At 72.1% G+C, this 57,022-nt stretch carries 47 protein-coding genes (2 of these 47 only partly in view); 19 read left to right on the forward strand and 28 right to left on the reverse strand.

Annotated elements, in window-relative coordinates:
* Together ACIRFH_RS11730 and ACIRFH_RS11735 are read right to left on the reverse strand one after the other, a co-directional pair.
* On the reverse strand, positions 1 to 857 hold the start of the coding sequence (locus ACIRFH_RS11730) for an MFS transporter (RefSeq protein ID WP_403519337.1). It extends 1,540 nt beyond the left edge of the window; 857 of the gene's 2,397 nt are visible here — the first part of the coding sequence; it begins with the start codon at positions 855 to 857; its stop codon lies beyond the left edge, outside the window.
* 149 nt (positions 858 to 1,006) lie between these two features.
* Entirely contained in the window at positions 1,007 to 1,450 is a 444-nt protein-coding gene (locus ACIRFH_RS11735) for an SRPBCC family protein (RefSeq protein WP_403519339.1), read from the reverse strand.
* 158 nt (positions 1,451 to 1,608) lie between these two features.
* On the opposite strand from ACIRFH_RS11735, the gene ACIRFH_RS11740 reads away from it, so the two are divergent.
* Positions 1,609 to 2,649, forward strand: a complete 1,041-nt coding sequence (locus ACIRFH_RS11740; protein WP_403519341.1) for an Rv2578c family radical SAM protein — start codon at positions 1,609 to 1,611, stop codon at positions 2,647 to 2,649.
* Here the strand turns inward: ACIRFH_RS11740 and ACIRFH_RS11745 are convergent.
* Complete coding sequence (locus ACIRFH_RS11745) at positions 2,642 to 3,247, reverse strand: dihydrofolate reductase family protein (RefSeq protein WP_403519343.1); 606 nt, start codon at positions 3,245 to 3,247, stop codon at positions 2,642 to 2,644. The two genes, ACIRFH_RS11740 and ACIRFH_RS11745, sit on opposite strands and share 8 nt — an antisense overlap.
* Positions 3,248 to 3,316: 69 nt before the next feature.
* On the opposite strand from ACIRFH_RS11745, the gene ACIRFH_RS11750 reads away from it, so the two are divergent.
* Positions 3,317 to 3,895, forward strand: a complete 579-nt coding sequence (locus ACIRFH_RS11750; RefSeq protein WP_403519345.1) for a TetR/AcrR family transcriptional regulator — start codon at positions 3,317 to 3,319, stop codon at positions 3,893 to 3,895.
* A 28-nt stretch (positions 3,896 to 3,923) separates the two neighbouring features.
* Here the strand turns inward: ACIRFH_RS11750 and ACIRFH_RS11755 are convergent, their stop codons facing one another.
* Together ACIRFH_RS11755 and ACIRFH_RS11760 are read right to left on the reverse strand one after the other, a co-directional pair.
* Positions 3,924 to 5,102, reverse strand: a complete 1,179-nt coding sequence (locus ACIRFH_RS11755) for a Cmx/CmrA family chloramphenicol efflux MFS transporter (protein WP_403519347.1) — start codon at positions 5,100 to 5,102, stop codon at positions 3,924 to 3,926.
* 267 nt (positions 5,103 to 5,369) lie between these two features.
* Positions 5,370 to 5,780 carry a VOC family protein gene (locus tag ACIRFH_RS11760; RefSeq protein ID WP_403519507.1) on the reverse strand — a complete coding sequence of 137 codons (411 nt, stop codon included), beginning with the start codon at positions 5,778 to 5,780 and terminating at the stop codon, positions 5,370 to 5,372.
* Between ACIRFH_RS11760 and ACIRFH_RS11765 the strand changes: the two genes are divergently transcribed.
* The 3 genes from ACIRFH_RS11765 (at position 5,765) to ACIRFH_RS11775 (ending at position 8,343) form a co-directional block, all read left to right on the forward strand.
* Positions 5,765 to 7,342, forward strand: coding sequence for an alpha/beta hydrolase (locus ACIRFH_RS11765; RefSeq protein ID WP_403519349.1), 1,578 nt, complete (start codon positions 5,765 to 5,767; stop codon positions 7,340 to 7,342). The genes ACIRFH_RS11760 and ACIRFH_RS11765 overlap by 16 nt on opposite strands.
* Before the next feature lie 78 nt (positions 7,343 to 7,420).
* Positions 7,421 to 7,819 carry a RidA family protein gene (locus ACIRFH_RS11770; RefSeq protein ID WP_403519351.1) on the forward strand — a complete coding sequence of 133 codons (399 nt, stop codon included), beginning with the start codon at positions 7,421 to 7,423 and terminating at the stop codon, positions 7,817 to 7,819.
* On the forward strand, positions 7,816 to 8,343 hold the full coding sequence (locus ACIRFH_RS11775) for a GNAT family N-acetyltransferase (RefSeq protein ID WP_403519353.1): 528 nt from the start codon (positions 7,816 to 7,818) through the stop codon (positions 8,341 to 8,343). Before ACIRFH_RS11770 ends, ACIRFH_RS11775 begins: the two co-directional genes overlap by 4 nt.
* A 21-nt stretch (positions 8,344 to 8,364) precedes the next feature.
* Here the strand turns inward: ACIRFH_RS11775 and ACIRFH_RS11780 are convergent, their stop codons facing one another.
* The gene (locus ACIRFH_RS11780; RefSeq protein WP_403519354.1) at positions 8,365 to 8,958 is read right to left on the reverse strand and encodes an adenylosuccinate lyase; all 594 of its coding nucleotides are present in this window, start codon (positions 8,956 to 8,958) and stop codon (positions 8,365 to 8,367) included.
* Between the two features lie 384 nt (positions 8,959 to 9,342).
* On the opposite strand from ACIRFH_RS11780, the gene ACIRFH_RS11785 reads away from it, so the two are divergent.
* The 9 genes from ACIRFH_RS11785 to pssA all read left to right on the forward strand — a co-directional run bounded on the left by ACIRFH_RS11785 (position 9,343) and on the right by pssA (position 20,207).
* Positions 9,343 to 11,148: a 3-hydroxyacyl-CoA dehydrogenase family protein gene (locus ACIRFH_RS11785; RefSeq protein ID WP_403519356.1), complete on the forward strand. Its 1,806-nt coding sequence runs from the start codon at positions 9,343 to 9,345 to the stop codon at positions 11,146 to 11,148.
* A gap of 139 nt (positions 11,149 to 11,287) precedes the next feature.
* On the forward strand, positions 11,288 to 12,100 hold the full coding sequence (locus ACIRFH_RS11790; protein WP_403519509.1) for a TetR family transcriptional regulator: 813 nt from the start codon (positions 11,288 to 11,290) through the stop codon (positions 12,098 to 12,100).
* Positions 12,101 to 12,443: 343 nt separating this feature from the next.
* On the forward strand, positions 12,444 to 13,787 hold the full coding sequence (gene ccrA, locus ACIRFH_RS11795) for a crotonyl-CoA carboxylase/reductase (protein ID WP_403519358.1): 1,344 nt from the start codon (positions 12,444 to 12,446) through the stop codon (positions 13,785 to 13,787).
* A gap of 10 nt (positions 13,788 to 13,797) precedes the next feature.
* Positions 13,798 to 15,846, forward strand: a complete 2,049-nt coding sequence (locus ACIRFH_RS11800; RefSeq protein WP_403519360.1) for a protein meaA — start codon at positions 13,798 to 13,800, stop codon at positions 15,844 to 15,846.
* Positions 15,843 to 16,805, forward strand: a complete 963-nt coding sequence (locus ACIRFH_RS11805) for an HpcH/HpaI aldolase/citrate lyase family protein (protein ID WP_403519362.1) — start codon at positions 15,843 to 15,845, stop codon at positions 16,803 to 16,805. Before ACIRFH_RS11800 ends, ACIRFH_RS11805 begins: the two co-directional genes overlap by 4 nt.
* A 15-nt stretch (positions 16,806 to 16,820) precedes the next feature.
* Positions 16,821 to 17,333, forward strand: a complete 513-nt coding sequence (locus ACIRFH_RS11810) for a MaoC family dehydratase (protein WP_403519364.1) — start codon at positions 16,821 to 16,823, stop codon at positions 17,331 to 17,333.
* Positions 17,334 to 18,539 (forward strand): acyl-CoA dehydrogenase family protein, encoded by a 1,206-nt coding sequence (locus tag ACIRFH_RS11815; protein WP_403519366.1) that lies wholly within the window; start codon positions 17,334 to 17,336, stop codon positions 18,537 to 18,539.
* Between the two features lie 170 nt (positions 18,540 to 18,709).
* A complete protein-coding gene (locus ACIRFH_RS11820; protein ID WP_403519511.1) occupies positions 18,710 to 19,366 on the forward strand; it encodes a phosphatidylserine decarboxylase in 657 nt (218 codons plus the stop codon).
* A 22-nt stretch (positions 19,367 to 19,388) separates the two neighbouring features.
* Positions 19,389 to 20,207 (forward strand): CDP-diacylglycerol--serine O-phosphatidyltransferase, encoded by an 819-nt coding sequence (pssA, locus tag ACIRFH_RS11825; protein ID WP_403519512.1) that lies wholly within the window; start codon positions 19,389 to 19,391, stop codon positions 20,205 to 20,207.
* Between the two features lie 269 nt (positions 20,208 to 20,476).
* On the opposite strand, the gene ACIRFH_RS11830 is transcribed toward pssA, so the two are convergent.
* Positions 20,477 to 21,628, reverse strand: coding sequence for a glycerate kinase (locus ACIRFH_RS11830; protein ID WP_403519368.1), 1,152 nt, complete (start codon positions 21,626 to 21,628; stop codon positions 20,477 to 20,479).
* A 136-nt stretch (positions 21,629 to 21,764) separates the two neighbouring features.
* Between ACIRFH_RS11830 and ACIRFH_RS11835 the strand changes: the two genes are divergently transcribed.
* A complete protein-coding gene (locus ACIRFH_RS11835) occupies positions 21,765 to 22,259 on the forward strand; it encodes an NUDIX domain-containing protein (RefSeq protein ID WP_403519370.1) in 495 nt (164 codons plus the stop codon).
* A 236-nt stretch (positions 22,260 to 22,495) separates the two neighbouring features.
* Here ACIRFH_RS11835 and ACIRFH_RS11840 read toward each other — a convergent pair whose 3' ends face one another.
* From ACIRFH_RS11840 to ACIRFH_RS11850, 3 genes are read right to left on the reverse strand one after another with little or no spacing between them, the layout of a single operon-like run.
* Positions 22,496 to 22,987: a methylated-DNA--[protein]-cysteine S-methyltransferase gene (locus tag ACIRFH_RS11840; RefSeq protein WP_403519372.1), complete on the reverse strand. Its 492-nt coding sequence runs from the start codon at positions 22,985 to 22,987 to the stop codon at positions 22,496 to 22,498.
* A 19-nt stretch (positions 22,988 to 23,006) separates the two neighbouring features.
* Positions 23,007 to 24,491, reverse strand: coding sequence for an AlkA N-terminal domain-containing protein (locus ACIRFH_RS11845; RefSeq protein WP_403519373.1), 1,485 nt, complete (start codon positions 24,489 to 24,491; stop codon positions 23,007 to 23,009).
* A 55-nt stretch (positions 24,492 to 24,546) separates the two neighbouring features.
* The gene (locus tag ACIRFH_RS11850; RefSeq protein ID WP_403519375.1) at positions 24,547 to 26,460 is read right to left on the reverse strand and encodes a heavy metal translocating P-type ATPase; all 1,914 of its coding nucleotides are present in this window, start codon (positions 26,458 to 26,460) and stop codon (positions 24,547 to 24,549) included.
* 83 nt (positions 26,461 to 26,543) lie between these two features.
* On the opposite strand from ACIRFH_RS11850, the gene ACIRFH_RS11855 reads away from it, so the two are divergent.
* Entirely contained in the window at positions 26,544 to 26,906 is a 363-nt protein-coding gene (locus tag ACIRFH_RS11855; RefSeq protein ID WP_385458730.1) for an ArsR/SmtB family transcription factor, read from the forward strand.
* On the opposite strand, the gene ACIRFH_RS11860 is transcribed toward ACIRFH_RS11855, so the two are convergent.
* Entirely contained in the window at positions 26,887 to 27,768 is an 882-nt protein-coding gene (locus ACIRFH_RS11860; RefSeq protein ID WP_403519377.1) for a DUF72 domain-containing protein, read from the reverse strand. The genes ACIRFH_RS11855 and ACIRFH_RS11860 overlap by 20 nt on opposite strands.
* A 52-nt stretch (positions 27,769 to 27,820) precedes the next feature.
* Entirely contained in the window at positions 27,821 to 31,735 is a 3,915-nt protein-coding gene (locus ACIRFH_RS11865; protein WP_403519379.1) for a glycoside hydrolase family 2 TIM barrel-domain containing protein, read from the reverse strand.
* A 395-nt stretch (positions 31,736 to 32,130) separates the two neighbouring features.
* On the opposite strand from ACIRFH_RS11865, the gene ACIRFH_RS11870 reads away from it, so the two are divergent.
* Positions 32,131 to 33,858, forward strand: coding sequence for a serine/threonine-protein kinase (locus ACIRFH_RS11870; protein ID WP_403519381.1), 1,728 nt, complete (start codon positions 32,131 to 32,133; stop codon positions 33,856 to 33,858).
* On the forward strand, positions 33,840 to 34,949 hold the full coding sequence (locus ACIRFH_RS11875; RefSeq protein ID WP_403519383.1) for a serine/threonine-protein kinase: 1,110 nt from the start codon (positions 33,840 to 33,842) through the stop codon (positions 34,947 to 34,949). The genes ACIRFH_RS11870 and ACIRFH_RS11875 overlap by 19 nt, the downstream gene beginning before the upstream one ends.
* Positions 34,950 to 34,969: 20 nt before the next feature.
* Here the strand turns inward: ACIRFH_RS11875 and ACIRFH_RS11880 are convergent, their stop codons facing one another.
* The 15 genes from ACIRFH_RS11880 to ACIRFH_RS11950 form a co-directional block, all read right to left on the reverse strand.
* Complete coding sequence (locus tag ACIRFH_RS11880; protein WP_403519385.1) at positions 34,970 to 35,482, reverse strand: O-acetyl-ADP-ribose deacetylase; 513 nt, start codon at positions 35,480 to 35,482, stop codon at positions 34,970 to 34,972.
* A complete protein-coding gene (locus ACIRFH_RS11885) occupies positions 35,479 to 36,888 on the reverse strand; it encodes a phytoene desaturase family protein (protein ID WP_403519387.1) in 1,410 nt (469 codons plus the stop codon). The genes ACIRFH_RS11880 and ACIRFH_RS11885 overlap by 4 nt, the downstream gene beginning before the upstream one ends.
* A 116-nt stretch (positions 36,889 to 37,004) precedes the next feature.
* Complete coding sequence (locus tag ACIRFH_RS11890; protein ID WP_403519389.1) at positions 37,005 to 37,853, reverse strand: inositol monophosphatase family protein; 849 nt, start codon at positions 37,851 to 37,853, stop codon at positions 37,005 to 37,007.
* 85 nt (positions 37,854 to 37,938) lie between these two features.
* The gene (locus tag ACIRFH_RS11895; protein WP_403519391.1) at positions 37,939 to 39,804 is read right to left on the reverse strand and encodes a gamma-glutamyltransferase family protein; all 1,866 of its coding nucleotides are present in this window, start codon (positions 39,802 to 39,804) and stop codon (positions 37,939 to 37,941) included.
* A 273-nt stretch (positions 39,805 to 40,077) separates the two neighbouring features.
* Positions 40,078 to 40,581, reverse strand: a complete 504-nt coding sequence (locus ACIRFH_RS11900; protein WP_403519393.1) for an NUDIX hydrolase — start codon at positions 40,579 to 40,581, stop codon at positions 40,078 to 40,080.
* 780 nt (positions 40,582 to 41,361) lie between these two features.
* Positions 41,362 to 42,429, reverse strand: a complete 1,068-nt coding sequence (locus tag ACIRFH_RS11905) for a helix-turn-helix domain-containing protein (protein ID WP_403519395.1) — start codon at positions 42,427 to 42,429, stop codon at positions 41,362 to 41,364.
* Positions 42,430 to 43,504: 1,075 nt separating this feature from the next.
* Entirely contained in the window at positions 43,505 to 44,083 is a 579-nt protein-coding gene (locus tag ACIRFH_RS11910; RefSeq protein WP_403519397.1) for a Dps family protein, read from the reverse strand.
* A 57-nt stretch (positions 44,084 to 44,140) separates the two neighbouring features.
* The gene (locus ACIRFH_RS11915; RefSeq protein WP_403519399.1) at positions 44,141 to 45,301 is read right to left on the reverse strand and encodes an MFS transporter; all 1,161 of its coding nucleotides are present in this window, start codon (positions 45,299 to 45,301) and stop codon (positions 44,141 to 44,143) included.
* An 83-nt stretch (positions 45,302 to 45,384) separates the two neighbouring features.
* Entirely contained in the window at positions 45,385 to 46,230 is an 846-nt protein-coding gene (locus ACIRFH_RS11920; protein WP_403519400.1) for a fumarylacetoacetate hydrolase family protein, read from the reverse strand.
* 22 nt (positions 46,231 to 46,252) lie between these two features.
* Complete coding sequence (locus ACIRFH_RS11925; protein ID WP_403519402.1) at positions 46,253 to 49,180, reverse strand: FAD-binding and (Fe-S)-binding domain-containing protein; 2,928 nt, start codon at positions 49,178 to 49,180, stop codon at positions 46,253 to 46,255.
* A gap of 163 nt (positions 49,181 to 49,343) precedes the next feature.
* Entirely contained in the window at positions 49,344 to 50,198 is an 855-nt protein-coding gene (locus tag ACIRFH_RS11930; protein ID WP_403519404.1) for an alpha/beta fold hydrolase, read from the reverse strand.
* Between the two features lie 130 nt (positions 50,199 to 50,328).
* Positions 50,329 to 51,054: an alpha/beta fold hydrolase gene (locus ACIRFH_RS11935; protein ID WP_403519406.1), complete on the reverse strand. Its 726-nt coding sequence runs from the start codon at positions 51,052 to 51,054 to the stop codon at positions 50,329 to 50,331.
* 157 nt (positions 51,055 to 51,211) lie between these two features.
* A complete protein-coding gene (locus ACIRFH_RS11940; protein WP_403519408.1) occupies positions 51,212 to 52,087 on the reverse strand; it encodes an alpha/beta fold hydrolase in 876 nt (291 codons plus the stop codon).
* A 424-nt stretch (positions 52,088 to 52,511) separates the two neighbouring features.
* Positions 52,512 to 52,997: a DUF1269 domain-containing protein gene (locus ACIRFH_RS11945; protein WP_403519410.1), complete on the reverse strand. Its 486-nt coding sequence runs from the start codon at positions 52,995 to 52,997 to the stop codon at positions 52,512 to 52,514.
* Between the two features lie 122 nt (positions 52,998 to 53,119).
* Positions 53,120 to 55,414: an ATP-binding protein gene (locus ACIRFH_RS11950; RefSeq protein WP_403519412.1), complete on the reverse strand. Its 2,295-nt coding sequence runs from the start codon at positions 55,412 to 55,414 to the stop codon at positions 53,120 to 53,122.
* A gap of 315 nt (positions 55,415 to 55,729) precedes the next feature.
* Here ACIRFH_RS11950 and ACIRFH_RS11955 point away from each other — a divergent pair, with 315 nt between their 5' ends.
* Complete coding sequence (locus tag ACIRFH_RS11955; RefSeq protein WP_403519414.1) at positions 55,730 to 55,999, forward strand: DUF2630 family protein; 270 nt, start codon at positions 55,730 to 55,732, stop codon at positions 55,997 to 55,999.
* Here ACIRFH_RS11955 and ACIRFH_RS11960 read toward each other — a convergent pair.
* Positions 55,987 to 57,022, reverse strand: the final stretch of a protein-coding gene (locus tag ACIRFH_RS11960) for an ATP-binding protein (RefSeq protein WP_403519416.1). The gene runs 1,295 nt beyond the window's last position; 1,036 of the gene's 2,331 nt are visible here — the last part of the coding sequence; the start codon falls outside the window, past its right edge; the stop codon is at positions 55,987 to 55,989. The two genes, ACIRFH_RS11955 and ACIRFH_RS11960, sit on opposite strands and share 13 nt — an antisense overlap.

The raw sequence follows: 57,022 nt of genomic DNA on the forward strand, positions 1-57,022 counted from the left end.
AGCGGGATCAGCGGTTCGGGTGCGAAGCGCTCGGCGACCAGGAAGAGGACGGTCGTCGCGACCGCGCCGGCGGCCAGGCCGAGGATGACCGTCGAGTCCCACGCGTACTCGGTGCCGCCCCAGCTGGTGAGCAGCACCAGGCAGGTGGAGGCGGCGGCGAGCAGCAGGGCGCCGAGGAAGTCCAGGCGGGGCTTGACGCGGGGCCTGGGCAGTTTCAGGACGACGGCGACGACGGCCATGGTGACGAGGCCGAAGGGCACGTTGATGTAGAAGCACCAGCGCCAGGAGAGGTGGTCGGTGAAGTAACCGCCCAGCAGGGGGCCGGCGACCGAGGCGAGTCCGAAGGCGGCGCCGATCAGTCCCATGAACCGGCCGCGTTCCCTGGGCGGCACGATGTCGGCGATGATCGCCTGCACGCCGATCATCAGGCCGCCGGCGCCGACGCCCTGCACGGCGCGGAAGGCGATCAGCTGGTCCATGGTCTGCGCGCGCCCGGCGAGGGCCGAGCCGATGACGAAGACCAGGATGGCGAACTGGAAGACGCCCTTGCGGCCGAAGAGGTCGCCGAGCTTGCCGTAGATCGGCAGTCCGACGGTGGAGGTGAGCAGGTAGGCGGTGATCGCCCAGGACATCTTGTCCAGGCCGTGCAGCTCGCCGACGATCTTCGGCAGCGCCGTGGCGACGATCATCTGCTCCAGCGCGGCGAGCAGCAGCGCCAGCATCAGTCCGACGAAGACCAGCCGCACCCGGCGCGGGCTGAGCGCGGCGTCCCGCTCCGGTCCGGGAGCGGGCGCCTCGGACGCCGTCGGGGGCGGTGCGGCGACCGGCTCGTCCTGCACCAGAGTGATCCCGCCCATGTCCCGCTCCCCTCGTCGCACCTGCTCACTTTTGCCACCGGAGGCGACAACTACGAGCAAGTGCGGCAAGTTACGGCGTACGGCGCGATCGGTCGAGGATCACTCGAACCGGTGAGACCGCCAACACCCCTGCCTGGCAGGCGTGTTGGCTACTTCTCCACCTCGGCGGCGAGCTTGGCGAGCATCGCGTCGTAGATCCGGCCGAGCCCCTTGGGCGCGAAGGTCTTCTCGAAGAAGCCGCCGATGCCGCCGGCGCCCTTCCAGGTGCTGGTGACCACGACCCGGGACCTGCCCTCACCGGCCGGGGTGACCCGCCAGGTGGTGACCATGGAGGAGTTGCGATCCTTCTCGACGAGCTCGCCGTCGCTCGGTTCGCTGACCTCCAGCAGGCAGTCGCGGATGCGCTTGCTGGTGGCCTGGAGCTTCCAGTGGACGAGGGTGCCCTCGCCGTCACCGCCCTCGCGGACCTCGTACTCGCTGAAGTGCTCGGGGAGCAGCTTCTCGCGCGTGCCGCTGTAGTCGGCGAGGGTGTCGAACACCGTCTCCGCGTCCGCGGCGACGATCCGCTCCGTCGTGGCCTCGACCTGCGCCATCGGGTTCCTCCAGGGCTGGTTCTCGGGATCGGGGCAAGCCAACCACCCCACCGCCCGGCCACCAAATCGGGGGGCGCGAACCGGCCCCGCGCGACTTCACCCGCACGATCAAGGGAACACGTGTTCTATTCTGTGCGGAGTGCTACCGAGGAGGCGTCATGCGCTGGGAGAACCTCACGGACTCCGACCACGCCCCGGCCGCGGACCCCGCGCTGTTCGGCGCGGACGCGGTGGTCACCCGCACCGTCGACACCCCCGAGTTCCGCGGCATCACCTTCCACGAGGTGCGGGCCCGCTCGATCCTCAACCGGGTGCCGGGCGCCTCGCGGATGCCGTTCGAATGGACGGTGAACCCGTACCGGGGGTGCTCGCACGCGTGTGTGTACTGCTTCGCGCGCAAGTCGCACAGCTACCTGGACCTCGACACGGGCCTCGGTTTCGACTCGCAGATCGTCGTCAAGGTGAACGCCCCCGAACTGCTGCGCCGCCAGCTGGCCTCCCGGCGCTGGCAGGGCGAGCACGTGGCCATGGGCACCAACGTCGACTGCTACCAGCGCGCCGAGGGCCGCTACCGCCTCATGCCGGGCATCATCACGGCCCTGGCCGAGCGCGCGAACCCCTTCTCGATCCTCACCAAGGGCACGCTGGTCCTGCGCGACCTGGACCTGCTGACCCGGGCGGCGCGGGTGACGGACGTGGGCATCTCCGTCTCGGTCGGCTTCACCGACCCCGAACTGTGGCGCACGGTGGAGCCGGGCGCGCCCGCGCCGGAACGCCGGCTGGACGTCGTACGGACACTGGGCGAGCACGGCATCGGCTGCGGGGTGCTGATGGCGCCGGTCGTCCCCTTCCTCGGCGACGAGCCGGCACAGCTCCGCGCCACGGTCCGCGCCATCGCCGCGGCCGGCGCCACATCGGTGACGCCCCTGGTCCTGCATCTGCGCCCAGGGGCCCGGGAATGGTTCATGGCCTGGCTCGGACAGCACCATCCGCACCTGGTACGCCGCTACCGACGCCTGTACGCGGAGGGCGCCTACGCCCCGAAGTGGTATCAGCGCCGGATCACCGGCCAGGTGCACGCCCTGGCCCAGGAGTACGGCATCGGGCCGACGCTCCCGGGAACTCCGCGGCGGATCGAGCGGGCGGAGCCGGCGGACACGCCCTCCACGACGGAGCCGGTGCAGCTTTCGCTCATGTGAGGGGCCGGCTGCGGGTGAGACGGGTGAGCGTGAGCCCGCTGGGGAAGGCGGTGCGCTCGGCGACGTCGAAGACCGTGGGATCGAAGGCACCGTCGACCACCGGGATCCCGGTACCGGCGACGACCGGATAGGTCTTGATCAGCAGTTCGTCGATCTCGGGCAGCAGCGTGCCCGCGAGCCGACCGCCCCCGCAGAGCCAGACGTCCAGGTCGGTGCCCACCTCGCGCTTGAGCTCGCGGACGAGGGCCAGCGGGTCGTCCGGCACGACGGTGACGGCAGGGTCGATGTCCGGCTCGAGGGTGCTGGACACCACGTACTGGCGCAGGTGCGCGTACGGGCTGGTGATGCCGTCGTCGAGGGCGGGTCGGTAGGTACCGAGGCCCATGACGGCGGTGTCGAAGCGCCGGTTGGGCGTGTCGGCGACTCCGCAGGCCACACGGTAGGCGGTCGGGACGGTGTCCGGGTACAGCGCGTTCACCCAGGTCGAGTAGGCGGCGGCCTGCCGCTCGTCGCCCTGCGGGAAGAAGTCGAACTCGCCGCCGGGGCCGGCGATGCGGCCGTCGAGCGAGACGCCGACGTAATAGACGAGCTTTCGCACAGTGAACCCCCACACGTAGCACTCTGACTGAAGTGGTTTGAACGTAGTACTGCATCTGGAGTGGTGTCAATGGTGAGACGGAACGACCGGCGGCGCGCGGCCCTCGTCGACGCGGTGATCGAGGTGCTGGCCCGGGAAGGCGCCCGCGGCCTGACGTTCCGGGCCGTGGATGCCGAGGCCGCCGTTCCCGTCGGCACGGCGTCCAACTACTTCGCCAACCGGGACGACCTGTTCACCCAGGCGGGCGCCCGGGTGTACGAGCGGCTCCAGCCCGACGAGGCCACGATCGCCCGCCAGCGGGCGGCCGGCCGCGACCGGGAGACCTACGCCGAGCTGATGCGCGAACTCGTCGGCCGCATCGCCTCCTTCCGCACCGGTTACCTCGCACTGCTGGAACTCCGCCTCGAGGCCACCCGCCGCCCCGGACTGCGCAAGGTGCTCACCGAGCGGGTCCGGGCCGACGTCGACGCCAACGTCGCCTACCACGAGGCTTCCGGCCTCCCCGGCGACGCCACGGCCGTCAAGCTGCTCATACTGACGCTGAACTGGCTGATCGTCGAGCAGCTCACCCTGCCGGACGTCTTCACGGAGGCGGAGCGCGAACACCTGGTCGCGGCCGCGGTGGAGCGCATCGTGGCGGCGGAGTAGACGACGGGGGACCAGGAACGCGTGTGGCCTACCGGAACTCCTCGGTGCTCCGCTCGGCCGCGATGGCGGTGCGGAGCGGGAACGCGATGAGCAGCGCGACCGCGACGAGGAGTCCGCTCGCCCAGAGCGGCCCCAGGTCCCCGGCCGCGCCGCCGAGGGTGGTCGCGGCGACGAGAGGGCCGGTGGCGGCGCCGGCGTTGAGCGCCGCCGTCGCGTACGAACCGGCCATGGCGGGGGCTCCCGCGGCCTCGTGGAGGACCCTCGCGATCAGTGTGCCGCCCAGCGCGAACGACAGTGCTCCCTGCACGAACACGAGGAGGAACAGGGCGACCGGCTCGTCGGCCAGCACCGCCAGGGCCGGCCAGCCGACGAGCAGCGGCGGACCGCCGACCGCGATGACCGGGCCGGGACGCCGGTCGGACAGCCGGCCGGCGACGGTGACGCCCGCGAAGGAGCCGGCGCCGAAGAGCACCAGGGCCACGGAGACCCACAGCTCGCCCAGCCCGGCGGTACCGGTCACCACGGGGGCCAGGAAGGTGAGGCTCCCGAACGTCGCCGCGTTCACCAGCGCGCCGAGCAGCATCACCAGGACCAGCCGCGGCCCGGCGAGCTGGGCGAGCTCCGTCCGCAGGGCCGGCCTGTCCGCCGCCTCGTCCTCGTCGCGTCCCGCCGGGATCCCCTTCAGGATGCCGAGGGCCGCGGGCAGGCAGAGAGCGGCGACGGCCCAGAACGCCGCCCGCCAGCCGAGCAGTGTGCCGAGCACCGACCCGCCGGGGACACCGGCGATCATGGCCACCGTCGTGCCGGACAGCAGCACGGCCAGCGCGCGTCCCTTCCTGTCGGGAGGGACCAGCGTGGCGGCAGCCGTCAGGGCGACGGCGAGGAACCCCGCGTTCGCGAGCGCGGCGACGACCCGGGTGGCGAACAGGACGGGGAAGCTCGTGGTGACGGCACCCACGGCGTGCGCCGCCGCGAAGGCGAGGACGAACCCGAGAAGGCCGGCGTGCCTGGGCCAGCCTCGGGCGAGCGCGGCCACCAGGGGGGCGCCGACGACCATGCCGATCGCGAAGGCCGAGGTGAGGAGGCCGGCTGTTCCGACCGTGACGTCGAGATCCGAGGCGATGTCCGGCAGGAGGCCGGCGAGCATGAACTCCGAGGTGCCCATGGCGAAGACCGCCAGGGCGAGGAGGTACAGCGGGAGAGGCATCGAGTGGCTCCGGGGTGAGGAGAGGCACGAGAAGGTCTTCTCGTCACCGCGGCCGGCCCCCGGCGCACGCTCGTCCCACCGCGGAACGCGGCGCGACGACAGGGCTGTGGGCTCAGTGGTTCAGGGGGCTGACGGCGTGACCGAAAGCCCCCACCTCGTCCGACTCAGGACTCGACATGGCCCGCACGCTACCCGACCGGCCCCCGTCGGGGCACCGTGGTTTCCCCGGCGGCGGCCCGTGTCACCGGCGTCACGTCCCGCAAGCGGTCAACCGTCCGAGGCCAGGGTGCGCAGGACGCAGAACTCGCTGCCCCCGGGGTCGGACATGACCACCCAGCTCCGGTCCGGGCCCTGGCCCACATCCGTTCTGGTGCCGCCGAGGCCGAGCAGTCCGGTCACCTCGTCGTCGGTGCTGCCGTCGATCGGGCTGACGTCGAAGTGGAGCCGGTTCTCCACGGCCTTGCCCCCGGGACACCCGGATGGCCGGCAGGGTGGGCGGCATCCGGCCAGAAGGCCACCGGCGCGCGGGCATTCGAGGGCATCCGGCGGCCCAATCGGGTCACATGCGGTCAGAACGCGTTCCCGTGAGGGTGCTTGCCGGGACGATGCGGCGAGGACCGCGACCGACGCGGGCCGCAGCCTCTCCGTCCTGGGAGGACTCCATGAGACAACGCGCAGCCGTGCTGTGCGGTGCCGCCGTCATCGCGGCCGGCGCCTTCGCGGCCGTCCCCGCCGAGGCCGGCGCCCCGCTGCCCGCGAACCCTCCGCGCGCCGCGGGGATCGACTGGAAGGCGTGCGGGACGGCCGACTACCCGGCACTGCAGTGTGCGTCGCTCACGGTGCCGCTCGACCACGCCCGCCCGGGCGGGAAGCGGATCACCCTGGCGCTGTCCCGTGTCCCGCACACCGCGAAGACCTACCAGGGCCCGCTGCTGGTCAACCCCGGTGGCCCCGGCGGCAGCGGTCTGACGCTCGCCGGGTTCGTGGCGTCCTCGCTGCCCAAGGAGGTGGCCGCCCGGTACGACGTCATCGGCTTCGACCCGAGGGGCGTCGGCAGGAGCGAGCCGGCCCTGGACTGCCGGCCGGGTCACTTCGACGCGGTGCGCCCCGACTCCGTGCCGTCCTCGCCGGCCGTCGAGCAGGCCAACCTCACCCGCGCGAAGTCCTTCGCCCAGGCCTGCGGCAAGAAGTACGCGGACGTCCTGCCCCACATCGACACCGTCGACGCCGCGCGGGACGTCGACGCGATCCGCGCGGCGCTCGGCTCGGAGAAGATCAACTACTTCGGCTACTCCTACGGCACCTACCTGGGCGCCGTCTACGCCAAGCTCTACCCGGAGCGGGTACGGCGCCTGGTCCTGGACTCGGTCGTCGACCCGGCCGACGTCTGGTACGACGCCAACCTCAACCAGGACCACGCCTTCAACGACCGCCACCGCGCCTTCCTGGCCTGGATCGCGAAGAACCACTCGGCGTACGGGCTCGGCACCGACCCGGAGCGGATCGAGGCCGCGTGGTACGCGATGCGGACGGCGCTCGCGAAGAGTCCGGCCGGTGGCAGGGTGGGTGCCGCGGAGCTGGAGGACACCTTCGTGCCGGGCGGCTACTACAACGGCTACTGGCCCTACCTGGCGGAGGCGTTCGCGGCGTACGTGAACGACGGGAACACCGGCCCGCTCGTCGAGGCGTACGAGAACTTCGGCGCCCAGGACGCCTCCGACGACAACGGCTACAGCGTCTACACCTCGGTGCAGTGCCGCGACGCCCGCTGGCCGCGCGACTGGGACCGGTGGCGCGAGGACAACTGGGATGCGCACGGGAAGGCGCCGTTCATGACCTGGCACAACGCCTGGTACAACGCGCCGTGCGCCTTCTGGCCGACGGACTCGCGGCAGCCGGTGGACGTCGCCAACCAGCAGCTGCCGCCGGCGCTGATCCTCCAGGCGACGGGGGACGCGGCCACCCCGTACGAGGGCGGTGTCACGATGCACCGGCTGCTGCGCGGCTCCAGCCTGGTCGTCGAGGAGGGCGGCGGCAACCACGGCATCACGCTGAGCGGGAACGCCTGTCTGGACGGGCACCTGGCCGCCTATCTGACCGACGGCACCGTGCCGCGCGGCGACGGCGAGGCCGACGCCGTGTGCGCGACGCTGCCCGACCCGAAACCGCTGGAGTCGAAGGCGGCGTCGACGTCCTCACGCGGCTCCACGCTGCACGGCCTGCTCGGCTTCCGGGGCTGAGCGGCCCGGGCCCCGGCGCCCCGAGCCTCCTGACGGGCCGTCGGGGACACTGTCAGTGCCGTGGTCCACCATGGGGGCATGAGTGAACCGACCAGGATCTCCGCGCCCGACGGTGTCGCCCCCGCCACCCAGTACAGTCACGTCGTCCTCGGCACGGGACGGTTCGTGGCCGTCTCCGGCCAGCTCGCGCTGGACGAGGACGGCAAGCTCGTCGGCGAGGGCGACGCCACGGCCCAGGCCCGCCAGGTCTTCGAGAACCTGCGGCGCTGCCTGGCCGCGGCCGGCGCCGGCTTCGACGACGTGGTGAAACTGACCTACTTCGTCACGGACATGGCGCACATGCCCGCGATCCGCGCGGCGCGCGCCGAGCACATACCCGACGACCGGCTGCCGGCCGCCTCGGCGGTGCAGGTCGCCTCGCTGGTGCGGCCCGAGTTCCTGATGGAGATCGAGGCGTTCGCGGTCATCGCCCCGTGAGCGGGCCGCGCGTGCGGGAGATGACGCTCGCCGACTGCGACCGTGTGTCCGAGATCCGCATCCGGGGCCGGCAGTCGGCGTACCGGGGACTGATGCCGCAGCCGTATCTCGACGGACTCAGTGTCACCGAGGACGCCGAGCGGCGCCGCGCCCTCTTCGCCCGGGCCCCGGCAGGGCTGGTGAACCTGGTCGCGGAGGACGGCTCCGGCGACGTCGTCGGCTGGGCCTGCCACGGGCCGTACCGGGACGGCGAAGTGCGCACCGACGACGCCGAGTTGTACGCGATATACGTCGACACCGGGCGTTTCGGCAGTGGTACCGGGCAGGCCCTGCTCCGGGAGTCGGTACGCCGGTGCGCCGCCGCCGGGCACCCGCGCATGCTGCTGTGGGTGCTCGAGGGCAACGCCCGCGCCCGGCGTTTCTACGAGCGGGCCGGCTTCCGGGCCGACGGCGCCGTGGAGTCGTCCGACGTGGACGGGATCGCGGTGCCCGAGGTGCGGTACGTCAGGTCGCTCACCGGCTGACGGCGCGCACCGGCCGGCGGTTCACCGCTGTCCCGGGATCCGCGCCAGCGCCCGTACCGCCGCCTCGGCCAGGGCCGGGTGGGCGAGGGCGTCCTTCAGCACGGGCGCGGCCCGTTCGTCGCCGAGCGCGCCGAGCCCTTCGACGCAGGCCAGCGCCACGCGCCGGTACGGGTCGTGCGGGTGCAGCCGGCGCCGCAGGGTGGTGATCAGCGCGGGCACCGCCTCCGGGGCGCGCAGCTCCACCAGCAGGCGCACCGGGTGCAGGGCGTAGGCGACGCGCAGTTCGTTGGTGGCGAGGGCTGCGGCGGCGCGGGCGGTGCGCGGGTCGCCGAGCCGGGCGAGGGCGTGGGCGGCCGAGGCGCAGCGCGGTGGGTCGCGGTGGTTGAGGAGCAGCACGAGGGACTCGAAGGCCCGCCCGTCCCCCGCCAGCCCCAGCCGGAACGCGGCCAGCTCCCGGGTCCACAGCGGCTGTCCGGGCTCGGTGAGCACCGCGGCCAGTTCGTCGCGGTCCCCGGTCGCCGCGAGCCGGCCGAACACCGCCACGGCGTCCGGTGCGCCGGAGGCCGCCGCCTCGGTCCGTAAGCGTTCCGTGAGCGATCGCACCTCTTCGTCCATGTCACCGAGGTTAGGCGGGTCACTCGCGGTGTGGGACCTACATCACGAACACCGGGGGCTGGCGCGCTCGTTACCCGCGAGTTAATCTCAGACGAGCGGGTCACCCACCCGCAGCACTCCTCACGACGGTCTGGTGACGCGGCCTTCGTGAGGGCAGTTCAGTCGGTTCGGTGCCTCGGGCACCGCAGTGCGACCCGGCCTCGGGACAGGGCCGGTCGGACCCCGCCGCCGCCCGGGCGTGTGCACGCCCTGCGGACGGCACCGGACGTGTGCGCCGGCAGCCCGGCGACACCCGCGCTCCGCACGCTCCACTCCGTACGCACCCGGTGCGCCGCTCGGCGCGCCCGGGCGTTCCGTCGTCACCCTCATTCCTGGAGTCCCGCGATGGCCGCTCCCCTGTCCGACACCCCTCTGTCCCCGCTCCGCACCGTCGCCGTCGTCGGCCTCGGCACGATGGGCACCGGCATCGCCGAGGTCCTGGCCCGGGCCGGCCGTGACGTGGTCGGCATCGACGTCGGCGAGGCGCAGACGGCGAAGGCCGTCGCCGCGCTGGAGGCGTCCACCGCCCGTGCCGTGGAGCGCGGACGCCTGACCGGGCGGGAGCGCGCCGACGCCCTCGCCCGGGTCCGTACCGCCACCGACCTGCGGGCCGCGGCCGACGCCGACCTCGTCATCGAGGTGGCGCCGGAGTCGTACGAGATCAAGCAGCAGATCTTCCGGGAGCTGGACGGGATCGTGCGTCCCGAGACGATCCTGGCGACCGGCACCAACGCGCTGTCGGTGACGCGGCTGGCCGCCGATTCGGCCCGTCCGGAGCGGGTGCTGGGCCTGCACTTCTTCAACCCGGCACCGGCGATGAGGCTGGTCGAGGTCGTCTCCTCGGTGCTGACGGCGCCGGCCGCCGTCACGGCGGTCACCGATCTCGCGCTGGACCTCGGCAAGGAGCCCGTCGCGGTGGGCGACCGGCCCGGTTTCGTGGCCGACGGGCTGCTGTTCGGGTACCTCAACCAGGCCGCGGCGATGTACGAGGCGAACTACGCCTCCCGCGAGGACATCGACGCCGCGATGCGGCTCGGCTGCGGGCTGCCGATGGGTCCGCTGGCGCTGCTGGACCTGATCGGCGTGGACACCGCGCGCACGGTCCTGGAGGCCATGTACTCCGCCTCCCACGATCGTCTGCAGGCCCCCGCGCCCATCCTGAAGCAGCTCAGCGAGGCCGGTCTGACCGGCCGCAAGGCGGGGCGCGGCTTCTACACGTACGAGGCGCCCGGCAGCGCGGTCGTCGTGCCGGACGCCCTGACCCCGCGCGCGAGCCGGACCCCGGTCGCGGGCCGTCCCGTGCGCTCCGTAGGCGTCGCGGGTTCGGGCACCATGGCGTCCGGCATCGCGGAGGTGTTCGCCAAGGCCGGGTACGAGGTCGTCCTCGCCGCCCGCAGCGCGGAGAAGGCGCGGACGGCCAAGGCCCGCATCGGCACGTCCCTGGCACGCGGCGTCGACAAGGGCAGGCTCACCGCCGAGGCCGCCGCCGAGACGCTGGAGCGGATCACGCCGACGGGGACGTACGACGACTTCGCCGACGTCGAGCTGGCCGTGGAGGCGGTCGCGGAGGACCTGGAGGTCAAGCGGCAGCTGTTCGCCACGCTGGACAAGGTCTGCAAGCCCGGCGCGGTGCTGGCCACCACCACCTCGTCCCTGCCCGTCGTCGCCTGCGCCCGCGCCACCTCGCGCCCGCAGGACGTGATCGGCATGCACTTCTTCAACCCGGCGCCCGCGATGAAACTGGTCGAGGTGGTCCGCACCGTGCTCACGGCGGACGACGTGCACGCCACCGTCCGCGAGGTGTGCGCCGAGGTCCGCAAGCACGCCGTGGACTGCGGCGACCGGGCCGGGTTCATCGTGAACGCGCTGCTGTTCCCGTACCTCAACAACGCGGTGAAGATGGTGCAGGAGCACTACGCGACGCTCGACGACATCGACGCGGCGATGAAGCTGGGCGGCGGCTATCCGATGGGCCCCTTCGAGCTGCTGGACGTGGTCGGGCTGGACGTGTCGCTGGCCATCGAGAAGGTGCTGCACCGCGAGTTCCGCGACCCGGGGCTGGCGCCGGCGCCGCTGCTGGAGCACCTGGTGGCCGCGGGCTGCCTCGGCCGCAAGACGGGCCGCGGCTTCCGCGAGCATGCCCGCCGCTGAGCCCGGTCCCGGCGACCGGTTCCGGTCCGAGGAGGACTGGGGCGGACTGCTCGGTCCGGCCGGGTCTCCCCCGCCCCCGGCGGGCGGGGGAATCCCCGGTCATGCGCATCAAGCTGCGCACATGCAGTACGTTCGGTTCATGTCCCAGCCCGCCAAGTCCTCACGTACACCAGCTACGCCCGACGCGCCGGAGAGCGCGGCCGGCAGCCGAGCCGCCGCCCAGCGGCTCAAAATGCGCCGGGAACTGGCGGCCGCGGCGATGGAGCTGTTCGCGACCAAGGGGTACGAGGCGACCACCGTCGACGAGATCGCGGCCGCGGCCGGCGTCGCCCGCCGTACCTTCTTCCGTCACTTCCGCTCCAAGGAAGAGGCGATCTTCCCGGACCACGACGACACCCTGGTCCGCGCCGAGGCCGTGCTCAACGCGGCGCCGGCGCACGAGCATCCGCTCGACACGGTGTGCCGCGGCATCAAGGAAGTCATGAAGATGTACGCGGCCCGGCCGGAGATCTCGGTCGCCCGCTACAAGCTGACGCGCGAGGTGCCCACCCTGCGCGAGGCGGAGATCGCGTCGGTGGCCCGCTACGAGCGCCTCTTCACCCGCTATCTGCTCGGCCACTTCGACGAGCACGCGCACGACGACGACGCCAACGACGACCCGCTGCTGGCGGAGGTCGCCGCGTCCGCCGTGGTCACCGCCCACAACCACGTCCTGCGGCGCTGGCTGCGGGCGGGCGGTCAGGGCGACGTGGAGGCGCAGCTCGACCACGCCTTCGCGATCGTGCGCAAGACGTTCGGCACGGGCATCGGCGCCGGGCGCGGTACGGCGTCCTCGCGGCCGGCGTCCTCCGCGGCCTCCGTGGAGGGCGAGGTGCTGGTGACGATCGCCCGCACCGACGCCCCGCTGCACGAGATCATGCGCACCATCGAGCAGACGCTCAAGGAGCGCTGAGCCGCCTCTTCCCCTCCACGACGTCCCTTCCGCTCTGTGACGACGGCCACCCACCGGGTGGCCGTTTTTGCAGGTCGGCGCCCCTTTTCCACCCCTTGCGGGACCCCGTTCGATCGATCATCGCTCATCTGTTACGTAAAGATTTCATCTGAGTGCAGTTTCTGGCACTCAGTGCCTTGCGGGGTGACACGCGGTGTCATACGTTGAAGGTGTCCGGGCTGTCCCCGCACCCATCCCCTGCGCGCCCGGCGCCTGCGTCACAGGCACTTTCACCGACCCTCTGCAGCACCGACGTACCCATCGGCGCCCCTCCCTCAGGGCGCTCACCGCCGGAGGCAACACCGTGACCGTGAAGGACATCCTGGACGCGATCCAGTCGCCCGAATCCACGCCGGCCGACATCGCCGCACTGCCGCTCCCCGAGTCGTACCGCGCGATCACCGTGCACAAGGACGAGACCGAGATGTTCGCGGGCATGGAGACCCGCGCCAAGGACCCGCGCAAGTCGATCCACCTCGACGAGGTGCCGCTGCCCGAGCTGGGCCCGGGCGAGGCCCTGGTGGCCGTCATGGCCTCCTCGGTCAACTACAACTCGGTGTGGACCTCGATCTTCGAGCCGCTGTCGACGTTCGGCTTCCTGGAGCGCTACGGCCGCACCAGCGAGCTGGCCAAGCGCCACGACCTGCCGTACCACATCATCGGTTCCGACCTGGCCGGCGTCGTCCTGCGCACCGGCCCGGGCGTCAACGCCTGGCGGCCCGGCGACGAGGTCGTCGCGCACTGCCTCTCCGTGGAGCTGGAGTCGTCCGACGGCCACAACGACACGATGCTCGACCCCGAGCAGCGCATCTGGGGCTTCGAGACCAACTTCGGCGGTCTCGCCGAGATCGCGCTGGTCAAGTCCAACCAGCTGATGCCCAAGCCGGGCCACCTCAGCTGGGAGGAGGCCGCGGCCCCGGGCCTGGTCAACTCCACCGCCTACCGCCAGCTGGTCTCCCGCAACGGCGCCCAGATGAAGCAGGGCGACAACGTCCTGATCTGGGGCGCGAGCGGCGGCCTCGGCTCCTACGCCACCCAGTTCGCGCTGGCCGGCGGCGCCACCCCGATCTGCGTCGTCTCCAGCGAGCAGAAGGCGGACATCTGCCGGTCGATGGGCGCCGAGCACATCATCGACCGCAACGCCGAGGACTACCGGTTCTGGAAGGACGAGAACACCCAGGACCCGAAGGAGTGGAAGCGCTTCGGCAAGCGCATCCGCGAGTTCACCGGCGGCGAGGACATCGACATCGTCTTCGAGCACCCCGGCCGCGAGACCTTCGGCGCCTCCGTCTACGTCACCCGCAAGGGCGGCACCATCACCACGTGCGCCTCGACCTCGGGCTACATGCACGAGTACGACAACCGCTACCTGTGGATGTCGCTGAAGCGCATCATCGGCTCCCACTTCGCCAACTACCGCGAGGCATGGGAGGCCAACCGCCTCATCGCCAAGGGAAAGATCCACCCCACGCTCTCCAAGGTGTACTCCCTGGAGGACACCGGCCAGGCGGCGTACGACGTCCACCGCAACCTCCACCAGGGCAAGGTCGGGGTGCTGTGCCTGGCCCCGGAGGAGGGCCTGGGCGTGCGCGACGAGGAGATGCGCGCCCGGCACCTCGACGCCATCAACCGCTTCCGGAACGTCTGAGGAGCGCCGCATGACTGAGCGTCAGCCCGCTGAGGGCAAGCGGGAGAAGGACCGGCCGTGGCTCATGCGCACGTACGCCGGTCACTCCACGGCCGAGGCGTCCAACGAGCTGTACCGGCGCAACCTCGCCAAGGGCCAGACGGGTCTGTCGGTCGCCTTCGACCTGCCGACCCAGACCGGGTACGACTCCGACCACGTCCTCGCCCGCGGCGAGGTCGGCCGGGTCGGCGTGCCGGTCGCGCACCTCGGTGACATGCGCCGGCTGTTCCAGGACATCCCCCTGGAGCAGATGAACACCTCGATGACCATCAACGCCACGGCCATGTGGCTGCTGGCGCTCTACCAGGTCGTCGCCGAGGAGCAGGGCGCGGACCTCACCAAGCTCCAGGGCACGACCCAGAACGACATCGTCAAGGAGTACCTGTCCCGCGGGACGCACGTCTTCCCGCCGGGACCGTCGCTCCGGCTGACGACGGACATGATCGCGTACACGGTCTCCCACCTGCCGAAGTGGAACCCGATCAACATCTGCAGCTACCACCTGCAGGAGGCGGGCGCCACGCCGGTGCAGGAGATCGCGTACGCGATGTCCACCGCGATCGCCGTGCTCGACGCGGTGCGCGACAGCGGCCAGGTGCCCCAGGAACGCATGGGCGACGTCGTCGGCCGCATCTCCTTCTTCGTGAACGCGGGCGTCCGCTTCATCGAGGAGATGTGCAAGATGCGGGCCTTCGGACGGATCTGGGACCGCATCACTCGTGAGCGGTACGGCATCGAGAACCCCAAGCACCGCCGCTTCCGCTACGGCGTCCAGGTCAACTCCCTCGGTCTCACCGAGGCCCAGCCGGAGAACAACGTCCAGCGGATCGTCCTGGAGATGCTGGCGGTCACCCTCTCCAAGGACGCCCGCGCGCGCGCCGTGCAGCTGCCGGCCTGGAACGAGGCTCTCGGCCTGCCCCGCCCCTGGGACCAGCAGTGGTCGCTGCGCATCCAGCAGGTGCTGGCCTACGAGAGCGACCTGCTGGAGTACGACGACCTCTTCGAGGGCTCGAAGGTGGTCGAGGCGAAGGTGGACGAGCTGGTCCGGGAGTCGCTCGCCGAGATCGAGCGCATCCAGGAGATGGGCGGCGCGATGGCCGCCGTCGAGTCCGGTTACCTCAAGTCGCAGCTGGTCGCCTCGCACGCCGAGCGCCGGGCCCGCATCGAGTCGGGCGAGGAGAAGATCATCGGTGTCAACGCCTTCCAGGGCACCGAGCCCAACCCGCTGACCGCCGACCTGGACACCGCGATCGAGACGGTCGACCCGGCGGTGGAGGCCCGCGTCATCGCCTCCCTGCGGAACTGGCGCGACACGCGCTACCAGCCGCCCTTCAACCACCCGCGTCCCTGCAAGGCGCTGGAGAGGCTGAAGGAGGCCGCCAAGGGCACCGACAACCTCATGGAGGCCACCCTGGAGTGCGCCCGCGCCGGTGTCACGACCGGCGAGTGGGCCGGGGCGCTGCGCGAGGTGTTCGGCGAGTTCCGGGCGCCGACCGGGGTGTCGTCCGCGCCGGTGGCGGTCGCCGCCGAGGAGGGCTCGGCCCTGTCCGAGGTGCGCCGGAAGGTGGAGCTGACGGCCCGTGACCTCGGTGTCGGCAAGCTGCGGTTCCTGGTCGGCAAGCCGGGCCTGGACGGCCACTCCAACGGCGCCGAGCAGATCGCCGTGCGGGCCCGCGACGCCGGGTTCGAGGTGGTCTACCAGGGCATCCGGCTCACTCCCGAGCAGATCGTGGACGCCGCCCTCGCCGAGGACGTGCACGCGGTGGGCCTGTCCATCCTGTCCGGCTCGCACGCCCAGCTCGTCCCCGACGTGCTGGAACGCCTCCGTGTGGCCGGTGCCACAGATATACCGGTGATCGCTGGTGGCATCATCCCGAACGGTGACGCCGAAGAGCTGCGGGCCGCTGGAGTGGCCGCGGTCTTCACCCCGAAGGACTTCGACATCACCGGCATCATCGGCCGGATCGTCGACGAGATCCGGAACGCCAACAAGCTCGACCCCCTGGAGGTCCCCGCATGACGACAGTCGACCGCCTTCGCCCCCGCCGCTCCTGCCTGGCGGTCCCGGGAAGCAACCCGCGCTTCCTGGAGAAGGCCCAGGGCCTCCCCGCCGACCAGGTCTTCCTGGACCTGGAGGACGCCTGCGCGCCGCTCGCCAAGCCCGAGGCCCGGCACACGATCGTGAAGTTCCTCAACGAGGGCGACTGGACCGGCAAGACCCGCGTCGTGCGCGTCAACGACTGGACCACCGAGTGGACGTACCGCGACGTCGTGACCGTCGTCGAGGGCGCCGGCCCGAACCTCGACTGCATCATGCTGCCGAAGGTGCAGAACGCCCAGCAGGTCGTGGCGCTCGATCTCCTCCTCACCCAGATCGAGAAGACGATGGGCTTCGAGGTCGGCCGCATCGGCATCGAGGCGCAGATCGAGAACGCGCAGGGTCTGAACAACGTCAACGAGATCGCGCAGGCCAGCCCGCGCATCGAGACCATCATCTTCGGCCCGGCCGACTTCATGGCGTCCATCAACATGAAGTCGCTGGTCGTGGGCGAGCAGCCGCCCGGCTACCCGGCGGACGCCTACCACTACATCCTGATGAAGATCCTGATGGCCGCCCGCGCCAACGACCTCCAGGCCATCGACGGCCCCTACCTCCAGATCCGCAACGTCGACGGCTTCCGCGAGGTCGCCGGCCGCGCCGCCGCGCTCGGCTTCGACGGCAAGTGGGTGCTGCACCCCGGCCAGGTCGACGCCGCCAACGAGGTCTTCTCGCCCTCGCAGGAGGACTACGACCACGCCGAGCTGATCCTGGACGCCTACGAGTACTGCACGTCCGAGGCCGGCGGCAAGAAGGGCTCGGCGATGCTCGGCGACGAGATGATCGACGAGGCCAGCCGCAAGATGGCCCTGGTCATCGCGGGCAAGGGCCGTGCGGCCGGTATGCGGCGCACCAGCAAGTTCGAGACGCCCACCGACTAGAGAGGCCTGAGCGCGATGCAGTTCGGACGCACCTACGAGGAGTTCGAGGTCGGGGCCACGTACAAGCACTGGCCCGGGAAGACGGTCACGGAGTACGACGACCACCTGTTCTGTCTCCTCACCATGAACCACCACCCGCTCCACATGGACACGAACTACGCCGAGAAGACGACGGACTTCGGCAAGAACGTGGTGGTCGGGAACTACGTCTACTCCCTCCTGCTGGGCATGTCCGTGCCGGACATCTCCGGCAAGGCCATCGCCAACCTGGAGATCGAGTCGCTCAAGCACGTGGCACCCACCTTCCACGGCGACACGATCTACGGCCAGACGACCGTGCTCGACAAGTGGCCGTCGAAGTCGAAGAACGACCGCGGCATCGTCCACGTGGAGACCAAGGGCCACAAGCAGGACGGCACGCTGGTCTGCGTCTTCCGCCGCAAGGTGATGGTGCCCACCGAGACGTACATCAAGGAGCGCGGCGGCGAGCAGCCCGGCCGGCCCGAGCTGAAGGAACAGGGGAAGTAGATGAGCCGCCTCGCCCAGACCCACGGCCTCACGGACGTCCAGCGGGAGATCCTCTCCACCGTCCGGGACTTCGTGGACAAGGAGATCATCCCGGTCGCGACCGAGCTGGAGCACCGGGACGAGTACCCGCAGGACATCGTGGACGGGCTGAAGGAGCTGGGCCTGTTCGGCCTGATGATCCCGGAGGAGTACGGGGGCCTGGGCGAGTCGCTCCTGACGTACGCCCTGTGCGTGGAGGAGATCGCCCGCGGCTGGATGTCGGTGTCGGGCATCATCAACACGCACTTCATCGTGGCGTACATGCTCAAGCAGCACGGCACGCGGGAGCAGAAGGAGCACTTCCTGCCCCGCATGGCCGCCGGCGACGTCCGGGGCGCGTTCTCCATGTCGGAGCCGGCGCTCGGCTCCGACGTGTCGGCGATCTCCTCGAAGGCGGTGCGGGACGGCGACGAGTACGTCCTGAACGGCCAGAAGATGTGGCTGACGAACGGCGGCACGTCCTCGCTGGTGGCCGTTCTCGTCAGAAGTGACGAAGGCCACCCCGAGGGAACGGCCCCGCACAAGTCGATGACGACCTTCCTGGTGGAGAAGGAGCCCGGCTTCGGCGAGGTCCGTCCCGGCCTCACCATCCCCGGCAAGATCGACAAGATGGGCTACAAGGGCGTCGACACGACCGAGCTCATCATGGACGGCCTGCGCGTTCCGGCCGACCGGGTGCTCGGCGGGGTCACCGGCCGAGGTTTTTACCAAATGATGGACGGCGTCGAGGTGGGGCGCGTCAATGTGGCGGCGCGTGGCTGCGGTGTCGCTCAGCGTGCCTTCGAGCTGGGTGTCCGGTACGCCCAGCAGCGCCATACTTTCGGCAAGCAGATCGCCCAGCACCAGGCCATCCAGTTCAAGCTGGCCGAGATGGCTACCAAGGTGGAGGCGGCGCATGCGATGATGGTCAACGCTGCACGCAAAAAGGACTCGGGTGAACGAAACGATCTGGAAGCGGGGATGGCCAAGTACCTCGCCTCCGAGTACTGCAAGGAGGTCGTGGAGGACGCCTTCCGGATCCACGGCGGCTACGGCTTCTCCAAGGAGTACGAGATCGAGCGGCTCTACCGCGAGGCTCCGATGCTGCTGATCGGTGAAGGCACCGCTGAGATCCAGAAAATGATCATCGGTCGCAGGCTGCTCGAAGAGTATCGATTCCAGGGTTAGATGTCCGGATACGGGGTGTTTTCTTGGAGAAGAAGGTCACACCCCGTAGGCACTGTTCGGCCGCCGACTCGGCTTCCGGCCTTACCCAGTTGCGGCTGATAGCCGCTACGATCGCCGGAAAGCCGCCGTCCCCCGTCAGAGCGCGGCATCATCCGCTACGAAGGTCATCCATGCCCCACAGCCAAACCTCTGCACCTCGCGACAGCCTCGCCGGCGTACGCCTCGCGCGCGGAGCATCGCCGTGGCTTCTGCCGACCGTCGCCACCGCAGCCGTCAGCCTGCTCCGCGCCCGCCGTTCCGGCGCGGCCAAGGCCGTCGCCGTCCCCGCCACCGCGCTCGCGGCGGGGATGCTGTGGTTCTTCCGCGACCCCGAGCGCGAGATCACCCAGGGCCGGGTCATCTCGCCCGCCGACGGTGTGGTGCAGAGCATCATGCCGTGGAAGGACGGCCGTACCCGCGTCGCGATCTTCATGAGCCCGCTCAATGTCCACGTCAACCGCGCCCCGCTGTCGGGCACGGTGACGTCGGTCGAGCACATCCCCGGTGGTTTCGTTCCCGCCTTCAACAAGGAGAGCGAGAACAACGAGCGGGTGGTGTGGCACTTCGACACCGAGCTCGGTGACATCGAGATGATCCAGATCGCCGGCGCGGTGGCCCGCCGCATCGTTCCCTACCTGCCCCAGGGCACGAAGGTCGAGCAGGGTGAGCGGATCGGTCTGATCCGCTTCGGCTCGCGCGTCGACCTGTACCTGCCGGAAGGCGTGGAGGTCGCGGTCGAGGTGGGGCAGAAGACGGTGGCTGGGGTGACTCGAATTGACCGTGATTGATCCACAGACCCAGGCCGGCTGGGTGCCCGAGGCCGACGAGGTGGACGACGACGAGGAGATGCCGCTCTCGCTTCGCCTGTCGATAGCGGACACCCTCACCCTCGGCAACGCCACGTGCGGCTTCATGGCGGTGTACTTCACCACCACCGGCATCCTGATCCCGCACCTGACGGGCAGCGAGGAGTCGGGCATGGCCCGGCACAGCGCGGCCACCGCGGTCATCCTGATGCTGTGCGCGGCGATCTTCGACCTGTTCGACGGGCTCGTGGCGCGCAAGCTGCGCAGCTCGCCGATGGGCGCCGAGCTGGACAACCTGTCCGACCTGATCAGCTTCGGGCTGGCGCCGGCGTACTTCGTCCTGGTCTACGGGATGGTCGCGCACGACGCGTACCAGCGGGTCGCGGCGGTGGGCGCGATCGTGGTGCTGCTGGCGGTGGTGCTGAGACTCGCGAGATTCTCCTGCGTCACCGTGAAGGACGGCACGTTCCAGGGCATGCCGTCGCCGTTCGGCGCGCTGACGGTGGTCTCGATCGTGCTGCTGGAGCTGCCCTTCGTGGCGACGCTCCTGGCCATCATCGGGACGGCGTGGCTGATGGTGAGCCGGGTCGAGTACCCGAAGCCGCGGGGACGCCTCGCGGTGGCGATGCTGTCGTGGATCGTCCTGTCGATGGGCCTGCTGGCCGCCTGGGCCTTCGACGCGCCGAGCGGGCAGCTGCTGCTGCAGACGGGGTGTGCGCTGCAGCTGGTGATGGGCGCGGTGATCCCGCTGTTCGCGACGGCTCGGCGGGTGAACAACTTCCGTGACAACCGGCGGGAGGCGCGGGCCGCGCAGTTGCCGTGACCTTGCGTGTGAGGGCCCCGAACCCGAGTTGGGTTCGGGGCCCTTTCGCATGTCCGCGCCCGGCGCTGGTGCGGGCCTCGCTGGGGCTCCGGCCCCCAGCCCCCCGACCTATGCCCACCCACCACCCGACTCGGTGGGCTTGAAAGGGGCCGCAACGGCCCACCCAGCCCGTCCGGCGATTGAGGACGAGGCCGTTCAGGCCGAACGGGGGTATGGGGGCGGAGCCCCCAGCGGCGGGAAGGGGAAGGGGCGACGGGGGCAGGACTCCCCTACGCCAGGAAGTCCCGGGCGATGCGCTCCGCGACCCGCTCCAGGATGGGCCCCGCATCCGCGATGCACTTCGCCACGTCCGGCTCCTCGTCCGTCAGCGGGTACGCCCGCCGGATCCCGGCCCGCCCCAGCGCCTCCGCCGGCAGCGCCAGCCGCCCGCACACCGCGACGACCTCCTTGCCCGCGGCCCGCGCGGCCGCCGCGACACCGGCCGGTGCCTTCCCGTGCAGGGTCTGCTCGTCCAGCGAGCCCTCCCCCGTGATCACGAGCTCGGCCCGCTCCAGCGCCGGCGCGAAGCCCAGCACGTCCAGCATCACCTCGATGCCGGCCCGGAACCGCGCCCCGAGCAGCAGCGCGCCGTAGCCGATGCCGCCCGCGGCGCCCGCGCCCGGCGAGGCCGCGTACTCGGCGGCCCGCGCGCCCACCGTCCCCTCCAGCACCTTCGCGAAGTGCGCGAGGGCCGCGTCCAGCGTCTCCACGTCCTCCGGGGAGGCGCCCTTCTGCGGGCCGTAGACGGCCGGGGCGCCCTTGGGCCCGGTCAGCGGATTGTCGACGTCGCTCGCGAGCACCAGCTCGACGTCCGCGAGCCGCGGGTCCAGACCGGACAGATCGGCCGAGGCGGCGTCGGCGAGGCCCCCGCCGCCCGGCGCCACCGGCTCACCGTCCTCACGCAGGAACCGCGCGCCCAGCGCGGACAGCATGCCCGCGCCACCGTCCGTGGTCGCGCTGCCGCCGACCCCGAACACGATCGTCCGCGCGCCCGCGTCCAGCGCGGCCCGCAGCAGCTCCCCCGAGCCGTACGTGGAGGCGGTCAGCGGGGCCAGGACACCGGCGGGCAGCCGCTGCAGCCCGCTCGCCTCGGCCATCTCCACGACGGCGGTGTCACCGCGCAGCGCGAACGCCGCCGTCACCTCGTCGCCGAGGGGCCCGGCGACCCGTACCTCCCGGCGTTCGAACCCGGCCGCGACCGCCGCGGCCACGGTGCCGTCGCCACCGTCGGCCACGGGCAGCGCCTCGACGTCGACGCCCGGCACGATGCGGCGCAGCCCGGCCGCGACCCGCTCGGCGACCTCGACGGCCGTCAGCGAGCCCTTGAACTTGTCCGCGGCGACGAGCACCCTGCGGGTCCCGTCCACTGCAGCGTCAGCCACCTTGTCTCCCCTTGCTCTTCGAGCCTTGCGCACGTCAAGGCAGTCGCGCCGCTGCGACCATAACCGGCGCACGCCCCCGCCGTCATGCCCCGCCCGCTCCGTGGAACGCCCCGGCGGACGGACATACCCTGCCAGGATGACGACGCTCGACTACGCCACGTACATCGCCGGACTCCCCCGCGTGCTCGCCGGGGCCGCCGTGCTGTTCCGGGACGCCGCGGGCAGCGTGCTGCTCGTGGAGCCGAACTACCGGGAGGGCTGGATACTGCCGGGCGGCACCATCGAGTCGGACGACGGCGAGACCCCGCGCCAGGGCGCCCGGCGCGAGACCCTGGAGGAGATCGGGCTGGACGTCCCGCCCGGCCGGCTGCTCGCGGTGGACTGGGTGCCGGGGACCGGCCGGCCGCCGCTGGTGTCGTACCTCTACGACGGCGGGGTCCTCGGCGAGGACGACCTCAAGGCGATCCGCCTCCAGGAGGAGGAGCTGCTGTCCTGGCGGCTGGTGCCGCGCGCGGACCTGGGCGACCATCTCATCGGCCCCCTGCATGGCCGCGTGCTGGCCGCGCTGGACGTCCTGGAGGACGGCTCCGGCACCGCGGAGCTGGAGAACGGTGTCCGGGTCGGCCGGTAGGAAGCCGCGCCCGCACCGGGCCGGTCCTAGGCCGCGGCAGGCAACGTTTACCCGGTGAGGAGCGGCGTCCGGCGCGTGCTCTGGGGGTCCCCCCGGCCGGAGGCTGGGAGAGTGCCGGCCGGAAGCCCTCGTACTGTGGACGCACTCGGGCTTTCGGCCGGTGCGGCGAGTGGGGGCACCCCCTCCGGGGGAGCGTGCCGGGCGTCGCGACGGGACGCACGTCGCCTGTCGCGGCACTAGAACAGCGCCGCCCCCGCCGTCCCGCGTTCGAAGTCCAGCAGGCGCTGCTTGCGGTCCAGGCCGCCGCCGTAGCCGGTGAGACCGCCGCTCGCGCCGATGACGCGGTGGCAGGGGACGATGATGCCGATCGGGTTGCGGCCGTTGGCGAGGCCGACGGCGCGGGAGGCGGTGGGGTTGCCGAGGGCGGCGGCGAGTTCGCCGTAGGTGCGGGTCTCGCCGTAGGGGATCCTCCGGAGCTGGTCCCAGACCGTGCGCTGGAAGGGGGTGCCGTTCAGGCGGAGGTCGAGGGTGAAGTCCGTCAGTTCCCCGGCGAAGTACGCCGCCAGTTGCTCCTCCGCCTCGGCGAACGGACCGTCGTCGGCCGTTCCGAAGGTCTCCTCCGGCGGGCGGTGGCGCTGGTCGGTCATGTAGAGGCCGCACAGGACGCCGTCCTCGGCGACCAGGGTGAGGGGGCCGTAGGGGCTGTCGGTCACGGTGTGCTGTTTCACGTCGGTACCTCGCGCGGGCTCAAGCGGGCAGGAAGTTGATCGGGTGGCTGTCGGTCGCCCACAGGTACTGGACCGCGTACGCCCGCCAGGGCCGCCAGGCCGCCGCGCGGGCGGTGAGCGCCGCCGGGGTGGAGGGCAGGCCCAGGTCGCGGGCGGCGCGGCGGACGCCGAGGTCGGTGGGGAGGAAGGCGTCGGGGTCGCCGAGGGCGCGCATCGCGATGACGTCGGCGGTCCAGGGGCCGAAGCCGGGGAGGGCGAGGAGACGGGCGCGGGTCTCCGCCCGGTCGGTCTCGACGCCGAGGTTGAGCGAGCCGTCGGCGAGGTGGCCGACGAGGGTGGTGAAGGTGGTGCGGCGGGTGCGGGGCATCGCCAGCGTGTCCGGGTCCACCTCGGCCAGGGCCCGCGCCGACGGGAAGAGGTGGGTCAGGCCGCCCTCGGGGTCGTCGACCGGGTCGCCGTGTGCCGTGACCAGGCGGGCCGCGTGGGTGCGGGCGGCGGCGGTGGAGACCTGCTGGCCGAGGACGGCCCGTACGGCGAACTCCGCCTCGTCGACCGTGCGCGGGACGCGGCGGCCCGGCGCCTTGTCGACCAGCGGTGCGAGCAGCGGGTCGGTGCGCAGCTGGTCGTCGACGGCCGTCGGGTCGGCGTCCAGGTCGAGCAGTCGGCGGCAGCGGCTGATGGCGACGGTCAGGTCGCGCGGGTCGGTGAGGGTGAGGCGGCAGCCGATGTGGTCGGGGTTCGGGGTGAGGGCCACGACGCCGTGGCCGTAGGGGAGGCGCAGGGTGCGGCGGTAGGCGCCGTCCCGCCACTCCTCCACGCCGGGTACGGCGGTGGCGGCGAGGTGGCCGAAGAGGTTGTCGGGGTTGAGGGGGGCGCGGAAGGGGAGGCGGAGGGTCAGCGCGCCGGGGGTGCCGGCCGGCCGGTCCTTGGGTGAGCGGCGGGCGCGCAGTTCGCTCGGGGAGAGGGCGAAGACCTCGCGGACCGTGTCGTTGAAGGTGCGCACGGAGGAGAAGCCGGCCGCGAAGGCGATGTCCGCCATCGGCAGCGGGGTCGTCTCGATGAGCAGGCGGGCGGTCTGGGCGCGCTGCGCGCGGGCGAGGGCGAGAGGGCCCGCGCCCAGCTCGGCGAGCAGCTGGCGTTCGATCTGCCGGGTGCTGTAGCCGAGGCGGGCGGCGAGGCCGGGGACGCCCTCGCGGTCCACGACGCCGTCGGCGATCAGGCGCATGGCGCGGGCGGTGAGGTCGGCCCGCTGGTTCCACTCGGGGGAACCGGGGCTGGTGTCCGGACGGCAGCGCTTGCACGCCCGGAACCCGGCCTGCTGGCAGGCCGCCGCGCTCGGGTAGAAGGTCATGTTCGCCGGTTTGGGCGGCACCACCGGGCAGCTGGGCCGGCAGTAGATGCCGGTCGTCAGGACGGCGGTGAAGAACCAGCCGTCGAAGCGCGCGTCCTTCGACCGGACGGCGCGCACGCAGCGCTCGGTGTCGGTGTGCATTCCCGTCTGCATGCGTCCAGGATGGTCCACCGGACGGGCCGGGGCTGGCGAGAATCCGACATGGACCTCACGTTTCCTGGGCCCCGCCGGATCGCCACGCGGACTCGCGCAGCAGCCGCAGCCCGTTGAGGCCGACCAGCACGGTCGAGCCCTCGTGTCCGGCGACGCCGAGCGGCAGCGGGAGGTGGCCGATCAGGTCCCACAGGACGAGCGCGGTGATGAAGGTGCCGGCGATGACCAGGTTCTGCAGCACCAGCCGGCGGGCGCGCCGGGACAGGCGTACGACCGCGGGCACGGCCGTCAGCTCGTCGCGGACCACGACGGCGTCCGCGGTCTCCAGGGCCAGGTCGGAGCCCGCGCGGCCCATGGCGATGCCGGTGTGGGCGGCGGCGAGGGCGGGGGCGTCGTTGACGCCGTCGCCGACGAAGAGGACCTTGCGGCCGGCCCTCTCCATCGCCCGTACGGCTTCGACCTTGCCGTCGGGCAGCAGGCCGGCGCGGACGTCGGTGATGCCGGTGGCGTCGGCCACGCGGGCGGCGGCGGGCGCGTTGTCGCCGGTGAGCAGGGCGGGGGCGGTACCGGTGAGGGCGGTGAGCGCGGCGGTGGCCCCGGCGGCGTCGGCGCGCAGGCGGTCGGTGAGGGCGAGGGTGCCGAGCGGGGTGCCGTCGCGGGTGACCCGGACGGTGGTCTCGGCGCCCTCGGGTTCCTCGGCGCGGCCGACGTGGACCTCGTGGCCGTCGACGACCGCGGTGACGCCGTGTCCCGGGGTCGCGGTGAAGTCCTGGGCGGGTGCGACGCGCAGGCCGCGCGCGCGGGCGGCGGCGACGATCGCGCGGGCCAGCGGGTGCTCGCTGGGGTGTTCGGCGGCGGCCGCGAGGGCGAGGAGGGCGTCCTCGTCGAGGCCGGCGCCGGGCAGGGGGCGCACGGCGGTCACCTCGGGGGTGCCCTCGGTGAGGGTGCCGGTCTTGTCGAGGGCGGCGGCGTCGATCTCGCCGAGGCGTTCCATGGCGACCGCCGACTTCACGAGGACGCCGTGGCGGCCGGCGTTGGCGATGGCGGACAGCAGGGGCGGCATCGTGGCGAGGACGACCGCGCAGGGCGAGGCGACGATCATGAAGGTCATGGCGCGCAGCAGGGCGTCGGTGAGGTCGGCGCCGAAGGCGAGGGGGACGCCGAAGACGGCGAGGGTGGCGGCCACCACGCCGACCGCGTAGCGCTGCTCGATCTTCTCGATGAACAGCTGCGTGGGCGCCTTGGTGCGGGACGCCTCCTCGACCAGGGTGACGATGCGGGCGATCACCGAGTCGGCGGGGTCGCGGCCGACGCGGACGCGCAGGGCGCCGGTGCCGTTGAGGGTGCCGGCGAAGACGTCGTCGCCGGGGCGCTTGAGGACCGGGAGGGACTCGCCGGTGATGGTGGCCTGGTCGACCTCGCCGGTGCCGTCGGTCACCGTGCCGTCGGCGCCGATCCGCTCGCCGGGCCGGACCAGGAGCACGTCGCCGACGGCGAGGTCGGCGGTCGGGACGGTCTCCTCGCGGTCCCCGGTGAGCCGGGTCGCGGTGGTGGGCGCGAGGTCGAGCAGGCCGCGCACGGAGTCGGCGGTGCGGGCGGTGGCCAGGGCCTCCAGGGCACCGGAGGTGGCGAAGATGACGATCAGCAGGGCGCCGTCGAGGACCTGGCCGATGGCCGCCGCGCCGAGTGCCGCGACGATCATCAGCAGGTCGACGTCGAGGGTCCTCTCGCGCAGCGCCCGCAGGCCCTCCAGCGCGGGCTCCCAGCCGCCGGCGACGTAGGCGACCGCGTACAGCGGGGCGTACGTCCAGGCGGGGGCGGGGCCGAGGTCCAGGGCGAGCGCCGCGAGGAAGGCGAGCAGCGACGCCAGGGCCCAGCGCGCCTCGGGCAGGGCGAGGACGCGGGTGCGGCGGGCGGGCGCCGGGCGGGCGGGCGAGGAGACGGGGGTGGGAGCGAGGGTCGTGGACACGCGGCCACCATACAGGAACACATGAAGACTCGTTCATTCTTTCATCCGTTCATGCGTGCGGGCGGGTGCGTAAGATGACCGGCATGGGTCACGGAGCCGCCACCACCGCGCAGGACGCAGCCGAGCGCGTGCGCCTGGACGCGGACAACGTCGCCAAGGTCGCCACCACGCTCCAGGCCCTGTCCACGCCCTCCCGGCTGCTGATCCTCGCGCGGCTGCGCGAAGGGCCGCTGCCCGCCACGGAGTTGGCGGCGGAGGTCGGCATGGAGCAGTCGGCCTGCTCCCACCAGCTGCGCCTGCTGCGCAACCTGGGGCTCGTCGTCGGTGAACGGCGCGGCCGGTCGGTGGTGTACGCGCTGCACGACCACCACGTCGCCGAGCTGCTCGACCAGGCCGTCTACCACGTGGAGCACCTGCGGCTGGGGATCAGCGACGCGGCGGAGTGAGCAGCTCCCGCATGGTCTCGGCGGCGCGTACGGCGGCGTCCGCGCAGCAGTTGTTGAACAGCACGTGCAGTTCGTCCGCCTGTGCGGCGGCGCGCCGCAGCCGGGGCACCCAGGCGGCCAGTTCGGCGACGGGGTAGTCGTACCGGAAACGGTCCTCCTTGCTGCCCCTCCCCCACGCCCGGCTGCGCCCGTGGAAGCGGACGACGGCGAGGGCGGGGCGGGTGACCGGCGCGATGGGCGGCAGGGACGCGGGCAGGTCCTGGGTCATGTCGGTGCCGACGGCCGACGCGCCCAGCGCGGACAGCAGGGCACAGGTCGCGTCCGCCTGGTGCGGCGCCCACCAGTCCGGGTGCCGGAACTCCACGGCGAGCGGCCAGTCCCCCGCGCGCCGGACGCAGGCTTCGAGCGCCGCCTCGGCCGGGCCGCCGGGTGCGAACCAGGGCGGGAACTGGAACAGCACGGCGCCGAGCCGCCCGGCCTCGCGCAGCGGCTCGACCGCGTCGGTGAAACGCCCCCACACCTCGTCCAGCAGCCCCTCACCCGCCTGTCCGCGCCGCAGCGGGCCGGTGCCGGCCGCTCCGCGCAGGTCGGCGGGCAGCGCCTCCGGCCGGGTGGGATGCCCGGTCAGCAGCGAGAAGGCCTTCACGTCGAAGCGGAAGCCGTCCGGCGTGCGCTCCACCCACAGCTCGCTGTTGCGGCGGCTCGGCAACGCGTAGTACCCGGCGTCCACTTCGACGACGGGCAGCCGTGAGGCGTAGTGCCGCAGCCGTCCCTCGGCGTCCCGCCGTCCGCGCGGGTACCACCCGCTCGCCACGAGCTGCCGGTCCGTCCACGAGCAGGCCCCGACCAGTACGTCACCCATGGGAGCCCGGGTACCCCGGGCTCCCGGTTCGATCCGGGCCTGCTCGCCGGGCCTACTCGGTCGCCGTGGGCCGCCGCGAGACGGCCGTCGCGTCCCGCACGTCGGTGAGCGGGCGCAGCCGGTAGGTGTACGTGTAGTCCCGGTCGGCGAACAGCTTGAACTCGTCGTGGGTGTGCGCGCCCCAGCTGTTGTCGCCGCCGACGCCCATCTGCCGGTGGTTCAGGCGCAGCACGACCTCCTCGCGCGGGGTGAGCTGGTAGTCGTGGCGCACGCCCGCCGACAGGTCCTCCGGTGTGAAGCGGGAGGCGTTGACCTCCAGCAGGGGTTCGCCGGTGGCGAGCAGGCCGACCCCGCGGGAGTCGGTGAGGGCGACCCAGCGGACGTCGGTCTTGTTGCCGTTCTCCTGCGGGCGGATGTAGGGCGTCCACTGCTCGGCGACGGTCGAGGAGTACAGGCCGACGTCGGAGCCGGTGTTGCGGTCCCAGTAGTTCTCGTCGGGGCCGCGGCCGTAGTAGTGCAGCCGGTCCAGGCGGCCGGGCAGGAACAGCATCGTCCCGACCTCGGGGATGTACGGCAGGTTCGCGGCGCCCGGGTGCAGGGTGTTGTCGACCTTGATCTCGCCGTTGCCGAACACCGTGTAGGTGGTGGAGTACGCCGACTCGGTGGTGGTCGGCAGGGTGCCGCTGACCTTGATCTCGACGGCCCGGTCGCCCAGGGCTCGTACGGCGACACCGGTGACCTTGCGGCGGGCGCCGGCGTCGCGCCAGGTCTGGTTGCGGGTGTGCTGGCCGTTGCCCTTGTCGTTGTCGGTGGGCGCCCGCCAGAAGTTGGGCACGGGCCCGGAGGTGATCAGGCGGGTGCCGTTCGCCTCGTAGGAGGTGATGGTGCCGCTGCGCTTGTCGACGGTGACGGAGAAGCCCTTGCCGCGCACGGTGACGTCCTGTTCGCGGTCGTCGTGGCGCAGGGCGGGGACGCTCGCCAGGGAGGCGGGGGTGACGGCCGGGCCGCCGGCGTCCAGCGGGAGCTGCTGCCGGGCCACCTCGAAGCCCGCCTTCGCCCACGGCGTGGGCTCCTTGGTGGTGAAGGACAGCTGGAGGAAGTACTCGGTGCCCGGTTCGGGGTCGTCCGGCAGGCGTACGGGGACGGTGACGTCCCTGCTGGACAGCGGCGGGACGTCGAGCTGGTCGCGGGTCAGCCTGCCGCGCCGGACGGCCTTGCCGTCGGCGACCAGTTCCCACCGGCCGTCGAACTCGCGGAGGTTCGTGAACAGGAACTCGTTGGTGAGGGTGACGGCCCCTGGTGCGCCGCCGGGGGCGGGGGCGGCGTTGATCGCCTGGTAGACGCGCTTGACCTCGGTGGCCTTGCCGGTGTGGCCGCGGTCGGCGGTGATGATGCCGTCGGCGACGAAGGCGCCGTCGTTGGGGTTGTCGCCCCAGTCGCCGCCGTAGGCGAGGAAGGTCTTGTCCTTCGGCCGCTTCTTCTCGCTCTTGACGGTGGCCGCGTCGAACCAGAACCGCACGCCCTCGTCGGCGGGGCCGCGCCCGTCGGAGGCCAGTTCGGCGCCGGTGAGGGCGCGGGCGTAGACGCGGGCGCGGCGGATCGTGCCGCTGAACTCGCGGGTCTGGTTGTCGGCGTCGGTGGCCAGGGACAGCGGCGCGGTGTTGCTGCTGGGGCGCCGATCGGTGGTGCGGGTGGCCCGCGCCACGCCGTCGACGTACAGGGTCAGGGTCTTGGCGTCCGCGTCGAAGACGCCCGCGATGTGGTGCTCGCGGCCGGTCCAGTCGTCCGGCACGGTCCAGCTCGCGGTGATCCACTGGCCGGCCGAGTGGATGAAGAACTCCAGCTTGCGGTCGGTCTGCTTCAGCGCGTACTGGGTGTCGCCCTTGGCCAGGATGGGCTGGTGGTAGCCGGTGTAGTGCGGGGTGACCCAGGCCTCCAGGGTCAGGGAGCCGGTGAGGTCGAGGCTGTCGTGGCGCTCGAAGACGGTGATGCCGGACAGGCCCTTGTCCCGGTCGAGGGTGCCGCGGGTGGCGAGGATCTCGCCGCGCAGCCCGGCCGGGCCCGACTCGGTCAGCAGGGTGCGGGCCGGAACGGGCGTGTACAGGGACTGGTCGACGAAGTCCCAGATCCAGCCGCCCTGGAGGACGTCGTACCGGCGGACGAGGTCCCAGTACTTCTTGAGGTTGCCGGTGGAGTTGCCCATCGAGTGGGCGTACTCGATCATGACGTAGGGCCGGGTGTCGGAGGTGTCCTTCGCCCGCTGCTCGACGCGCTGCGGACTGTCGTACATCTCCGAGCGGATGTCGCTGATGCCGGGGCGGTCGTCGCCCTCGTACTGGATGACGCGGGTGTCGTCGTAGGAGCGGATCCAGTCGTGCATGGCGGTGAAGGTGCTGCCGCCGCCGGCCTCGTTGCCGAGGGACCAGATGACGACGGAGGCGTGGTTCTTGTCGCGGTGGACCATGTTCTGGGCGCGGGCCACGCAGGCCGCGGTCCAGTCGGGGTGGCTGCCGGGGTACCGGTCGCGGATGCCGTGGGTCTCGAGGTTGGTCTCGTCGACGAGGTAGAGGCCGTACTCGTCGGCCAGTTCCAGCCAGTACGGGTTGTTGGGGTAGTGCGAGGTGCGGACGCTGTTGATGTTCATCCGCTTGATGATCGTGATGTCCTCGACCATGTCCTCGCGGGTGAGCGCCGTGCCGCGCTCCGGGTGCATCTCGTGCCGGTTGGTGCCGCGCAGGGAGACGGGCTTGCCGTTGATCCGCATCAGCCCGTCCTTGAGGGCGAACTCGCGGAAGCCGACCCGGTGGGAGAGGGTCTCGACCACCTTGCCCGAGGGGTCGCGCAGGCGCAGGACGGCTGTGTACAGGTTCGGGTGCTCGGCCGACCACAGCTTCGGTGACGGTACGGCCTTGGCCGCGCGCACGGTGACGTCCTCGCCGGCGCGGGCCGTGCCGAGGTCGGCGGACTGCTGCAGCGGCCGGGACCAGACGGCGTGGCCGCGGGAGTCGTACAGCTGGGTCTCCACCGTGTAGCGCCCGGCGTCGCCGCCGCCGTACGCGCGCACGTGCGCGGTGACCTTCAGCTCGGCGTCGGTGTAGGTGCCGTTCAGCGGGGTGTCCAGCTTGAAGTCGCGCAGGTGCACGGCCGGGGTGGAGTAGAGGTAGACCGAGCGGAAGATGCCGCTCAGCCGGATCATGTCCTGGTCCTCCAGCCAGTCGCCGTCGGAGTAGCGGTACACCTCCACGGCGATCTGGTTGGTGCCGGGCCTCAGGTGGTCGGTGATGTCGTACTCGGACGGGGTGTAGGAGTCCTCGTCGTAGCCGACCAGTTCGCCGTTGATCCACACGTAGTGCGCGGACTTGACGCCCTCGAAGTGCAGGAAGGTGCGGCGGCCCGTCCAGTCGCGGGGGACGGTGAAGGTGCGCCGGTACTGGCCGACCGGATTGTAGCGGGTCGGCGCGGCGGGCGGCTGCGGGTCCTCGCCGCGGCCGTTGGGGCCCATGTACGGGTAGGTGATGTTCAGGTAGATCGGGAAGTCGTGGCCGTGCAGCTGCCAGACGGACGGGACCGGGATGGTGTCCCAGTCGCTGTCGTCGGTGTCGGTGCGGTGGAAGTCGGCGTCCCGGTCGTCGGGGCGGTCGGCGTAGGCGAACTTCCAGGTGCCGTCGAGGCTCAGCCGGTAGGGCGAGCGGGTGCGGTCGCCGGCCAGGGCCTGTCTCACGTCCGCGTACGGCATGAGCGTGGTGTGCGGCGGCTCGGTGCCGATCCGGAAGACGCCGAAGTCGTTCCACTCCGGGGGCTCGCCGTCCGCGGCACGCCGGCCGGCCGCGAGCGCGGTGACGGGCGACGCGGACAGGGCGAGGGCGCCGAGGAGGGCGGCGCCGCCCTCCAGGAGACGGCGGCGGCTGACGACCGGGCGGGGGCGGGGGGCCGGGATACCGGCGGGTGACACGGGCGAGTGCGGCATGACCGTGGCCTTCCGTGTGGCTTCGGGGGCGGCTCAACGCACGGTGCTGCACCGACTGTTGACGGTGATGCGGATGCCAACTGCCGGTGATGGAGCGGCTACTGGATCAGGGTCACCCTAGGACTCCAACACAACCGAATCAATTACCCCGTCGGACTTTGTTGGTTCCTGGTGGACGACGGTCACCCCTGGACTCGGGGCGCTGCGCCCGGGTACTGCTCGACGGATGCATGTTCATGAAGGCCATCGACGAGGAACGGCGTCAGGGGCGCGTCGGGTGATCCCTTCGGCGTCGACGCGACGAGCGGCAGGTGCTTCGGCGCTACACTCCGTGCCATTCATGCTCATGCCACGGGCAGTGACGTCGGGGGGACATGTACGTGTCGGCGAGCGGTGTGGACATTCAGCCTCTGGAGGAGGACGACCCGGAACGGCTGGGGGATTTCCCCCTGATCGGCCGACTGGGCGCGGGCGGTATGGGACGCGTCTATCTGGGGCGCTCGCTCGAGGACGGCGCACTGGTGGCCGTCAAGACCCTGTTGGCGGAAGGTGAGATCAGCCCCACCGACCGCAGGCGCTTCGCCCGCGAGGTGAAGGTGGCCCGGCGCGTCCAGGGGGTGCGCACCGCCCGGGTCCTGGGAGCGGACGCCGAGGCGGAGCGGCCCTGGATGGCCACCGAGTACATTTCCGCCCCCTCCCTGGCGGAACTGGTGCAGCGCGCCGGGCCGTTGAACGGGACCGCGGCCCGATGGGTGACGCGCGGGGTCCTGGAGGCGGTGGCGGAGTTGCACGACAGCGGCATCGTGCACCGGGACGTGAAGCCGCAGAACCTGTTGCTGCCCCTCGGCGGACCTCGGTTGATCGACTTCGGGATATCTCACGCCGCGGACCTGACGCGCACCCAACTCACGCTCGGGACGGTGGCGTTCACCTCACCCGAACAGGCGCGGGGCGAGCCGTCCACCGCCGCGTCCGACATCTACTCACTCGGCGCCACCCTGTTCCACCTCGCCGTCGGCCGGGCCCCGTATCCGCCCGACATCGAGATGCTGCCGCTGCTGACGTACGTCGCCCAGGCCCAGGTCGATCTGACGGGACTGCCCGAGGACCTCGACCCGGTGGTCCGGCAGTGCCTCGCCCTGGACCCCGGCGACCGGCCGCGTGTCACGGAGCTGCTGGAGCGTTTCACCTTCGACCTGGCCGAGATGCCGACGGCACCGGAAGCCGGTGGCTGGCTGCCCGCGGCCTGGACGCGGATCGTCGAGGGCCATGCGCGTCAGGGCCGCGAACTGGCCGCCGATCCCCGCGCCGCCCTGTGGGCGGCCGAGGACGAGGCCACCGTGCGCCCGGCCGGCGGCGGCCGCACCCTGGCCACCCGGCCGCTGCCCGCCCCCGCCCCGACCGCCGTGCTCCTGGAGGAGGACGCTCTCCCGGCCGCCACCACCGGCCCGGGGCACCCGGCCGACGATGACGACGGGGACCCGGAGGACGGCGACGCCCCCACGCGCCGGCGCCCCGGCGCGGGCGAGCGCTTCTTCGTGCGCTCGGTGCAGGGCGTGATGGCCGCCGTGCTGCTGGTGCTGATCGGCGGGTTGGCGTACGCCTACCTCGTGTACGGAAAGGGCGAGCAGTCGGACAAGAGCGGCGGCGCCTTCGCGGCGGTGAGCGTGGGCGACTGCGTGTCCCTCACCCTCGAGCCCGGTGGACGGTGGCTGCCCGGCACACCGGCGCGGACCGCCTGCGCGGCGCAGGACGCGCGCTGGCGTGTGGTCGCCATGGACCGGGACGGGCTCGTGGACCGCTGCGGCGGCCCGTACGGCGCGGTGCCCTGGCTGCGGACCGGCTCGTCGGGCACGGCCAGTCTCTGTCTGGAACGGCTCTTCCGCCCGGGAGAGTGCGTGCTGGCCTCCGCGGCCCCCGCTGAAGGCAGCCTCGAGGTGACGCCCCTCATCGACACCTCCGTCTTCGCCACCACTGTGTCCTGCTCGGACTCCGCTCCGGCCGAGCGGGAGGTGATGCGCGTCCTCGAGTACGGCGCGTCCGACGCGGGCTGCCGGACGCCGGCGCCCGTGCACTACAAGTTTCCCGAACGGGGGCGGCTGCTGTGCCTGACACCGGCGTGACCCTGCGCCCTCTGCACCGTTCCGACCCCGCCTCCCTCGGTCCGTACCGGCTCCTCGGGCGCCTGGCGGCGGGCGGCATGGGCCGGGTCTACCTCGCGGCCCGGCCCGACGGCGGTGGGCTCGCCGCGGTCAAGACGCTCCTCGCGGAGGGCACGGCGAGCGAGTCGGACCGGGCGCGCTTCGCCCGCGAGGTCACGGTGGCCCAGCGGGTGACCGGGGTGCACACCGCCCGCGTGCTCGACGCGGATCCCCACGCCGCTCGGCCATGGCTGGCCACCGAGTACGTCGCGGCCCCCTCACTGGGCGAACTCGTCGCGCGCCGCGGTCCCGCCCACGCCGCGGCCGTCGCCCGGATCGCCGGTGACTGCGCCACGGCCCTGGACGCCCTGCACGCCGCGGGAGTGATGCACCGCGACCTGAAGCCGCAGAACATCCTGCTGTCGTCCGACGGGGTGCGGCTCATCGACTTCGGCATCTCGCACGCCACCGACCTCACCCGCACCAAGGTCACGCTCGGAACCATCGCCTTCATCGCGCCCGAACAGGCCCGGGGCGAACCGGCCACACCGGCGGGCGACGTCTACGCCCTCGGCGTCACCCTCTGCACCCTGGCCACCGGCAGACCCCCGTACGCGGAGACCGGCGATCCGGTGCGCCTGCTGGCGCTGGTCTCGCGCGGGAAGGTCGACCTGGACGGCGTCCCCGAACCCCTGCTCCCGGTCGTACGGGCGTGTCTGGAACTCGACCCGGCGCACCGTCCGAGCCCGGCCGGCCTGCGTGCCCTCGCCGAGGAACACACGACCGCCCCCTGGCCGGACGGCCCGGACACGTCCCGCCTCCCGGACGGCTGGGCCGCACTCGTCTCCGACTACCGGCGACGGGGCCGCGAGCTCGAGCGCCGTGCCCTCGCCGACGACCGGCCGGCCACGGCCCCCGAGCCCGCACCCCGGATCGCCGGGCTGACCCCGCGGGGCTGGAAGGCCGCGGGCACCTTCGTCTCCAGCCTCGGGGCGCTGATCGTCCTCGGTCTCGGAGGGCTGCTCGTGGTCGTCACCATCGTCGCCGTCGCGATGGCGATCATCTCTGGGTAGTCCCCGGTCGGTGTTCCCGGTCAGGCGAGTCGCCGGGCGAACGCCTCGTACGCCCGGTCGTCGAAGAGGACGAACCGGACCTCCGTCACCGACGTCGCGGTGTTCCGCACCGTCTCGACGGCGATGCGGGCCGCGTCGTCCATGGGCCAGCGGTAGACGCCGGTGGAGATCGCCGGGAAGGCGACCGTGCGGGCGCCCAGTTCACCGGCGACGCGGAGGGCCTCGCGGTAGCAGGAGGCGAGCAGGGCGGAACGGTCCTCGGTGGGCGACCGGACCGGGCCGACCGTGTGGATCACCCAGCGGGCGTCCAGGTCGCCGGCGGTGGTGGCGACCGCCCGGCCGGTGGGCAGGCCCTTGCCGAGGTGACCGGCGCGGAGCTTGCGGCAGGCCGCCAGGATCGCGGGGCCGCCGCGCCGGTGGACGGCGCCGTCGACGCCGCCTCCGCCGAGCAGGGAGGAGTTGGCCGCGTTGACGATCGCGTCGGCGCTCTGGCGTGTGATGTCTCCCCGGACGAGCGTGATGGTGGTGGTCATGTCTGCCTCAGCCTGCGCCAGACGGCCTTCGCCGCGTTGTGCCCGGACATGCCGTGCACGCCGGGGCCCGGCGGGGTGGCCGACGAGCAGATGAAGACGGCCGGGTGCGGGGTGGCGTACGGGAACAGGGAGAGCTTGGGGCGCAGCAGGAGCTGGAGCCCGGAGACCGCGCCGGAGGCGATGTCCCCGCCGACGTAGTTGGCGTTGCGGGCGGCGATCTCCGGCGGTCCGGCGGTCGCGCGGGCGAGGACGCGGTCGCGGAACCCGGGGGCGAAGCGCTCCAGTTGGCGTTCGACCGCGTCCGTGAGGTCGCCGGTCCAGCCGTGGGGCACGTGTCCGTACGCCCAGAAGACGTGTTTGCCGGCCGGGGCGCGGGTGGGGTCGACGACGCCGGGCTGCACGGTGATGAGGAACGGTCGCTCGGGTGCCCGGCCCGTGCGCGAGGCCGCGTGCAGGGCGGCGCCGATCTCCGCGCTGTCGGCGCCGATCTGCACGGTGCCGGCGGTGCGGGGCTCCTCGGCCGTCCACGGGACCGGTCCGTCCAGCGCGTAGTCGATCTTGAAGACGCCGGGGCCGTACCGGTAGTGGTCGTAGTAGTTGCCGAGGCCGGCGATGCGGGCCAGGGCCGTGGGCGAGGTGTCGAAGACGTAGGCGCGCGCCGGCGGCAGGTCGTCGAGGCGCTTGACCTCGTAGTCGGTGTGGACCGTGCCGCCGAGGTCGGTGAGGTATCCGGCCAGCGCGTCGGAGATGGCCTGGGAGCCGCCGCGGGCCACGGGCCAGCCGCGGGCGTGGGCGGCGAGGGCAAAGACCAGGCCGACGGCGCCGGTGGCGAAGCCACCGAGGGGGGCCATGACGTGCGCCACGAGACCGGCGAAGAGGGCCTTGGCCTTCTCGTCGCGGAAGCGGCGCATCAGCCACGTCGACGGCGGCAGTCCGGCCAGGCCGAAGCGGGCGAGGGTGACCGGGTCGCGGGGCAGCGCGGTGGCCGGCAGGGACATGAAGTCGCGGGCCAGCGTGTCCCACCGGGGCAGGAAGCGCTCGACGAGCCTGCGGTACGTGCCCGCGTCACGCGGGCCGAAGGAGGCGGCGGTCTCGCCGACCGACCGGGACAGCACGGCGGCCGAGCCGTCGGGGAACGGGTGCGCCATGGGCAGCTCGGGGTGCAGCCACTCAAGGCCGTACCGCTCCAGGGGCAGGGCGCGGAACGCGGGCGAGTTGACACCGAGGGGGTGGGCGGCCGAGCACGGGTCGTGGCGGAAGCCGGGGAGGGTCAGCTCCTCCGTGCGGGCGCCGCCGCCCACGGTGTCCCGCGCCTCGAAGACGGCGACGGAGAAACCGCGGCGGGCCAGCTCCACGGCAGCCGTCAGTCCGTTCGGTCCCGCACCCACCACGACCGCATCGAGCATCGACGGCACCTTCGGACTCCTTCGTCAGCCGACGGCCACTCGGCTCAGGATATGCCGGGCCGCCGACACGTCCCGCCGCGGGTGACGGCCGGGCGGGGCCGCCGCGGGCCCGCGGGTCAGGCGCTCTCCCCCGCGAGCAGGGACACCACCCGCCGGGCCGTGGCCGCGTCGCGGGCCGCGGTGAACGGAAGGTCGTTGTCACCGGTGATGCGGAAGGGCTCGCCCGTGCGGGTCAGGTGGGTGCCGCCGGCCTCCTCGACCAGTAGGAGCCCCGCCGCGTGGTCCCAGGCCGCCTCCCAGGAGAACGCCGTGGCGTCCACCTCGCCGCGCGCGACGGCGAGGTACTCGAGGCCCGCCGAGCCGCAGGCGCGGGGTGCCACGCCCGGGGTGCGCAGGCCGAGCAGGGCACGCTTCTGCTCGTCCGTCGTGTAGTCCGGGTGGGAGGTGGCGACCCGCAGGTCCTGCCCGGGCCCGGGCGGTCCGGCGTACAGCCGCTCGCCGTCCAGGAAGGCACCCCGGCCCCGTACGGCCGTGGCGAGCTGGTCGCGGGCGGGCGCGTAGGTCCAGGAGGCGTGCACCACGCCGTGGTGGGCCAGGGCGACCAGCGTGCAGAATCCGGAGTCGCCGTGCACGAACTGCCGCGTCCCGTCGACGGGATCGACGATCCACACCGGCGCTTCGCCCCGGATCGCCTCGTACGAGGCCGGGTTGGCGTGCACCGCCTCCTCTCCGACCACGACCGATCCGGGCAACAGGACGACCAGGGCCTCGGTCAGGTACTGCTCGGCCTTGCGGTCGGCGTCCGTCACCAGGTCGTGCGGGCCGGCCTTCTGGTCGACCTCGTGGGCCGCGAGCCGGCGCCAGCGCGGCATGATCTCCTGGGCGGCCGCCTTGCGGACGGCCTCCTCCACCTCGTCGGTGTGCCGGGCGAGAAACTCGTCGATGGTTTCGTTGTTCTCGATCATGACTCCATGAGAGCACGCGACACCGACAATCCCCACCCGGCCGGGGCACTGCCGGTGGAATCCACGTGAACACGCGGCTGTGCGCTCAGCGCCCCACCGCGTACCCCTGCGCGCCGCGCGGGTTCGCCGCCGCCGACAGCACACCCGTCTCCGGGTCCCGGGCGACGGCGCACAGCCGCCCCTCCGACCAGGGCCCGCCGACGGTGACGTCGTGCCCGCGGCGCCGCAGCTCCCCGACGACCCCGGCGGGCGTCCGGGACTCCACGGTGACGCTGCCCGCCCGCATGCCGCGCGGGAAGAAGGAGCCGGGGAAGCTGTCGTTGTGCCAGTTCGGGGCGTCGATGGCGCCCTGGAGGTCGAGGCCGCCGCGGACGGGTGCGCGCAGGGCGACCGCCAGGAAGAAGTGCAGCTGCCACTGGTCCTGCTGGTCCCCGCCGGGCGTGCCGAACGCCATGACGGGCACGCCGTCGCGCAGCGCGATCGACGGGGTGAGGGTGGTGCGCGGCCTGCGGCCCGGGGTGAGGGAGTTCGGCAGGCCCTCCTCCAGCCAGGTCATCTGCAGGCGGGTGCCGAGCGGGAAACCGAGTTCGGGCACGACGGGGTTGGACTGGAGCCAGCCGCCGCTGGGCGTGGCCGAGACCATGTTGCCCCAGCGGTCCACGACGTCGAGGTGGCAGGTGTCGCCCCGGGTGCCGCCGTCTGCGCCGACGGCCGGCTCGCCGGACAGCGGGTCCGTGTCCGGCTCGCCGGGCACCGGGGAGGCCGGGCTCTTGGCGACGGTCGGTTCGCCGACCCCCAGGGCGTCGAGGCCCTCCCCCTCGACGGCCGCCACGCGCGCGTGGGCGCTGAGCCGCGGGGTGCGCCCGCCCGGGCCGCCGGGCCGCAGCTCGAAGGATGCCTCGTCCCCTATGAGCTCGCGCCGGGCCGCGTTGTACGACGGCGACAGCAGGTCGGCGAGCGGCACTCCGGCCGCGCCCTCGGAGTCCCCGTACCAGGCCTCCCGGTCGGCCATGGCGAGCTTGCAGCCCTCGATCAGCAGGTGGACGTAGTCGGCGGAGCCGTACCGGGGCAGCTCGGGCGGGAGCAGCGCCAGCTGCTGGAGCAGGACGGGGCCCTGGCTCCACGGGCCGGCCTTGCACACGGTCCAGCCGTTCCAGTCGTACGTCGCCGGCGCCTCGTAGGAGGCGGACCAGTCGGCGAGGTCGGCGGCCGTCAGGGTGCCGGTGTGGTGCCGGCCGCTGGTGTCCAGGGTGGGCCGGGCGGCCTGCCGTACGAACGCCTCGGCGACGAACCCGGTGCGCCAGACCTCGCGGGCCGCCTCGATCTCCGCCTCCCGGCCGCCCGCCCCGGCGACCTCGGCGAGCAGCCGCTTCCAGGTGGCGGCGAGGGCGAGGTTGCGGAACAACTCGCCCGGGCGGGGCGGCCGTCCGCCGGGCAGGTAGACCTCCGCCGAGGACGTCCACTCCGTCTCGAACAGTTCGCGGACGGTTTCGACGGTCTCCGTGAAGCGCTCCACGGGCGGGTGCCCGTCCGCGGCGTAGCCGATGGCGTACTTCAGCACGTCGGCGAGGCGCTTGGTGCCGTGGTCGCGCAGCAGGAGCATCCAGGCGTCGAAGGCGCCGGGCACGGCGGCGGCGAGCGGTCCGGTGCCGGGCACGAGGTCGAGGCCGAGCCCCTTGTAGTGCGCGACCGTCGCCCCGGCCGGTGCGACGCCCTGCCCGCACAGCACCCGCACCTCGCCGCCCGCCGGCGCGAGCAGGATCGGCACCTCTCCGGCGGGCCCGTTGAGGTGGGGTTCGACGACGTGCAGCACGAAGGCTCCGGCCACGGCGGCGTCGTAGGCGTTGCCGCCGTCCTCCAGCACCGCCATCGCCGACTGGGACGCCAGCCAGTGGGTGGAGGCCACCATGCCGAAGGTTCCGCTGAGAGTGGGGCGAGTCGTGAATTGCATACCTGACCTCGGGGTTTGTATACGTCGGAGAACTGCCGCGACAGCGGAGCGGGCCGCTGGGGGTATCTAGGGGGCATCTGGGGAGAACGAGCGCGAGACCATCTCCTCCACGTTGCCCACTTCGAGCCACCGGGTCAGGCTGTCGGCGTCGGCCGCTGCCGCACGCAGAGTAAAAGCCCGCCACCGCCGACGCCACCCCCTCACCAGGCCGAACGCGTCCCTCTTCGTACTCCACCTGCCGATCGTGATCTTCCTGGTGGCCGCTGCCTGGTGTCACCAGCGGGCGACCAGCGTCTCGTCTCCACATCGGTTGCGGTACAGCCGAGTGGCCCCGGACGCGACATCCCCCGTCAGATAGCCGACGACGGGTTCCCGCTGCGCCGCGCCGTCCAGCTCGCCGAGCAGCTTCAGAGCATCGGGCAAGGGAAAGAAGGCGGCCTGTTTGATGTCGTCGTCCTGTGGCGCGACGTCACCCGACCACTCGTCGATCCCGAAGGGAACGGCCAGCGCCGAAGGGGAGGGCTCGGAGTCGATGTGCATGAGGAATGCGGTCCGCACCGGGTCGTCTACCAGTAGGCCGGTCTCCTCCCGTAGCTCGCGACGGAGAGCCTCGTGCATGAGCTCGCCGTCCTCGACCCCGCCGCCGGGCAGCGACCAGAGGAGCTCGCCGGCCGCGCCGAGGCTCTCTCGCACGAGCAGGATCTCGTTGCCTTGACGGATGATGCCGATGACCAGCTGCACCCGGGATTTCGGGGCTTCCGAATCCTCTGCCGTCATGCCGCAGACCGTACGTGATGGGCAGTCAGCGGTATTCGGGGCCGGTACGGAGAGGGGTGCGGCCACCGTTGATCATCGTGAGTCGTGTGGACCGACGATGATGCGGTAGCCGCAGGCCACAGCATAGATCCCGCCCGATGAGCAGTTCGATGCGTTCGGCGAGCATAGGCACGTCATGTGGGCAGCCTGAGCCCCCACGTCCTCGCCTCGCTCGGCAGCCTGTGCGTCGAGGAGGTGAGACGGCAGACGAAGGGCACATCCTCCGTCATCCCACGCGCCGGCGCCGGTCACGAGGGCGCCGTCCACCACCGCGGACGGCGCCCCGCACCACGGCTTCACCGATCATCTCTGCTGGCGTACGGGTGGAACAGCAGGACGGTGTGCGAACCGTCCAGCCGCGTTCGGTGGCCGCAATGCGCTGCACCTTCGAGCGCCGGGCGGTCGGGGTGAAAGCCGATCGGCACCGGCGACGACGTACTGGGCCGGCGGCCCCGGCGGGTCGACCAGTGTCCATGGCGAGCGGGCGTTGCTCCGGCTCCCGCCCTTCGGGACGGCCCCGTCGTCCCACAGGTCGGTGATCAGAGCCGCGTTCACAGCGGCAGGGGACGGACCGGTTGATGACGTCCGGCAGACGTTCACCGGCGTCGAGGCCGAACGCCGCGATGTGGCGGGCGCGACGACAGGGTCGGTACCGGTACCGCGAGCCCCCGGCCGGCTCCGTTCATCGACGGTGCGGCATCGGGGACCGCGCGGCGCGGGGAGTCCGCCGTGCCGTACGGCTCAGGCCGCCGCGGCGCCCGCGCCCCCGCGGGACGGACGGGGAGCGGTGGGGCGGGACAGCAGGCTGACCACGGCTTCGTGGGCGACCGCCGGGCGCCCCGGCACGGTCTCGCGGACACCATCGAGGGCGAAGCGCCGCCATTCGGCCGGGGACATGCCGTACGTGGCCCGGAAGGTGCGGCTGAAGTGAGCGGCACTGGTGAAGCCCCACCGGTGAGCCACCGCGGAGATGGTCAGGCCCGCGGTCTGCCGCCGGGCCAGGTCCCGGCGGCACTCCTGGAGCCGACGGCGCTGGACCCACCGGCTGACGGTGGTGTCCGCATGCTCGAAGACCCTGTGGAGGTAGCGGACGGAGATGGCGTGCGCCTGCGCGATGGACCCCAGGCTCAGGTCCGGGTCGTCGAGGCGGCGGTCGATGTGCTCCAGGATGCGCGGCAGCAGGTACCGCACGGTGTCCGGTACGTCGTCCGTCTCACCTTGCAGCTCCTCCAGGGCCAGGACGGAGATGAGGTCGACGACATGCCGCACCAGCGCCTCCCCGGTGCCGGGGCACAAGGTGGGTGCGGTGGCCACCAGTTGGGCCAGCATCGGTGACAGCAGCCTCCCCGGCGTCGTGTCCGGTCGGATGGGTGCCGCCGTGAGCCGGCGCAGGTCGGCCTCGGTGAGACCGAGCAGCCATCGGGGCACGACGAGGCACCGCACCTGGTGGCCGGCCGGGAAGTCGATGCGGGTCGGGCGGGCCAGGTCGCAGAGCGCGATCGCGCCGGGACCGATACGGGCCGCTCCGTCGCCCTGGTCCACCACGACGGTTCCCTCGACCGGTGTGACCAGCACCAGGGACTGTTCGCCGTCGGAGGTGAGCGAGAAGGCAGGCCACCGCACGCGCATCCGCGCGCCCTCCAGCGTGACGGCCCGCGCCGGGCCGAGCCGGGACGTCCACAGGGTGTCCCGGTGGTCCCCGTCCAGGACGGAGACCTCGGCCCTGGGGAACGCACCCGCGACGGCCTCCGCCCAGTAGGACGGCTTCTTGTGATCGGGCACTCCTTCGGTGGTGCGGAAGGCTCCCATCTGTTCTCTCCTCATTCCCGGAGATGCGACGTCCGTCATCACGTTCTTCGCTCCTCGGCCGGTGTACCTGCGGCTACCGTGCCAAGTCCGCCGGTGTCGGCGCCTCACGCGAACGTGCTAATTGCCGTCCATGAACCGGATATTTCGAACATGTGCGGCGGATGTGGCGCTTCCTCGTCCTCCGTCACAAGCGCCCCGCCCGGACGCCCCGATGCCGTGGGGAGGGAACGGTCCGGTTCCGTGTTCGCGGTCGGCGGCCGGCCGGGGCGGGCCGGCACGCGAGGTGACGCCGTGTTCCGCACACGCACGCCGCAGGTGCGAGCCGACCGTGCGCGGGGAGAGGAGACAGCCGCTCCGCCGACTGACGCGTTGCCCTCAGGCGTCGTACGCCCGGCGGATGCCCAGCGCGGGGAGCCTGCGGGTATGCGCGAGGTCCCGTTCGGTGTCAGCCTCGTAGCGCCCGCGGCAGGTGGCCGAGATCCTTGTCCAGCAGTCCGCGGACGCGCGCGGCGGCCGCCGCGAGGGCCGTGATACGCGGGGTGCGGGCGGCCCCGGGTCACGCGCGGGCGACCGTCGCCGCGGCGCGCTCGTGCTTGCCGCCGGCAGCGCCGTGCGGACCAGGACCGGGGTGTGCGAGGAACTGGTATCTGCGGCGCCGTGCGTTCCAGCCGTTCCCGCAACTCTTGCGAGAGCACAAGACACCGAGCGGCACGACGCGCTCGTCCGGGCCCGCGCCCGCCCGCAGTGCCCGCAGGCCGGGACGAGCGGCGGCGTGCGCCTCGGCCGACGGCCGGGTCTTTCCGCTGCCCGGCGCGCCGTCGACGCGCACAACGCCACCACGGCCGTGCGCCGGTGCGTCGAGCCGGGCGCCGACAGCCGCCGGTTCGGCCGCGCGGCGGAAGGGGCTCGCCCTGCGTACCGTACGACGGCGGACGCCCCGCGAACCGGTGCACGCTGCATCCCGTGACACCTTGGCCGCACCTCCGAAAGCGGGGCGGCGCGGTGTTCACGTACCCAGCTCGTCACAGGACGCCGTCTGCCGCGCCGGCCGGTGGTCCGGCCCGCGCGGCAGGGGTCAGGCGCGCACGAGCGGGGTGTCGACCAGGTGCTCGGCCAGGAACCAGGTCTGGAGTTCGCCGGTGCGGATGACCTGGGAGACCAGCAGGTCGTTGGTACCGTCGTCGCCCAGCTCGACGGTGCGGGCGGCCGCGTCGTGCGCATCGACGAGGATCGTCTCGTGCGCCTCCAGCAGGCGGGAGAGCATCGCCGGGACCTCCTCGACGCCGTCGGGGGGCCGCGGGATCGAGGTGAGTTCGGCGACGTGCCGGGGGTCGCCCACCGCGACGCCGCCCAGCGTCTGCACCCTCTCGGCGAGGGTGTCGACGAGGTCGAGCTGTTCGCCGGCGTGCTTGTCGAGCAGCAGGTGGAGCTGGTAGAAGGTCGCACCGCGCATCAGCCAGTGGCTCTTCTTGTAGAGGCCGTAGAGGATCTGTGTGTCCGCCAGCGCCTTGTTCAGCCGCTGGCAGGAGTACATGCGGGCGTCGTGGGAGAGGCCGAGCGGGTACTGCCGGACCGTGCCGTACTCCTGGATCACCTCCCCTTTCTGGTGCAGGAGCGGCTGGCTGCCGTGGGCACTCGCGGTGCTGATGGTCATGTTCTTCCTCCTGTGGTGGCGGTGGTGTTTCCGCGGGAGTCTGCTGCGCGATGGTGGTCAGACGGGGGCGGGGGTGCCCGGACGGGTACGCCGCTCGGTGGCCCAGTAGGCCAGGGTGAGCAGCGGCACGGCGGCGCCCAGTACGGTGAGTCCGCGCCAGCCGGCGGTGTCGAAGACGGCCGCGCCGAGCTGGGTGCCGATGGCTCCGCCGGTGAAGAACATCGCGATGAACACGCTGTTGAGGCGGGAGCGGGCGGCGGGATCGAGAGCGTAGACGGTGTGCTGGCCGAGGATCAGCGTCGTCTGGACCGCGACGTCGACCAGGATCGCGGCGAGGGCCAGCAGGACGACGCTGCGCCCGCCGAGGCCGGCGACGGCGAAGGCCAGCGCGGCGGCCGCGAGGGCGATGCCGGTGACGGGACGTGCGAGCCCTCGGTCAGCCCAGCCTCCGGCGAACGGGGCCACGGCGGCTCCGGCCGCTCCGACCAGGGCGAAGAGTGCCACGCCGGTCTCGGAGTAGTGGAAACGGGGCCCGGTCAGGACAAAGGGGATCGTGGTCCAGAAGGCGCTGAAGACGCTGAAGACGGCGGCCTGGTAGAGGCCGCGACGCAGCAGTGCGGGGTGGACGCGCGGCAGCCGGATGGTGGACCGCAGGACGTGGTGGTACGGCAGTGAGGTCGTCGGTGCCTGCTGAGGCAGGGCCGCGCGCAGACTGACCGCGAGAACGGCCATGAGGACGGCCGAGCCGAGGTAGACGGCCCGCCAGCCGGCCGTGTCCGAGACGAGGCCGCTCACCGTCCGGGAGAGGAGGATTCCGGTGAGCAGTCCGCTCATCACCCGGCCCACGACCCGTCCACGGGTCTCGTCGGGGGCGAGGCTCGCCGCGTAGGACACCAGTATCTGGGCCACCACCGAGGTGGCGCCGCTGACGAGGGCGGCGGCGAGCAGCACCAGGAAGCCGGGGGCGAAGCCGGCCACCGCGAGCGCGACGGTCGTGACCGACAGCAGCGCGGTGACCAGGCGCCGCTTCTCCAGCCGGTCGCCGAGCGGCACCAGGATGAGCATGCCGATGACGTAGCCGACCTGGGTGAGGGTGATCAGCGTGCCGGCGGTGGCCGTGCCGATGCCGAAGTCCCGGCTCAGGGAGGACAGCAGAGGCTGCGCGTAGTAGAGGTTGGCGACCGTCATGCCGCAGGCCACGGCCAGTAGCACGATCAACCGGCCCGGTACCCCCGCGGCGGCCGACGCCGCCGCCTCACTCCCCCGGTCCGGACTGGTCGCCCCGTTCGGTGCCGCGGACCTCATGCGGACCGCAGCCGCTGCCGGAGCTCACCGATGCCTCGGATCGAGCTGACCAGTTCGTCACCGGGACGCAGCCAGCGCTGGGGGGTGCGGCCGAAGCCGACTCCCGAGGGCGTACCGGTGTAGATGACGTCGCCTGGCATGAGCGGCAGCACCTGGGACAGCTTCGAGACCAGCGCCGGTACGGAGAAGATGAGCTGCCGGGTGGAGCCGTGCTGCACCTGCTCCCCGTTGACGGTGCAGGTCAGTTCGAGGGCGTCGGGATCGTCGAACTCGTCGGGGGTGACCAGGACGGGACCCATCGGGGAGAAGCCGGGGTAGGACTTGGCGAGTCCGAACTGGGGAGCCGGGCCGCTCATCTGAAGGACCCGCTCCGACAGGTCCTGGCCGACGGTCAGGCCCGCCACGTGGTCCCAGCCCTCCTGCTCCGGGACCTGGTGGGCCGGGCGGCCGATGACGGCGACCAGTTCCACCTCCCAGTCGGTGCGGCCGCCCTCGGGCAGCTTCACTTCGGTCACCGGCCCGGTGATGCTGCCGGCGAACTTGGTGAACACCGGGGGCATGCCCTCGGGCGTGCCGAACCCGGCCTCGTCGGCGTGGTCCCGGTAGTTGAGCGCGATGGCGAGGAGCTGGCGGGGGGCCGGCGCGGGGGCGCCGAGCTCGGCCGGGTCGAAGGTCCGGCCGGGGCCGAGTTCCGCCTCGGCGGCCCAGGCGCGGAAGTCGGCCCACCGGTCGTAGACCGCCTGCGGGTCGGACGGGAAGCGGCGGCCGCTGGCTTCGTGGACGTCCACGGCCCGGTCGTCGACGACCAGAACCAGCCGTCCGGACAGGTTGGCGATGCGCATGAGGTTCCTTGGTCAGGTCAGGTCAGGCGGGCCGGGTGACCCGTTCGAGGACCAGCAGGACGGACTGGTAGGGACGGCCGGTGACGTGTTCCATGCCGATCTCGCAGGTGCGGTTCGCCGAGAGGTAGGCGTCGTAGTCGCCCGCGACGACCTCGTCGGCCTCGTGGTAGGCGGCGGACTCGGCCAGCTCCTTGTGAAGCATGCCGCGGTCCCCGGCGAAGCCGCAGCACTCCGCGTGGACCGGCACCGTCACCTCGCGGGCCACGAACCGGGCCAGCTCGTCGAGTTGACCCACATCGCCCAGGTGCCGCATCGAGCAGGTGGGGTGGATGACCGCGCTGTCGACCTTGCGGTGGGCGGTGAGGCCGGGCAGGAGGTCACGGGCGGCCCACACCAGGGAGTCGACGACGTCGAGCCGTTCGTGCCGGTGTCTGTTCTCCGGTGTCAGGTACGGGATGATCTCGTGTCCGATGCCGAGGGTGCAGGAGGAGGCGTCGACCACCAGGGGGAGCCGGCCGCCCTCCGTCCACTGCCAGGCCCGTTCCACCGTCCGGTTGGCCATGAACCTGTTGCCGTCGTCGTAGCCCTTGGAGTGCCAGATGGTGGCGCAGCAGGACCCGGTCAGGTCGGAGGGCACCCAAACGGGGCGGCCGGCTCGCGCGGAGAGCCTGACCACGGCCTCCGGGAGGGAGAGTTCCTCCCCGCCCTCGGGGCCGGCGAAGATCCGGTTGACGCAGGCCACGAAGTAGACGGCGGCGGCGCCCCGGCGGTCGGTCGCGGGCAGGCGTGCGGAGGCGGGGCCGGGGATCGCGCTGATCCACTCGGGTACCAGGTCGGGGGTGACCGCCTTGCGGGCGAGCCGGGTGGCGCGGTTCAGCAGGCCGTCGTCGACGTGCTCGGCGATGCCCAGAGCGGCGCGCACCGACTTCTCCACCGCGCCGAAGTGCCGGGCGGCCCTCTCCCCGTTCCGCTCGGCTTGTCTGCCGTGCCGCCGGTGGCGGAACTCCTTCATCATGGCACCGGTGTCGATCCCGACCGGACAGGCGATCTTGCAGGTGGAGTCTCCGGCGCAGGTGTCGACGGCGTCGTAGCCGTAGGAGTCGAGCAGGTTGTCGGTGACGGGCGAGTCGGCGGGCTGGCGCAGCATCTCGCGGCGCAGCACGATGCGTTGCCGCGGTGTGGTGGTCAGGTCGCGGCTGGGGCAGACGGGTTCGCAGAAGCCGCACTCGATGCAGGGGTCGGCGATCGCCTCGATGGTGGGGATCGTCTTGAGGTGCTTCAGATGGGCCCGGGGGTCCCGGTCCAGCACCACGCCCGGGGCGAGCACACCGTCCGGATCGAACGCCTCCTTGATCCGCCACATCACGTCGGTGGCGGTGGGCCCCCACTCGGCCTCCAGGAAGGGAGCCATGTTGCGGCCGGTGGCGTGTTCGGCCTTGAGCGAGCCGTCGAACCGGTCGGTCACCATGGCGCAGAACTCGTCCATGAACGCGGCGTACCGCTCGACGTCCTCGGGGCGGGCAGCGTCGAGGGCGAGCAGGAAGTGCAGATTGCCGTGGGCGGCGTGGCCGGCCACGGCGGCGTCGTAGCCGTGGCGCCGCTGCAGCTCGAGCAGCGCCTCGCACGCCTCGGCCAGGTGGGAGGGCGGGACGGCGAAATCCTCGGTGATCAGGGTGGTGCCGGTGGGGCGGGCCTTGCCGACGGCCGTCATGAACGCCTCGCGGGCGTGCCAGTAGGCGTGCGCCGTGGCGGGGTCGGCGACGAAGGCGTTCGTCACCGACGGTACGGGCGTCACCAGTTCCAGCCCTTCGACGAGCCGCGCGGCGGCTTTGCGGTGGGTGAGGTGCTCCTCCTCGGTCGCGGCCCGGAACTCGACGAGCAGCGCGGTGGTTTCCCGCGGCACCTCCTGCCAGTCAGCGGGTACGCCGTCCACCGCGGCGCAGGCGCGCAGGGTGTTGCCGTCCATCAGCTCCACGGCGCGGGCACCGGCGCGGTTGAACAGCGGCACGGCCGCCGCCGCCGCGCGCAGGTCGGGGAAGAACAGCAGCGCCGTCCAGGTCCTGCGGTCCAGGGGGACGGTGTCGAAGACCGTCTCGGCGATGAAACCGAGCGTGCCCTGGGAACCGACCATGAGCCCGCGCAGGATCTCCGCGCCGGTGGTGCCGTCCAGGAAGGCGTCCAGCCGGTAGCCGCTGGTGTTCTTCAGCTCGTACTTGGCGCGGATGCGCGCGACCAGCTCGCCGTCGTGCTCGATCTCCTCCTTGAGCGACAGCAGGGCCGCGTGCAGCCGTGGCTCGGCCTCCCGGAACCGCGCGTCGGCGTCCGGCGCCCCGGTGTCGACGACCGTTCCGGAGGGCAGCACCACGGTCAGGGAGGACAGCAGCCGGTAGGAGTTGCGGGTGGTGCCGGCGGTCATGCCGGAGGCGTTGTTGGCGACGACACCGCCGACGCAGGCGGCGCTGGAGCTGGCCGGGTCGGGGCCCATCAGCCGCCCGTGCCGGGAGAGCGCGATGTTGGCGCGGCCGATGGTCGTGCCGGGCCTGATCCGTGCCCGGGTGCCGTCGTCCAGCATCTGCACCCCGGTCCAGTGACGGCGCACGTCGACGAGGATGTCGTCGCCCTGGGCCTGGCCGTTGAGGGAGGTGCCGGCCGCGCGGAAGACGACGTGCCGTCCGGACTCGCGCGCGTGCCGCAGCACCGCGGAGACGTCGTGGACGTCCTCGGCGATGACGACGACGCGCGGCACCAGACGGTACGGGCTGGCGTCGGAGGCGTAGCGCACCAGGTCGGAAATCTTGTGCAGGACCTTGCCGGGGCCCAGTTCCAGGGCGAGGGCGTTGCGCAGACCGTCCGGAGTACCCGAAGCCCGGTCGTCGGCGACCCGGTCGACGGCCGGGCCCCGCGCCGGGTGCGGGCGCAGCTTCCCCGGCTCCGGTTCGAGCAGCGGCATGCGGTGTTCCTTTCTTCGGGCCGGTGCCGCCCGGTCACCGCCGAGTCGGCGGTGACCGGGCGGCAGTGCCATGTCGTCGTCAGAACGGGACCGTCGCGGCCGTGGACGGACCGCGGTGGTGCGGCGGGACGCGCGTGGGCGTCCCGCTTCGGCCGGGCCTTGCTCAGCGTCCGGCGCGGCAGGCGTGCGCGGCCTGGTCGAGCAGGTCGGCCACCGGACGCGGGTCGCTCACCGCGACCGCGTGCGGAGCGGAGACGGTGACCGTGTGGGCCTTGGCGCGCGAGGCCATCCACCGCTGCGCCTTCGGCGGGATGTTGCGGTCCTCGGTGGCGATGAGGTACCAGGTGGGCAGGTTCTTCCAGGCCGCCGCGGTGGCGGGCTCGTTCAGTGCCGCCACCGTGATCGGACGCTGGCCCACCGCCATCGTCCGGGCCGTGGTGCGGTCGACGCCCGCGGCGAACTGCTGCGGGAACAGGTCCTGCCGGATGACCAGTTCGTCGCCCTGCCCGCCGCCGGCCAGCGGGTACTTCTGGACCACGGTGGTCGGGGCCAGGGAGCTGCCGGGGTACTTGTCGCTGAGCGCGGCGGCGCTCTCGCCGACGTCCGGGACGAAGGCCGCGATGTAGACCAGGCCCTTGACCTGGGCGTAGCCAACCGCGGCCCGGCTGATGACGGAACCGCCGTAGGAGTGCCCGGCCAGCAGGACCGGGCCCTCGATGCTGTCGAGGACGCTGCGTATGTACGCGGCGTCGCCGGCCACGCTTCTCAACGGGTTCGGCGGGACCACGACACGGTGGCCCTTGCGCTGGAGCCGCTGCACCACGGGGGTCCAGCTGGAGGCGTCGACGAAGGCGCCGTGCACCAGCACGATGGTGGGGAGGTCCCCCCGGCTCGTGGAGGTGCCGGTGGCGGACGGCGTCTGCGCCGGGGCCGCGTGGGCGATCGCGGTGGCGCCCAGGGCGGCGGCCCCGGCCACCATGGACACGGTCACGGTGCGGCGCGGAATCGAGGCGTTCATCGTTCTCTTTCTGCTCGTGGCTGCCCGCCCGCCGGGCGGACGGCCTCACGCCACGGCCGTGACCGTGCCGGGAGGCGGCCCGGCGGGAAGGACCGTCTGAGAGGTACTGCTGGTGGTCTCGGGGACCGGTCTACTTGGAGGTGGCCTCGATGGCTTCCTCGATGAAGGCGACGACCCGCTTGGGATGGGCGAGCATGACCAGGTGCGAGGAGTCGACCTCGATGGTGGTCATGCCGGCGCGCTTGTAGCCGAAGCGCTCCACGTCCGGGTTGATGGTGTGGTCGGAGGAGGACACCAGGCCGAAGGACGGCTTGGTCTTCCACGCGGCGGCCGGGGCGGCGTCGGCGAAAGCCTGCGCGGCCAGCGGACGCTGCGAGACCGCCAGCACCTTCGCCAGCTCGGGGTCCACGTCGGCGGCGAAGATCGCCGGGAACTTGTCGACCTGCACCGACACGTCCGTGCCCGGCGTGTCCGAACCCTCGATCGGGAACGGCGTGTAGACGAGTGCGGCGGCCAGGTCGGAGTCGGGGAAGCCGCCCTGCAGCTCGCCGAGGCTCTCGCCTTCCTCCAGGGCGTAACCCGACAGGTAGACCAGCGCCTGGACGTTGTCCTCCACACCGGCCACCGTGATCACGGCGCCTCCGTAGGAGTGGCCCACCAGGACGACCGGGCCCTCGATCTGGCGCACGACGGAGGCCACGTACGCCGCGTCCCCGATCAGGCTGCGGTTGGGAACGGCCGGGGCCACGACCTTCAGACCGCGCTTCAGCAGCTCGGGGATCACGGCGGAGTAGCTGGACGCGTCCGCGAACGCGCCATGCACCAGGACGACGGTCGGCTTTTCGGAACGGGACATGTTCTGACTCGTTTCTTTTTGCTCAAGGAAATGATGATCGGCTGAACGATCAGGCTGAAAGGAAATCTAACGGCGGCACATGAGGGGAAGTTGTCTCCACGCGTCTCGCTCCTTGCTCAGGAGCGCTGCCTTCCCGCCACGCGCGACGGCGGAACGGTCAGCCGTTCCAGCCCTCCAGGAAGGCCAGCAGCTCTGCGTTGACGACCTCGGGCTTCTCCTCCTGGCAGAGGTGCCCGCACTCGGGGATCGCCACGCCGCGGACGTCGCGCGCCATGCCCTTCCAGACGTCCAGGACGTCGTACGCCTGGCCGACGGCACTGAAGTCCTCGCCCCAGATCGTCAGCACAGGGCAGTCGATGGGCCGGTCCTCGTCCTCGCGGTCCTGGGCCACGTCCTGGGCGGCCGCGCGGTAGTCCATGCACGAACCGCGGACCGCTCCCGGCTGCCGGTAGGCACGGACGTAGACGTCGATCTCCTCGGCCGACAGCATCTCCGGGTTGTAGGACCAACTGCGGTAGAAGTGCGTCAGCCACGCCTCCTCGTTGCCCGCGATGAGCGCCTCGGGCAGGTCGGGGACCTGGAGGAAGGTGAAGAACCAGTAGCCGGCTCGGGCCATGGCCACGTCGTAGGTGTCGGCGATGACCCGGGTCGGGATGTTGTCCATGGCGACGAACCGGTCGACGCGGTCGCGGAAGTCCTTCGCGAAGCGCGTCCCCACGCGCGCCCCCCGGTCATGACCGATCAAGGCGATCCTGTCGTGGCCCAGGTGACGCATCAGGGCGAGGGTGTCATGGGCCATCGTGCGCTTGTCGTAGCCGGACGCCGGCTTCTCGGTGTCCCCGTACCCGCGGAGGTCGGGCGCGATGACCGTGTACTTCTCCGCCAGGACCGGAATCTGCTTGCGCCAGCCGTACCAGGTCTCCGGGAAACCGTGCAGCAGGTAGACCGGAGGGCCCTGCCCCGCACTCACCCAGTGCTGGTTGATTCCGTTGAGCGTCGCGGTGTGATGCGTGATGTCGGTCGGAACTGTCATGCTGACTCGCAGATGTCAGAGGGACGGGAACTCTTGACCTGGAACGTCGAGGCAGACATGCCTCACCCCTGTCGGTGACGAACCGGTCACACTGCGGTCGAGTCTGCACACGGTCCCGATGCGGCGCTTGTCCGCATGCGCACGGCCTCTGTTCCTTCTGTGCCACCATCCCTGCCATCAACGGGTCAGGCGGAGGCACGCGCCAAACGCTCTTTGCACTGCCTCGACCTGACCAACTCGCCTTTGCCATAACAAATTGCTGCTCGCGCGAATAATTCTTCAACAGAGCGGGAAGGCAGGCGAATCTTCGGGTGAACTCCTCGTCTCCCCGATCCCAGCCTTGCGGCAACGTGCGTCAAGGGCCGCCGAACGCCCTGCAGCGTTGAGCGACCCTCTCGGATCCCGCGCCTGCCGCGGAGGCCGTTCAGCCTTCGAACACCTCGCGCAGGCGCGCTTCCTGCTCCCGGTCGAGGTTGGAGCGGATCAACTCCGCGTGCTCAGAGGGCAACGCCTCCTTCACCCGGTCGAGCACCTCGTCCCGGGTCAGCAGGAAGAGCGCGGAGGTCCCCTGGGTCACCTGTGACTTCACGGAATCGATGAAGTCGTCGTCGATACCCACGTCACTGAGTCTGCCGCCCAGTGCTCCGGCGGCGGCGCCTACGGCGGCACCCAGAAGCGGCATGAGGAAGATCAGACCGAAGAGCAGCCCCCAGAAGGAGCCGGACAGGGCTCCTGCTCCGACCAGATCGGTGAGCTGCTTCGTCTTGGGCTTCCTTGCTTCCGCCGGCCAGCTCACAGTGGCGGCGTCGAGCACGGTGATCAGCTCCTGCTTCTGCAGGGCGAGCAGCTTCTCCTCCACCTGCTGAGCACCGCGAGGCGCATCGAACATCCAGACCGTCAACGTGGCCATGAGTTTCCCTTTCGGAGTGGCTTCCGCCCCAGTAGAACGGCGGTGGCGTCGACACGACAGCCTCAACCGCACCCCCGTGCGGTCCTGGCTCACTGCCGTGCGCTGAGGGAAAGAAGGGCGCGTCAGGTCGCGTCGTCCAGGCGGTCGAGACGCTGGTGCGCGTCGGCGAGGACGTGCGGGTCGGCGTTGCCGCCGAGCGCCAGACAGGCCCGGAACGCCTCACGCGCCTCGTCCACTCGTCCCGCGGACAGCAGCACGTCTCCCAGGTGGAGCAGGTGCAGGCTCTTCACCGGGAGGTTACCGAGGCCGTCGCTGAGCCTCACCGCGTCATGTACGTACGCGACGGCCTCGTCCCACTGGTCGAGCAGCCCAAGACTTCTGCCCATTCCGGAGGTCACTCCGATGCGGGACGTCTCGGCGATGTACGGCTCGAGGAGTTCTCCGGACTCGTCCAGGAACGTCAGAATCCGCTGGAAAGCCTGAAGGGCAGCGGCGCCTTCTCCCTGCAGCAGGAGGTTGTGGGCGAAGCCGTGGCGGGCTTGGAGACTGCCGTGCGGATCGCCCACCGACGCGAACAGAGGAATGGCGCGGTTGTAGTACGCGGCTGCTTCCTCATGGAACTCCCTGACCCGTTGGGCCCAGCCCAGGTAGTAGTAGGCCCACGCCTGCTGCCGCGCGTCCTTCCCCCGCTCCGCCGCGGCCAGCGCTTCCCGGGCCACGGACAGGCCGTCCCCGGGACTGCCCTCGCAGACGATGAGGGTCCAGGCGTGGTAGTTCAACTGTGTGGCGCGTAGGACGTCGTCGCCCAGGGCCTGAGCGCTGCGAGCGGCGAGGCTGAAGACCTCGGTCCAGTGCCCCCAGAAGATCCACTGGTCCGAGAACCAGTGCAGGGACTCCGCCACCTCCACCACCAGCGCGTGCTCACCGGCGTCGGCCATGGCGCGCAGGGCGGCGAGCCAGTTGATGCCCTGGCTCTGCAGCCACTGCCGGGCCTGGTCGGCGCAGGAGAGGTCGACCAGCCCCTGCCGATCCGCCGGTGGTGCCCCGTGGCCCGGCTCGAACCAGCGTCCGGCGACGATGGTCGTCTCCAGCAGCCAGCGGTACAGATCCGTCCGGAGCCGCTCGGCTCGTTCCGCGCCCTCCTCGGTCGCAAGTCGGTCGCCGGCGTAGTACCGGAGCAGGTCGTGCAGCCTGAAGCGGTCGCCGTGCGTGCCGAGCAGACCCGTCTCCACCAACTCGTCGAGGATGTCCTCGGCGCTCGGCAGATCCCGCCCCAGCAGTCGCGCGGCACAGGCCGATCCCGCGTCGGGCCCCGGCACCAGGGACAGCCTCCGGAACAGCCGGGCCGCGTCGGGGGTCAGCTGCTGGTACGACAGGTCGAAGGCGACCGACACCTTCCTGTCTCCGGCGACCAGGGCCTCCAGACGGCGCCCGTCCACGGCGAGCCGGTCGGCGAGACGCCGCACCGACCATCCGGTCCGGGTCGCCAGCCAACTGCCGGCCACCCGAAGGGCCAGTGGAAGGTAACCGCACTGCCGGGCCACCTCGCTCAGTGCCGAGGGTTCACGCGCGGCGCGATCCTCACCGATCATGGCGGTCAGGAAGGCGATGGCCTCGTCGGGAGCCAGCTCGCCCAGCCTGATCCGGTGCACGTCGCGCAGCCCGGTGAGCACCCGTCGGCTGGTCACCAGCACCATCGCGCGCCCGCGGGCGGGGATCAGCGGCCGTACCTGGGCCTCATCACGTGCGTTGTCGAAGATCAGCAGACAGCGCCGGTCGGCGAGGAGGTCCTCGTAGAGGGCGGCATGCCCGTGCGGTCCGGCCTTCATCAGCTCCGAGTCGGCGACGTGGAACCCCTTGAGCACGCCCAGCATCAGTTCCGCGGGGGACGGGGGGCTTTCGTCCATGCCCCGCAGGTCCAGCATCATCTGTCCATCGGGGAAGGACTCCGCCAGTTCCTGGGCCGCGTGCAGGGCGAGCGCGGTCTTCCCCATGCCGGGCGGACCGGACACGGTCATCACCACCGGCCCGGGACCACTGCTCGAAGGGGCGGTGGTGCCCGCCTCGCTCCCTGTCGGCCCCGCTGCCAACGTGGTCAGCGTTTCCAGCTCATCGCGACGTCCGACGAAGTCGCCGGCACCCCTTGGGAACGTGTGAACCGATACGGGTGCCGACTCGTCGACGCGCCCCGCACGTGCGGCCGCCAAGAGCCGGTCGTGCTGCTCCGCGTCCAGTCGCAGGCCGTCGGCCAGGGCGGCAACTGTACGCCGCTGCGGGGCCGCGCGGCGCCCGCGCTCCAGGTCTCCGATGCCCCGGACGCTCACGCCCGACGCCTCGGCGAGGCCCTCCAAGGTCAGGAAGGCGTCCAGCCGCAGTTGTCGCAGCAGCGCTCCGAAGTCCTCTCCCCCGCCGTTCACCGCGCCTTCCTCCCGTGCTCCGTGCCGTGGTCAGGCACTCGGGAGCGCGCTGAGACGGGAGGTGCTGACCGACATACACCCGCTGACACGGACCAAGGGCCCGTTTCTCAAGTTTAGCCTCCGCCGCTCTTGCGTGGCCTCACCCTCACCACCGTGGTGATCAGCGGCCTACGCACGGAACCTGCGCCTCAGTGCCCTTCGTTTTCCGCTCCGTGCACGACCGGCCGCCTGGCGCGGCGGGGGGAGCCGAACCGCGTCAGGCTCGTGCCACCGGCGGTCACCGCCCCACTCACCCCTCGGCAGGAAGAAGCAGGGATGTCGGAACAACGCACGAGAACGACGACTGACACGAAGCTCCTCGGCCGGATCGCGGAGATGATCGGCGAAGAGAGACAGCTGCGCGAGGCGCTCGCGGCCGGCGGTGTCGACCGGACGACGGAGCACGGCCGTCTGGTCCGCCTGGAGGCTGAACTCGACCAGTGCTGGGATCTTCTACGGCAGCGCCGCGCGCGCATGGCGGCCGGTGAGGACCCGGAGGAGGCCCGCGTGCGACCGATCGCACAGGTGGAGCGCTACCTGTCCTGAGGTGCGGTCGGGCTGCCCCCGTTGCTCGTGCGGGCATCCAGGGACGCGATCAGCGCGGCGGCCTCCCGAGCGGCATCAGGGTCCGCGTAGGGCCCCAGGGAGACCAGGCGGCTCAGGGACTCCCGCGCCTCCGCCGCACGCCCCATGCGGAGCAGTAGTTCACCGAGTTGCTGGAGGGATCGGCTCTCCAGCCCGATGTTGCCGGTGCGGTGGCTGATGTCGACGGACTGGCGCATGTGGGCGACGGCTTCCTGAGTCCGGCCGAGACTCTCGCAGCTGCGCGCCAGCCCCGAATGGCAGCCCGCCCGCGCGAACTCCGCGGCATGCGGCTCGATGCGGTCACCCGCCGTCTCCAGGAAGTCCAGCGCGCGGCGGTAGGCGCCGATCGCTTCTTCGCCGCGACCGGAGTCGGTGAGGATCAAGGCCACTCCGTGCAGGGCGGTGAGGCTTCCCTGCGGGTCCTGCGCCGCCTCGAAGAGGTGCCCCGCCCGGCTCATGTGCTCGGCCGCCGTCTCGTACTCGGCGAGTTTGCGGTGCGCCCACCCCTGGTAGAAGTGCGCCCACGCCTGCTGGCTGGTGTCACCGGCCTGCCGGGCGAGGGCCAGGGCCCGCACTGAGTGGGTGAGGCTGTCGCGGTAGCGCCCTTGGCACAGCAGCCTCGCCCAGGCGAGGTAGTTGAGGTGGGTCGCCCGCAGAGCCGGGTCTCCGAGTACCTCCGCGCTGGCGGCGGCCATGCCGAAGACCTCGGGCCAGTACCCCCAGTAGATCCACTGGTCCGAGAACCAGTGCAGGGACTCGGCCACCTCCACCACCAACGCGTGCCTGCCCGACTGGCCGGCCGCGCGGAGTGCGGCCAGCCAGTTCGCGCCCTCGTCCTGGAGCCAGGCGCGGCCTCTGTCCGCGGAGGAGAGGTCGACGTCCCCGTTCGGGGTGCCGGACGGGGCACCGGCCCTCGGCTCGAACCACCGGCCGGCCACGATCGCGGTCCGCAGCAGCCAGTCGCGGAGTGCGGCCCGTGCCTCG

This window comes from Streptomyces sp. NPDC093586 (genome assembly GCF_044764905.1).
Taxonomy (GTDB): domain Bacteria; phylum Actinomycetota; class Actinomycetes; order Streptomycetales; family Streptomycetaceae; genus Streptomyces.

What these genes read in the sequence shown, in the direction of transcription:
- ACIRFH_RS11735 (WP_403519339.1), bottom strand. Translation starts at nt 1,450, where the DNA reads ATGGCGCAGGTCGAGGCCACGACGGAGCGGATCGTCGCCGCGGACGCG.
- ACIRFH_RS11740 (WP_403519341.1), top strand. Translation starts at nt 1,609, where the DNA reads ATGCGCTGGGAGAACCTCACGGACTCCGACCACGCCCCGGCCGCGGAC.
- ACIRFH_RS11750 (WP_403519345.1), top strand. Translation starts at nt 3,317, where the DNA reads ATGGTGAGACGGAACGACCGGCGGCGCGCGGCCCTCGTCGACGCGGTG.
- ACIRFH_RS11755 (WP_403519347.1), bottom strand. Translation starts at nt 5,102, where the DNA reads ATGCCTCTCCCGCTGTACCTCCTCGCCCTGGCGGTCTTCGCCATGGGC.
- ACIRFH_RS11765 (WP_403519349.1), top strand. Translation starts at nt 5,765, where the DNA reads ATGAGACAACGCGCAGCCGTGCTGTGCGGTGCCGCCGTCATCGCGGCC.
- ACIRFH_RS11770 (WP_403519351.1), top strand. Translation starts at nt 7,421, where the DNA reads ATGAGTGAACCGACCAGGATCTCCGCGCCCGACGGTGTCGCCCCCGCC.
- ACIRFH_RS11780 (WP_403519354.1), bottom strand. Translation starts at nt 8,958, where the DNA reads ATGGACGAAGAGGTGCGATCGCTCACGGAACGCTTACGGACCGAGGCG.
- ACIRFH_RS11785 (WP_403519356.1), top strand. Translation starts at nt 9,343, where the DNA reads ATGGCCGCTCCCCTGTCCGACACCCCTCTGTCCCCGCTCCGCACCGTC.
- ACIRFH_RS11790 (WP_403519509.1), top strand. Translation starts at nt 11,288, where the DNA reads ATGTCCCAGCCCGCCAAGTCCTCACGTACACCAGCTACGCCCGACGCG.
- ACIRFH_RS11800 (WP_403519360.1), top strand. Translation starts at nt 13,798, where the DNA reads ATGACTGAGCGTCAGCCCGCTGAGGGCAAGCGGGAGAAGGACCGGCCG.
- ACIRFH_RS11805 (WP_403519362.1), top strand. Translation starts at nt 15,843, where the DNA reads ATGACGACAGTCGACCGCCTTCGCCCCCGCCGCTCCTGCCTGGCGGTC.
- ACIRFH_RS11810 (WP_403519364.1), top strand. Translation starts at nt 16,821, where the DNA reads ATGCAGTTCGGACGCACCTACGAGGAGTTCGAGGTCGGGGCCACGTAC.
- ACIRFH_RS11815 (WP_403519366.1), top strand. Translation starts at nt 17,334, where the DNA reads ATGAGCCGCCTCGCCCAGACCCACGGCCTCACGGACGTCCAGCGGGAG.
- ACIRFH_RS11820 (WP_403519511.1), top strand. Translation starts at nt 18,710, where the DNA reads ATGCCCCACAGCCAAACCTCTGCACCTCGCGACAGCCTCGCCGGCGTA.
- ACIRFH_RS11835 (WP_403519370.1), top strand. Translation starts at nt 21,765, where the DNA reads ATGACGACGCTCGACTACGCCACGTACATCGCCGGACTCCCCCGCGTG.
- ACIRFH_RS11845 (WP_403519373.1), bottom strand. Translation starts at nt 24,491, where the DNA reads ATGCAGACGGGAATGCACACCGACACCGAGCGCTGCGTGCGCGCCGTC.
- ACIRFH_RS11855 (WP_385458730.1), top strand. Translation starts at nt 26,544, where the DNA reads ATGGGTCACGGAGCCGCCACCACCGCGCAGGACGCAGCCGAGCGCGTG.
- ACIRFH_RS11860 (WP_403519377.1), bottom strand. Translation starts at nt 27,768, where the DNA reads ATGGGTGACGTACTGGTCGGGGCCTGCTCGTGGACGGACCGGCAGCTC.
- ACIRFH_RS11865 (WP_403519379.1), bottom strand. Translation starts at nt 31,735, where the DNA reads ATGCCGCACTCGCCCGTGTCACCCGCCGGTATCCCGGCCCCCCGCCCC.
- ACIRFH_RS11880 (WP_403519385.1), bottom strand. Translation starts at nt 35,482, where the DNA reads ATGACCACCACCATCACGCTCGTCCGGGGAGACATCACACGCCAGAGC.
- ACIRFH_RS11885 (WP_403519387.1), bottom strand. Translation starts at nt 36,888, where the DNA reads ATGCTCGATGCGGTCGTGGTGGGTGCGGGACCGAACGGACTGACGGCT.
- ACIRFH_RS11890 (WP_403519389.1), bottom strand. Translation starts at nt 37,853, where the DNA reads ATGATCGAGAACAACGAAACCATCGACGAGTTTCTCGCCCGGCACACC.
- ACIRFH_RS11895 (WP_403519391.1), bottom strand. Translation starts at nt 39,804, where the DNA reads ATGCAATTCACGACTCGCCCCACTCTCAGCGGAACCTTCGGCATGGTG.
- ACIRFH_RS11900 (WP_403519393.1), bottom strand. Translation starts at nt 40,581, where the DNA reads ATGACGGCAGAGGATTCGGAAGCCCCGAAATCCCGGGTGCAGCTGGTC.
- ACIRFH_RS11905 (WP_403519395.1), bottom strand. Translation starts at nt 42,429, where the DNA reads ATGGGAGCCTTCCGCACCACCGAAGGAGTGCCCGATCACAAGAAGCCG.
- ACIRFH_RS11910 (WP_403519397.1), bottom strand. Translation starts at nt 44,083, where the DNA reads ATGACCATCAGCACCGCGAGTGCCCACGGCAGCCAGCCGCTCCTGCAC.
- ACIRFH_RS11920 (WP_403519400.1), bottom strand. Translation starts at nt 46,230, where the DNA reads ATGCGCATCGCCAACCTGTCCGGACGGCTGGTTCTGGTCGTCGACGAC.
- ACIRFH_RS11925 (WP_403519402.1), bottom strand. Translation starts at nt 49,180, where the DNA reads ATGCCGCTGCTCGAACCGGAGCCGGGGAAGCTGCGCCCGCACCCGGCG.
- ACIRFH_RS11930 (WP_403519404.1), bottom strand. Translation starts at nt 50,198, where the DNA reads ATGAACGCCTCGATTCCGCGCCGCACCGTGACCGTGTCCATGGTGGCC.
- ACIRFH_RS11935 (WP_403519406.1), bottom strand. Translation starts at nt 51,054, where the DNA reads ATGTCCCGTTCCGAAAAGCCGACCGTCGTCCTGGTGCATGGCGCGTTC.
- ACIRFH_RS11940 (WP_403519408.1), bottom strand. Translation starts at nt 52,087, where the DNA reads ATGACAGTTCCGACCGACATCACGCATCACACCGCGACGCTCAACGGA.
- ACIRFH_RS11945 (WP_403519410.1), bottom strand. Translation starts at nt 52,997, where the DNA reads ATGGCCACGTTGACGGTCTGGATGTTCGATGCGCCTCGCGGTGCTCAG.
- ACIRFH_RS11955 (WP_403519414.1), top strand. Translation starts at nt 55,730, where the DNA reads ATGTCGGAACAACGCACGAGAACGACGACTGACACGAAGCTCCTCGGC.